The organism is Stenotrophomonas sp. P2112, assembly GCF_041897515.1.
Lineage (GTDB): Bacteria > Pseudomonadota > Gammaproteobacteria > Xanthomonadales > Xanthomonadaceae > Stenotrophomonas > Stenotrophomonas sepilia.
In genome coordinates this window covers 3,420,033-3,477,703 of record NZ_CP169216.1, presented here as the reverse complement: position 1 = coordinate 3,477,703, position 57,671 = coordinate 3,420,033, and the positions used below count along the sequence as shown (strand labels likewise).

49 protein-coding genes and 1 tRNA gene (1 of these 50 only partly in view) are annotated in these 57,671 nt (G+C 65.7%); 34 read left to right on the top strand and 16 right to left on the bottom strand.

The genetic code is table 11. The features are described from left to right. Positions 1–84 precede the first annotated feature (84 nt). Positions 85–2,037 carry an acetyl-CoA hydrolase/transferase C-terminal domain-containing protein gene (locus tag ACEPA4_RS16060; protein ID WP_065179077.1) on the bottom strand — a complete coding sequence of 651 codons (1,953 nt, stop codon included), beginning with the start codon at positions 2,035–2,037 and terminating at the stop codon, positions 85–87. A gap of 34 nt (positions 2,038–2,071) precedes the next feature. Further along, entirely contained in the window at positions 2,072–2,629 is a 558-nt protein-coding gene (locus tag ACEPA4_RS16055) for a flavin reductase family protein (RefSeq protein ID WP_065185309.1), read from the bottom strand. Positions 2,630–2,747: 118 nt separating this feature from the next. Here ACEPA4_RS16055 and ACEPA4_RS16050 point away from each other — a divergent pair, with 118 nt between their 5' ends. From ACEPA4_RS16050 to ACEPA4_RS16040, 3 genes are read left to right on the top strand one after another with little or no spacing between them, the layout of a single operon-like run. Continuing rightward, positions 2,748–3,113, top strand: a complete 366-nt coding sequence (locus ACEPA4_RS16050; RefSeq protein ID WP_065179075.1) for a BlaI/MecI/CopY family transcriptional regulator — start codon at positions 2,748–2,750, stop codon at positions 3,111–3,113. Continuing rightward, the gene (locus ACEPA4_RS16045) at positions 3,106–4,308 is read left to right on the top strand and encodes a TonB family protein (RefSeq protein ID WP_164230355.1); all 1,203 of its coding nucleotides are present in this window, start codon (positions 3,106–3,108) and stop codon (positions 4,306–4,308) included. Before ACEPA4_RS16050 ends, ACEPA4_RS16045 begins: the two co-directional genes overlap by 8 nt. Further along, the gene (locus ACEPA4_RS16040) at positions 4,305–4,868 is read left to right on the top strand and encodes a hypothetical protein (RefSeq protein WP_065185307.1); all 564 of its coding nucleotides are present in this window, start codon (positions 4,305–4,307) and stop codon (positions 4,866–4,868) included. The genes ACEPA4_RS16045 and ACEPA4_RS16040 overlap by 4 nt, the downstream gene beginning before the upstream one ends. A 53-nt stretch (positions 4,869–4,921) precedes the next feature. Here ACEPA4_RS16040 and ACEPA4_RS16035 read toward each other — a convergent pair whose 3' ends face one another. From ACEPA4_RS16035 to ACEPA4_RS16025, 3 genes are all read right to left on the bottom strand, one after another. Continuing rightward, a complete protein-coding gene (locus ACEPA4_RS16035; protein ID WP_005418893.1) occupies positions 4,922–5,722 on the bottom strand; it encodes an MBL fold metallo-hydrolase in 801 nt (266 codons plus the stop codon). 11 nt (positions 5,723–5,733) lie between these two features. Beyond that, positions 5,734–6,552 (bottom strand): S1/P1 nuclease, encoded by an 819-nt coding sequence (locus ACEPA4_RS16030; RefSeq protein ID WP_065185306.1) that lies wholly within the window; start codon positions 6,550–6,552, stop codon positions 5,734–5,736. Positions 6,553–6,977: 425 nt separating this feature from the next. After that, on the bottom strand, positions 6,978–7,607 hold the full coding sequence (locus ACEPA4_RS16025) for an OmpW family protein (RefSeq protein ID WP_005418891.1): 630 nt from the start codon (positions 7,605–7,607) through the stop codon (positions 6,978–6,980). A gap of 192 nt (positions 7,608–7,799) precedes the next feature. Here ACEPA4_RS16025 and gap point away from each other — a divergent pair, with 192 nt between their 5' ends. The 8 genes from gap to ACEPA4_RS15985 all read left to right on the top strand — a co-directional run bounded on the left by gap (position 7,800) and on the right by ACEPA4_RS15985 (position 19,574). Continuing rightward, positions 7,800–8,804, top strand: a complete 1,005-nt coding sequence (gene gap / locus ACEPA4_RS16020) for a type I glyceraldehyde-3-phosphate dehydrogenase (protein ID WP_005418885.1) — start codon at positions 7,800–7,802, stop codon at positions 8,802–8,804. A gap of 125 nt (positions 8,805–8,929) precedes the next feature. Then, positions 8,930–11,602, top strand: coding sequence for a DUF2339 domain-containing protein (locus tag ACEPA4_RS16015; RefSeq protein ID WP_374082889.1), 2,673 nt, complete (start codon positions 8,930–8,932; stop codon positions 11,600–11,602). After that, positions 11,599–12,975, top strand: a complete 1,377-nt coding sequence (locus ACEPA4_RS16010) for a DUF3999 domain-containing protein (protein WP_065185303.1) — start codon at positions 11,599–11,601, stop codon at positions 12,973–12,975. The genes ACEPA4_RS16015 and ACEPA4_RS16010 overlap by 4 nt, the downstream gene beginning before the upstream one ends. Before the next feature lie 655 nt (positions 12,976–13,630). After that, entirely contained in the window at positions 13,631–14,806 is a 1,176-nt protein-coding gene (locus ACEPA4_RS16005; protein ID WP_065185302.1) for a phosphoglycerate kinase, read from the top strand. Further along, positions 14,803–15,456 (top strand): HAD hydrolase-like protein, encoded by a 654-nt coding sequence (locus tag ACEPA4_RS16000; RefSeq protein WP_065185301.1) that lies wholly within the window; start codon positions 14,803–14,805, stop codon positions 15,454–15,456. Before ACEPA4_RS16005 ends, ACEPA4_RS16000 begins: the two co-directional genes overlap by 4 nt. Before the next feature lie 178 nt (positions 15,457–15,634). Then, entirely contained in the window at positions 15,635–17,101 is a 1,467-nt protein-coding gene (gene pyk / locus ACEPA4_RS15995; protein WP_005418863.1) for a pyruvate kinase, read from the top strand. 196 nt (positions 17,102–17,297) lie between these two features. Then, entirely contained in the window at positions 17,298–18,302 is a 1,005-nt protein-coding gene (locus tag ACEPA4_RS15990) for a class I fructose-bisphosphate aldolase (RefSeq protein ID WP_005418861.1), read from the top strand. Between the two features lie 129 nt (positions 18,303–18,431). Next, positions 18,432–19,574, top strand: a complete 1,143-nt coding sequence (locus ACEPA4_RS15985; protein WP_374082888.1) for an ABC transporter substrate-binding protein — start codon at positions 18,432–18,434, stop codon at positions 19,572–19,574. A gap of 92 nt (positions 19,575–19,666) precedes the next feature. On the opposite strand, the gene ACEPA4_RS15980 is transcribed toward ACEPA4_RS15985, so the two are convergent. Then, positions 19,667–20,266, bottom strand: coding sequence for an O-acetyl-ADP-ribose deacetylase (locus ACEPA4_RS15980; protein WP_065185299.1), 600 nt, complete (start codon positions 20,264–20,266; stop codon positions 19,667–19,669). Between the two features lie 210 nt (positions 20,267–20,476). After that, positions 20,477–21,436, bottom strand: coding sequence for a cysteine synthase A (cysK, locus tag ACEPA4_RS15975; RefSeq protein ID WP_061479314.1), 960 nt, complete (start codon positions 21,434–21,436; stop codon positions 20,477–20,479). A gap of 209 nt (positions 21,437–21,645) precedes the next feature. Here cysK and ACEPA4_RS15970 point away from each other — a divergent pair, with 209 nt between their 5' ends. From ACEPA4_RS15970 to ACEPA4_RS15925, 10 genes are all read left to right on the top strand, one after another. Then, positions 21,646–22,629 carry a LysR family transcriptional regulator gene (locus ACEPA4_RS15970; protein WP_005418854.1) on the top strand — a complete coding sequence of 328 codons (984 nt, stop codon included), beginning with the start codon at positions 21,646–21,648 and terminating at the stop codon, positions 22,627–22,629. 622 nt (positions 22,630–23,251) lie between these two features. Beyond that, complete coding sequence (locus tag ACEPA4_RS15965) at positions 23,252–23,671, top strand: DUF2946 family protein (protein WP_005418850.1); 420 nt, start codon at positions 23,252–23,254, stop codon at positions 23,669–23,671. Positions 23,672–23,743: 72 nt separating this feature from the next. Beyond that, positions 23,744–25,807 carry a TonB-dependent copper receptor gene (locus ACEPA4_RS15960; protein WP_235646277.1) on the top strand — a complete coding sequence of 688 codons (2,064 nt, stop codon included), beginning with the start codon at positions 23,744–23,746 and terminating at the stop codon, positions 25,805–25,807. Positions 25,808–26,080: 273 nt separating this feature from the next. Then, a complete protein-coding gene (locus tag ACEPA4_RS15955; protein ID WP_139727569.1) occupies positions 26,081–27,187 on the top strand; it encodes an efflux RND transporter periplasmic adaptor subunit in 1,107 nt (368 codons plus the stop codon). After that, on the top strand, positions 27,184–30,309 hold the full coding sequence (locus ACEPA4_RS15950; RefSeq protein ID WP_005418827.1) for an efflux RND transporter permease subunit: 3,126 nt from the start codon (positions 27,184–27,186) through the stop codon (positions 30,307–30,309). Before ACEPA4_RS15955 ends, ACEPA4_RS15950 begins: the two co-directional genes overlap by 4 nt. Beyond that, on the top strand, positions 30,302–30,886 hold the full coding sequence (locus ACEPA4_RS15945; RefSeq protein WP_065179506.1) for a GNAT family N-acetyltransferase: 585 nt from the start codon (positions 30,302–30,304) through the stop codon (positions 30,884–30,886). The genes ACEPA4_RS15950 and ACEPA4_RS15945 overlap by 8 nt, the downstream gene beginning before the upstream one ends. A 178-nt stretch (positions 30,887–31,064) precedes the next feature. Continuing rightward, a complete protein-coding gene (locus ACEPA4_RS15940) occupies positions 31,065–32,573 on the top strand; it encodes a sodium:alanine symporter family protein (protein ID WP_005418815.1) in 1,509 nt (502 codons plus the stop codon). After that, positions 32,574–33,407 carry a TrmH family RNA methyltransferase gene (locus ACEPA4_RS15935; RefSeq protein WP_005418814.1) on the top strand — a complete coding sequence of 278 codons (834 nt, stop codon included), beginning with the start codon at positions 32,574–32,576 and terminating at the stop codon, positions 33,405–33,407. 182 nt (positions 33,408–33,589) lie between these two features. Then, positions 33,590–34,576 (top strand): hypothetical protein, encoded by a 987-nt coding sequence (locus tag ACEPA4_RS15930; RefSeq protein ID WP_065179505.1) that lies wholly within the window; start codon positions 33,590–33,592, stop codon positions 34,574–34,576. Between the two features lie 10 nt (positions 34,577–34,586). Next, entirely contained in the window at positions 34,587–36,038 is a 1,452-nt protein-coding gene (locus ACEPA4_RS15925; RefSeq protein WP_065179504.1) for a sodium:alanine symporter family protein, read from the top strand. 127 nt (positions 36,039–36,165) lie between these two features. Here ACEPA4_RS15925 and ACEPA4_RS15920 read toward each other — a convergent pair whose 3' ends face one another. The 4 genes from ACEPA4_RS15920 to ACEPA4_RS15905 form a co-directional block, all read right to left on the bottom strand. Next, positions 36,166–37,587, bottom strand: coding sequence for a M28 family peptidase (locus ACEPA4_RS15920; RefSeq protein ID WP_065179503.1), 1,422 nt, complete (start codon positions 37,585–37,587; stop codon positions 36,166–36,168). A gap of 244 nt (positions 37,588–37,831) precedes the next feature. Further along, the gene (gene mscL / locus ACEPA4_RS15915) at positions 37,832–38,236 is read right to left on the bottom strand and encodes a large-conductance mechanosensitive channel protein MscL (RefSeq protein ID WP_005418809.1); all 405 of its coding nucleotides are present in this window, start codon (positions 38,234–38,236) and stop codon (positions 37,832–37,834) included. Positions 38,237–38,290: 54 nt separating this feature from the next. Further along, positions 38,291–39,007: a fumarylacetoacetate hydrolase family protein gene (locus ACEPA4_RS15910; protein WP_019660190.1), complete on the bottom strand. Its 717-nt coding sequence runs from the start codon at positions 39,005–39,007 to the stop codon at positions 38,291–38,293. 75 nt (positions 39,008–39,082) lie between these two features. Beyond that, positions 39,083–39,364, bottom strand: coding sequence for a hypothetical protein (locus tag ACEPA4_RS15905; protein WP_005410817.1), 282 nt, complete (start codon positions 39,362–39,364; stop codon positions 39,083–39,085). A gap of 178 nt (positions 39,365–39,542) precedes the next feature. Here ACEPA4_RS15905 and ACEPA4_RS15900 point away from each other — a divergent pair, with 178 nt between their 5' ends. Continuing rightward, complete coding sequence (locus ACEPA4_RS15900; protein ID WP_374082887.1) at positions 39,543–39,878, top strand: Rieske (2Fe-2S) protein; 336 nt, start codon at positions 39,543–39,545, stop codon at positions 39,876–39,878. 299 nt (positions 39,879–40,177) lie between these two features. Here ACEPA4_RS15900 and ACEPA4_RS15895 read toward each other — a convergent pair whose 3' ends face one another. The 4 genes from ACEPA4_RS15895 to thiS all read right to left on the bottom strand — a co-directional run bounded on the left by ACEPA4_RS15895 (position 40,178) and on the right by thiS (position 43,899). After that, the gene (locus tag ACEPA4_RS15895; RefSeq protein WP_005418803.1) at positions 40,178–42,025 is read right to left on the bottom strand and encodes an SLC13 family permease; all 1,848 of its coding nucleotides are present in this window, start codon (positions 42,023–42,025) and stop codon (positions 40,178–40,180) included. Between the two features lie 27 nt (positions 42,026–42,052). Further along, entirely contained in the window at positions 42,053–42,787 is a 735-nt protein-coding gene (gene trmB, locus ACEPA4_RS15890) for a tRNA (guanosine(46)-N7)-methyltransferase TrmB (protein ID WP_005418800.1), read from the bottom strand. Continuing rightward, the gene (locus tag ACEPA4_RS15885; RefSeq protein WP_005418798.1) at positions 42,787–43,581 is read right to left on the bottom strand and encodes a thiazole synthase; all 795 of its coding nucleotides are present in this window, start codon (positions 43,579–43,581) and stop codon (positions 42,787–42,789) included. The genes trmB and ACEPA4_RS15885 overlap by 1 nt, the downstream gene beginning before the upstream one ends. A 117-nt stretch (positions 43,582–43,698) precedes the next feature. After that, the gene (gene thiS / locus ACEPA4_RS15880; protein ID WP_005418796.1) at positions 43,699–43,899 is read right to left on the bottom strand and encodes a sulfur carrier protein ThiS; all 201 of its coding nucleotides are present in this window, start codon (positions 43,897–43,899) and stop codon (positions 43,699–43,701) included. Between the two features lie 207 nt (positions 43,900–44,106). Here thiS and ACEPA4_RS15875 point away from each other — a divergent pair, with 207 nt between their 5' ends. From ACEPA4_RS15875 to ACEPA4_RS15845, 7 genes are all read left to right on the top strand, one after another. Beyond that, positions 44,107–45,960 carry an autotransporter domain-containing esterase gene (locus tag ACEPA4_RS15875; RefSeq protein ID WP_053501089.1) on the top strand — a complete coding sequence of 618 codons (1,854 nt, stop codon included), beginning with the start codon at positions 44,107–44,109 and terminating at the stop codon, positions 45,958–45,960. A 116-nt stretch (positions 45,961–46,076) separates the two neighbouring features. Continuing rightward, positions 46,077–46,150: transfer RNA gene (locus tag ACEPA4_RS15870), tRNA-Gly, on the top strand. A 103-nt stretch (positions 46,151–46,253) separates the two neighbouring features. Then, a complete protein-coding gene (locus tag ACEPA4_RS15865) occupies positions 46,254–47,867 on the top strand; it encodes a site-specific integrase (RefSeq protein ID WP_374082886.1) in 1,614 nt (537 codons plus the stop codon). 1,036 nt (positions 47,868–48,903) lie between these two features. After that, complete coding sequence (locus ACEPA4_RS15860; RefSeq protein WP_231109041.1) at positions 48,904–49,551, top strand: type II CAAX prenyl endopeptidase Rce1 family protein; 648 nt, start codon at positions 48,904–48,906, stop codon at positions 49,549–49,551. Positions 49,552–49,911: 360 nt separating this feature from the next. Then, the gene (locus ACEPA4_RS15855; RefSeq protein WP_239499552.1) at positions 49,912–52,032 is read left to right on the top strand and encodes a peptidase domain-containing ABC transporter; all 2,121 of its coding nucleotides are present in this window, start codon (positions 49,912–49,914) and stop codon (positions 52,030–52,032) included. Next, positions 52,029–53,273, top strand: a complete 1,245-nt coding sequence (locus ACEPA4_RS15850) for an HlyD family secretion protein (RefSeq protein WP_065185271.1) — start codon at positions 52,029–52,031, stop codon at positions 53,271–53,273. The genes ACEPA4_RS15855 and ACEPA4_RS15850 overlap by 4 nt, the downstream gene beginning before the upstream one ends. Positions 53,274–53,775: 502 nt before the next feature. After that, a complete protein-coding gene (locus ACEPA4_RS15845) occupies positions 53,776–53,997 on the top strand; it encodes a DUF2188 domain-containing protein (protein ID WP_010481480.1) in 222 nt (73 codons plus the stop codon). A 302-nt stretch (positions 53,998–54,299) separates the two neighbouring features. Here the strand turns inward: ACEPA4_RS15845 and ACEPA4_RS15840 are convergent, their stop codons facing one another. Continuing rightward, positions 54,300–54,803: a hypothetical protein gene (locus tag ACEPA4_RS15840; RefSeq protein ID WP_139727565.1), complete on the bottom strand. Its 504-nt coding sequence runs from the start codon at positions 54,801–54,803 to the stop codon at positions 54,300–54,302. Positions 54,804–54,948: 145 nt separating this feature from the next. Here ACEPA4_RS15840 and ACEPA4_RS15835 point away from each other — a divergent pair, with 145 nt between their 5' ends. The 5 genes from ACEPA4_RS15835 to ACEPA4_RS15815 form a co-directional block, all read left to right on the top strand. Beyond that, positions 54,949–55,191 carry a hypothetical protein gene (locus ACEPA4_RS15835; protein WP_005418653.1) on the top strand — a complete coding sequence of 81 codons (243 nt, stop codon included), beginning with the start codon at positions 54,949–54,951 and terminating at the stop codon, positions 55,189–55,191. Positions 55,192–55,288: 97 nt separating this feature from the next. Further along, positions 55,289–56,167 (top strand): 30S ribosomal protein S6--L-glutamate ligase, encoded by an 879-nt coding sequence (gene rimK, locus ACEPA4_RS15830; protein ID WP_005418651.1) that lies wholly within the window; start codon positions 55,289–55,291, stop codon positions 56,165–56,167. 258 nt (positions 56,168–56,425) lie between these two features. Next, positions 56,426–56,905, top strand: coding sequence for a hypothetical protein (locus ACEPA4_RS15825; protein ID WP_005418649.1), 480 nt, complete (start codon positions 56,426–56,428; stop codon positions 56,903–56,905). A 94-nt stretch (positions 56,906–56,999) separates the two neighbouring features. Next, positions 57,000–57,470, top strand: coding sequence for a hypothetical protein (locus tag ACEPA4_RS15820; protein ID WP_005418647.1), 471 nt, complete (start codon positions 57,000–57,002; stop codon positions 57,468–57,470). Positions 57,471–57,585: 115 nt separating this feature from the next. Further along, positions 57,586–57,671, top strand: partial view of a hypothetical protein gene (locus tag ACEPA4_RS15815; RefSeq protein ID WP_065178936.1) — the 5' portion only. It continues 376 nt past the right edge of the window; the window shows 86 of its 462 coding nt (coding positions 1–86); it begins with the start codon at positions 57,586–57,588; its stop codon lies beyond the right edge, outside the window.

The following is a 57,671-nucleotide window of genomic DNA, read 5'->3' as shown; positions in this document are numbered from 1 at the left end:
CTTTCTCGTTGCCGGAAGAAAAAGGGGACGGAGGGAATCAAGTCGTATGTGCACAAACGACTTGATTCCCGCCGTACCCTTTTTTCAGGCGGTGCGTGCCAGTGCCAGGCGCAGCAGCCGCGCGTCCAGGCGTTCGGCGAAATCTTTCGGTGCCTGCAGGCCCATGCGCTGCAGGTACACCGCATCGCCGTCGCCGGCCGGTTGCCGCAGCGCTGCCCAGACGGTGCGCAGCTTGTCGCTGCGGGTCTGCGTGTTGGCCTTCAGCCACGCCAGCGCTTTGACCAGCACCTGCTCGATCTCGTTGAAATCGCTGCCCAGCGGGTAGTCCGGCAGGCTGCCATCGGCACGGAATGGGGCCAGTGCCGCGGCCAGTGCCTGCGGCGTGTTGCGCTGCTGGCGCTGCGGGTCGGGCTGGGACGCCGCCAGCAGCTTGCGCGAGGCGTGTGCCTGCTGCAGCAGATCGCCCTGGAAGGGCGCTTCGGTGATCGCGGTCATCGCATGCACGCAGTCTTCGTCGGTCAGGCCGCGCAGATCGGCGATGCCGTACTCGTTGAGGTAAATGTCGCGCAGGTGGCGCGGGATGGTGGTGTGGCCGTAGTTCCAGCGCACGTTCGATTCCCGGTGGCCCTTGTCATCGCGTGCGGCACGGAACATCAGCACGCTGCGCGCTTCCGGCAGGGCATGTGCCATCGCCACGAAGTTGTACTGGCCGCCCACGCCGGACACCACGCGTCCATCGTCCAGCGCGTCCGATACCGCCGCGCCGAGCGCGGTAGCCATCATGCAGGAATTGAAGAAGCGCGCATGGCGGCGCTGCAGGCGCTCCAGTGCCTCGTTACCGCCATACAGCTGGTTGATCTCGCTGATGCGGCGCATGCCGATCGCACGGCATTCGTCTTCCGGCAGCGTGCGCAGCCACTCGTAGAACTCCGGTGAGCCCAGGTAGAACGCACCGTGCAGGTACTCGCCTTCGGCGGCCAGGGTGGCATGGTCGATGGACAGCGTGCTGCCATTTTCGATGCGTTGCATCAGCGCCAGGTCGTCGTGCACCTTGCGCTTGATCACCCCGGTCTGCACCAGCCTGCGGAAGCCCTCGTTGAGCATCTCGCTGCAGCCGTACAGTCCCACTTCGAACGGGTCCACGCCGCCGATCTCCTGCACCAGCGGGTGGCTGGCCAGCTGCGGATCAAGTGCATGCAGCACGCGGCGGTAGCGCGCGTTGTCGGTGTGGCGCAGCACCAGCGCATGGCTGAGCGCGTCGGCCAGCGTGCCGATGCCGATCTGCAGGGTGCCGCCGTCGCGCACCAGGGTGCTGGCATACAGGCCGATGGCGTAGTCGGCATCGCCGACCGGCTGCCGCGGCAGCCCGAACAGCGCCGGGTACGGTGGCGGTGGGGTGATCACCAGATCGAAGAACGACACATCGACCGTCGCCGAGCCGGCCAGGTAGGGCAGCTGCGGATCGATCTCGGCGATCAGCAACGGGCGCGGCAGGCCGCGCGCGGTCATCGCATCGAGCGTGTCCTGGGTGATGTCGTTGTTGCACGACAGCGAAAGCCGGCGGTCATTCGGCCGCATCGCCACCTTCTGCACGATCACCTGCGGTGCGCGCTGAGCGACCGCATCGGCGGCGTGGGTGTAGTTCAGGCTGGTATAGCTGGATTGCGCCTGCCGCGAACCGAGCAGGGCGCCGGACTGCATGTAGAACTCTTCCACCTGCACGTGCGCTGGCAACGCGTCGCGCGCGATCGCATCGGCATAGGCCAGGCGCGGGAAATCGTCGCCGAAGTGGCGCTGCGCAAACGGCGCCAGGAAGCGTGCCTCCAGGCCGTTGCCACGCGCCTTCGGCGGATTCAACGACAGCGCGGTATACAGCTGCAGCGGCCGTGAGGGATCGTGCTCGACGCGCGCATACAGGGCGTTGAGCAGCCGATGTGGCTTGCCCAGCGCCAGCGGTGCCCCGATCCGCAGCGGCCCGTCCACGCGCGCTAACAACCAGTCGACGGCGGCGTCCAGGTCGGTGAGGTGTTCGGTCATGCGTGGCGGTCCTGCGTGCGGGGGAGTGCGGGCATTACAGCATGTCGGGCTTGAACCGCCGTCGACGCGAGACTTCCACGCCGGACACCATGAACTGCCCGTCGCCGCGGTAATGCACCGTGCGCGGCAGTTTCGGCCGGGACGCAACATGGGCGCGCACGATCTCCCAGATGAACAGGTTGCTCGACGCCACCTGGCTGTCGTCGTACAACCGGCATTCGAAGTTCGAGTGGCATTGCCCGACCAGCGGCGCACCGACCTCGCGCGCGGGCAGCGCATCGAGCCCGAAACGGGCGAACTTGTCGACCTCGCGGCCGCTGCAGTTGCCGATGTCCACCACGGTATCGAGCAGTTCCACGCCGGGTACGTTGATCACGCACTCGCCACTGCCGACGGCCAGTGCATGGCTGTGGTTTTCATTCCACAGGTAGGTGGCGACCAGCGACGGCGAGAAGCTCATCACCATGTGCCAGCCCATCGTCATCAGGTTGCGCTGGCCGCGCCAGGCGGTGCTGACCAGCACGATCGGGCCGGGTTCGAGGAAGCGTCGGGCCTGCTCGACCGGGAATTCCTTCTTGGGAAGCGCTTTCATTCGAAGCCTCGGCCGGGAGTGCTCGATGCTGGCGCAAAGCCGATGAATCCGGAGTCGAGGGGCTTGACAGGAGGTTCGATTACGCGCGTAATCAGATTATCGATTACGGATGTAAACAATGATCCCGATCAGCGAAGCCGAAGCCGTTGTGATGGAGGTGCTGTGGCAGCAGGCACCGCGCAGCGCCGATGATGTGGTGGCTGCGCTGGCTCACCGCGACTGGGCCGAGCCGACCATCAAGACCCTGCTCAACCGCCTGCTGACCAAGGGCGCCATCGCCGCTGAGCGCGATGGCCGGCGTTACCTGTACCGGCCGCTGCTGCAGCGTCAGGCGTGGGTGGAGGCGCAGAGCCGGGACTTCATCGGCCGTGTCTTCGAAGGCCGCGTGGCACCGCTGGTGGCGCACTTCAGCGAACGTGGCCAGTTGAGCGCGCAGGACATTGCCGAACTGAAGAAGCTGATCCAGGAGCTGGATCATGACTGAGCTGCTCGGCGGACTATGGCAGGCCAGCCTGTGGCTGGCGGCAGGCGTGATCATGCTGGCTGTGCTGCGTCCGTTGCTGCTGCGGCTGGGTGGCGTTGGACTGGCCTATCGCAGCTGGTGGTTGCTGCCGATGCTGCTGTTGGCGCTGATGCTGCCGCTGCCGCAGGTTGCGCTGTTGCAGCAGGTACCGACGTTGCCGCTGAAAGTGATGCCCGGTGCCATCGATGCGCTGAGCCGGCCGTCGCTGCCATGGGGTGGGCTGTTGCTGGCGCTGTGGGCGACGGGCGCAGGTGCCTGCCTGTTGCGCGACCTGCGCGCGCAGCGTCGCTTCGAACGGCGCATGGGCCCGCTGACGCCGCGCACCGATGGCAGCTGGCAGGCCAGTGGCGACCCCGGCCTGCCCGCGCTGGTCGGGCTGTGGCGGCCGCGCATCGTGGTCGGTCCTGACTTCGATCAGCAGTTCAGCGCGCAGGAACAGAGCCTGATCCTGCTGCACGAGCGCAGCCACCGCCGCAATGGCGATCACTGGGCCAATGGTGCGTTGCTGCTTATGCGTGCCGTGTTCTGGTTCCACCCGCTGGTGCCCTGGGCCGCACGCTGCTTCCTGCGCGACCAGGAACTGGCCTGCGATGCCCGCACCATCGCCCCGCAGCCTGCGCTGCGCGGGCTTTACGCCAGCACGCTGCTGAAGGCGCAGCTGGTCCACCCGGTTGCGCCAGCGGTCTGCCATTGGCGCAGCCAACCCGTGTTGAAGGAGCGTATCGCCATGTTGAAGCAGTCCAAGCGGAAGGCATTGCCGTGGGTATCGGGGCAGGTGCTGGTCGTCGGGTTGTGCCTGGGAATGGGCGCAGTAGCGTGGGCCAGCCAGGGCGATGCGATGGCTGGCCGCCCGGCAGCGGCGGTCATGGATCGGGAGATCCAGGTCGTCAAGATGCCACCGCCTTCCTATCCGAAATCCGCGGTCGAGGAGCGCCAGGTGGGCGTGGTGAACCTGCGCGTGGAAGTGGATGCCAGCGGCCAACCCACCGATGTCAGGGTGCTCAGTGCCACCAATCCGGGCGTGTTCGACGCGGTGTCGATCACCGCAGCGCGCAGCTGGACCTATCGGCCGGCGATGAAGAACGGCAAGCCGGTGGCAGGCGCAGTGAAGATTCCGATCACCTTTGCGATGGACAACAGCGAGGACGCCCAGTGAAGTCCGCGCCGCTGCTCGTGGTGGCAGCGCTGATGGTGGGGTGTGCGAGCCAGGAACGGCTGGCCACCGTGCACACCCGCAGCGAGAATGTCGGCCACCAGCGACTGCAGCCGCAGGCGGGCGGTGGCAGTGGGCAGTTGCAGGCGTATTCGCTGGGTGCGACCGAGGGCTACCGGATGCCGCAGTTGTACGCGGCACCGGACCCGGAGGTCGGCGATCGTGACCCGCGTGCGGAACTGGCGCCGACCACGATCTGCCTGCAGGTGGTGGTTGATGCCAACGGCGTCGTCGAGCGCAGCCTGCCATTGACCGATCGCCCGGAGTGCGCGGCAGGTGCTGCGGGCGAGAATGCGCCCCTGCTGCAGGCTGCGCAGGAGGCCGTGGCGATGTGGAAGTACTCGTCCGCAGCGGTCTGCCACTTCGCGGCTGGCAAGGTGCCTGCCGACCGCGGTGACTGCCGGGGCGCCGAACGGGTCGAGCCGGTGGCGGTCACCCTGCAGTACGCCTTCACCTTCGAGATTGTGAAGGGCCAGCATGTGGTGCGCACGCAGGGAAAATGAACGCTCGCGGTCCGTGATGGAAACCGATGGCGCCGGGCTCTGCCCGGCGTACGTCAGGCCCCGCCCTGGATGTTGGCCTTCACCGCCGGCTGCATCAGCTTCGGTTCTTCCAGCGTAGCATCGCGGGCCTGGCGCACGCTGACGAACTCCGCCTCGGCCACGCCGTCATGCACGTGGATGTTGTGCGCGCGCTGTTCGCCGATGGTGGTTTCGTTGGCGAAATCACGCCCGCCCGGGCCGTAGTCGTGGCAGACGAAAACCCGGGTGGTATCGGGCAGCGCCAGCAGGCGCTGGATCGAGCGATACAGCTGCGCGGCATCGCCACCCGGGAAATCGCAGCGTGCGGTGCCGCCGTCGGGCATGAACAGCGAATCGCCGGTGAACAGCGCATCGCCGATCAGGTAGGCGATGCTGTCGCTGGTGTGGCCGGGCACGGCGATCACCTGTCCTTGCAGCTCGCCAATGGCAAAGGTTTCGCCGTCGCTGAACAGGTGATCGAAGATCTCATCGGCGGCCGGAAGCTGCAGGCCATAGCGCGGCGCGAACGTGGCCTGCACCGCGCGGATGCCTTCACCAATGGCCAGCGTGGCCTGCGGGAAGCGCTGCTTGAGCCGGCGCCCGGCCGACACGTGGTCCGCATGGGCATGGGTTTCCAGCAGCCAGCGCAGCTGCAGGCCTTGCTGCTCGATGGCCTGCAATGCGGCATGCAGCGGCGCTTCACTGCTGGCGTCGGTATCCGGGTCGTAGTCCAGGACCGGATCGATCAGCGCCGCCTCACCGCTGGCCGGATCGCTGACCAGGTAGCTGAAGGTATTGCTGTCACGGTGGAAGAACGACTGCACCTGGACCGGCATCGGAATTCTCCTCAGCGCGTGCCGAGCACGCGGTTCAGCAACTGCGCCAGGTTCTCGCCGGCCAGTCGCAGCTGCGCTTCGGCCAGCGGCCGGTAGCGCTCGGTGTATTCGTCACCGATTTTACGCGTGGCCGGATAAACGCCAGCTTGCATGGAAATGCGGCAGCTGGCCTCGGCCCAGGTCTGTGGGTCGCGCTGCGGGTTGGACTGGCGCGCCAGCTTCGGCGCGCGCTGGCTCTGCAGCAGCGGCAGGTAGCCGGCGTCGTCCAGCTTGCGGGTGTTGAGCATGCCGCTGTCCCACAGCGAGTGCAGGTTGGTACCGCGGTTGCCGAACTGCAGCTGGAAATCGTTGCCGCCCTTGTCATGAGCGTAACCGGCATGCATCGGCTGGTGGATGTCGCCGACCAGGTGCACGACGAACTTCAGTGCCTGCAGGCGCTCGCCATCGGTCAGGCTGCGGTCGCCCAGGATGGCGCTCTGTGCTTTCAGGGCCTCGACGATGCAGTTGCCGTTCCTGCAGTGCTTCGGTGCTTCGTAATGGCAGTCGTCTTCGGCGATGTTGACGTAGTGCCAGCCGGCCGAACGACGGCCCAGGCCGGGGTCCTTGGCGCGCAGCTGGTCGGCCCACGGCGCGATGCTGGCCAGGGTGGCGTCCGCTTCGGTGGCCAGCAGGCGGTCCACTTCGGCGCGGGCGGCGGGGTTGAGGCGGGCGTCGGCGACTTCGGCAACCAGGCGGTGGCCTTGCGCGCCCCAGGCATGGGCGGGGGCGGAGACGGACAGCAGGGCCGGCACCAGGGTGGCGGCGAGGAACAGGGAGTGCAGGGCTTTCATGCACATATTCTAGCGGGGTAGGTGGATTGAAGAGCGGCGCGTTCCTGTCTGCTGGGGGCTGGCTGCAGGGGCAGGCGCTGCGGGACACGCTGCAAGTACGTCCCTGTAAGCTCGGCCGCGGCATTCATGCCGCGGACGGTCCCGCAGCGCCTGCCCCTGCAGCCCCATCCAACATGGCTGCGGAGGCGGATGCAAACGTCAAAGGCAACATCAAGAACAAATGCAGGATCAAAATCCGCCTTTTGCAATTGCAGGCAACCATTACGCCTCGGATGTACAGGCTCTGCTCCCCGCCTCGCCCCAGCTCCGGAACCGCTTCAGTCCCAGGCACAAAAAAGCCCCGGCAATCACCGGGGCAACATGCTGCGAGGGTTTCTGCGTGCAGCGGGGGAGCGGGGGCGAAGCCCCCGCAATCAACACACCGCTTAGAACTTGAAGACGTACGAAGCGCCGTAGACCAGCGGATCGATATTGACCGTGCCGATCTTCTCGCCGTTCAACTTCACCTTGCTGTCGATGTCGATCCAGCGCATGTCCACGCGCAGGGCGCCCTTCTCGCCGATCGCGAAGTCGATGCCCGCATGCGCGGCCAGGCCCCACGAATCCTGCAGCTTCAGCTTGCTGCCGGCCAATGCACCGGTGGTGTCTTCGCTGAAGAAGGTGGTGTAGTTCACGCCCGCGCCAACGAACGGCGACACCTTGCCCTTGCTGTTGAAGTGGTACTGCAGGGTCACCACCGGCGGCAGCTGCTTGGTGCTGCCGACACGGCCCAGGCCGTTGATGTTGATGTCGTGCTTGAACGGCAGTGCGGCCAGCACTTCGATGCCCAGGTTGTCGGCGATGAAGTACTCGCCGGTAATGGTCGGCTTGACGTCGTTGTCGACGTCGACCTTCAGGGTGCCGCCGGCCAGCCAGCCGTTGTTCGACTTCGGCGCCACCTGGTGCACGCCGGCCGAAACGGTCCAGTCGCCCTTGGACTGGGCCATGGCCGGGGCGGCGGCGAGGGACAGGGCGGCGGCCAGGCTGGCCACGATCAGGGAGGAGGTCTTGCGCATGGGGGTGTTCTCGTTGCTGGGTGGATGGCGACAGTCTCGGCCTCACGCCGCGCTAACGCTTTGATCCGGATCAAATCCTGTCCGCCGACCTGCTGGCGGCCCGGCCTGGCCCACGGTGGCCAGCCCCGGCCTGCTAGACTTGTGGGCCCTATCCATCCCGCCGCACCCGTCGCGGCTGCAGGAGCTTGAGAAATGGCAATCAAGGTTGGTATCAACGGTTTCGGTCGCATCGGGCGTAACGTCCTGCGCTCGGCGGTGCTGAACTTCGGCGACGACATCGAAATCGTGGCCATCAACGATCTGCTGGAGCCGGATTACCTGGCCTACATGCTCAAGTACGACTCCGTGCACGGCCGCTTCAAGGCCGACGTAGCGGTGCAGGGCAACGACCTGCTGGTCAACGGCAAGAAGATCCGCCTGACCCAGGAACGCGACCCGGCCAACCTGAAGTGGGACGAAGTCGGCGCCGACGTGGTGCTGGAAGCCACCGGCCTGTTCCTGACCAAGGAAACCGCGCAGAAGCACATCGATGCCGGCGCCAGGAAGGTCATCATGTCAGCCCCGTCGAAGGACGACACGCCGATGTTCGTGTTCGGCGTGAACGACAAGACCTATGCTGGCCAGGCAATCATCTCCAACGCGTCGTGCACCACCAACTGCCTGGCTCCGCTGGCCAAGGTCATCAATGACAAGTGGGGCATCAAGCGCGGCCTGATGACCACCGTGCATGCGGCCACCGCCACCCAGAAGACCGTCGATGGCCCGTCCAACAAGGACTGGCGCGGCGGCCGTGGCATCCTGGAAAACATCATTCCCTCGTCCACCGGTGCGGCCAAGGCCGTCGGCGTGGTCATCCCGGAACTGAACAAGAAGCTGACCGGCATGAGCTTCCGCGTCCCGACCTCGGACGTGTCGGTGGTCGACCTGACCGTCGAGCTGGAGAAGGAAGCCACCTACGCCGAGATCTGCGCTGAAGTGAAGGCACAGAGCGAAGGCGCGCTGAAGGGCATCCTCGGCTACACCGAAGACAAGGTCGTGGCCACCGATTTCCGCGGCGAGACCTGCACCTCGGTGTTCGACGCCGACGCCGGCATCGCCCTGGACGGCACCTTCGTCAAGCTGGTGACCTGGTACGACAACGAGTGGGGCTACTCCAACAAGTGCCTGGAAATGGCCAAGGTCATCGCCGCCAAGTAAGGCCGGTGTAGATCGCAGACGGACCCCGGCCTGGCCGGGGTTCGTCGTTTATGGGACCCACCCTGTCGTAGCATGGGGCGGTCGACCGCCGCCGCTGGGGCGCGGGATCGCATTGGAAGCACGCAATGGAAGCACTGATAGCCCTGGTCGTACTGGTTCTTCTGGCCATTCCGCTGTTGCTGGTGGTCGCGCTGGTGATGATTGCCGGCCTGCGCCGCCGCGTCGCTGCGCTGGAAAGCGCGATGGCCGCCGCGCCGGCCGCCGTCAGGCCGGCCGCCACCGCACCCGCGCCTGAACGGCCTGTGGCCGCACCTGCTGCCAGCGCCGATCCACCGTTCCTGCGGCCGGCCGCCGCTGCTGCTGCGCCTCAGCCCCCGCAGCCACCGGTGCGCGAAGCAACGCCCACCGAGGTGCCTGTCCCCCGTCCTGCTGCGCCACCGCCGGTGCCGCCGGTGCCGGTGCAGCCGCCGCTGCCTTCCGAACCGGAACTGCCCAATGTCATCGAGCGTGGCATCGGTGCGGTCAAGCGCTGGTTCACCGAAGGCAACGTGCCGGTCAAGATCGGCATGCTGGTGCTGCTGGCCGGTGTCGCAGCGCTGCTGAAGTACGTCAGCGACCAGGGCTGGCTGGTGCTGCCGATCGAACTGCGCCTTGCCGGCATCACCGTGGCTGCGCTGGGCCTGCTGGCCTTCGGTTGGCACCAGCGTGAACGCCGGCGGCTGTTTGCCCTGGCGCTGCAGGGCGGTGCCATCGGCGTACTGCTGCTGACCATCTTCGCGGCGTTCAAGCGCTTCGACCTGATTCCGCCGGCCTTTGCCTTTGCCAGTTCGATCGCACTTGTGGCCGGGCTGTGCGTGCTGGCGGTGGTGCAGAACTCGCGCACGCTGGCCGTACTGGGCATCCTGGCCGGCTTCATGGCACCGCTGTGGCTGTCCACCGGCAGTGGCAACCACGTGGGGCTGTTCAGCTATTACGCCGTGCTCAATGCGGGCATCTTCGCCATCGCCTGGTTCCGCCCGTGGCGCGCGCTGAACCTGCTGGGCTTCGCCTTCACCTTCGGCATCGGCACCTTCTGGGGCGTGCTGCAGTACGCACCGGACAAGTTCAGCAGCACTGAGCCGTTCCTGGCGCTGTTCTTCGTGTTCTACCTGCTGATACCGCTGCTGTACGCGCGTCGCCAGCCGGCCGGCCGCCGTGACCTGATCGATGGCAGCCTGGTGTTCGGCACGCCGCTGGTCGCGTTCTCGCTGCAGGCAGGCATGCTGCACGCGCAACCGATGACGCTGGCACTGTGCGCGCTGGGCCTGGCGGCGATCTACGCGGTGTTGGCCCGGGCGCTGATCGCACGTGCGTCGTACACCGTGCTGGCGCAGTCGCATGCCGTGCTCGCGGTGGGTTTCGCCACGCTGGCGGTGCCGCTGGCATTGTCGGCGCGCGCCACGGGCGCCGTGTTTGCACTGGAAGGCGCTGGCCTGGTGTGGTTGGGGCTGCGCCAGAAGCGGTGGCTGCCGCAGGTCTCCGGCGCGTTGCTGCAGATCGGCGCCGCATTCGCCTTCGTTGCCGGTGGCGACCACTGGCACGAAGACCTGCGCTTCCTGATCAACCCGACCGCCGTTGGCGCGCTGTTGCTGGCCCTGGCCGGCTTCGCGTCGGCGTGGAGCTACCAGCGCAGGCCGCGTCATGAGGTCGCACTGGTGTATTACCTGTGGGGCCTGCTGTGGTGGCTGGGCGGCCTGGTCCATGAGATCACCCGCTTCTTCCCGTACCGCACCGAAGTGGACGCGTTGCTGGTGCTGGCCGCGGTCACTGCCTGGCTGGCGGCCGAAGCGCAGCGTCGCCAGCCGGCGCGTGCGCTGGGCGTGACCGCGCTGGCCATGCTCGCGCTGGGCTTCCCGCTGGCCCTGATGCAGAGCGATGCACACCACCAGCCGTTCGCCGGCCACGGCGCGCTGGCCTGGGCGGTGTTCGCGGTACTGGGCGTGCGTACCCTGCTGTGCCTGCGCCAAGGCGGCGATACCGTGGCCCGCATCGCGCAGTTCCTGTGGTGGCTGCTGTGGCCGTCGCTGCTTTCGTTGCTGGCCTTGTGGGGTAGTGGCGAGGCCGGCCTGGCGCAGGGTTGGACGACCCTGCTGGTGACCTTGCCGTGGCTGCTGATGGCGGCGCTGTCGCTGTGGCGCTGGAACGCATTGCGCTGGCCGCTGGGCGCGGCATTCGACAGCGCGCGCGTCCCGCTGCAGTGCGTGCTGTTCGGCCTGCTGGCGATCGGTTGGCTGCTGGGCCAGCTGCTGCCGGGCGACGCCGCACCGCTGCTGTGGCTGCCGGTGCTGAATCCGGCCGAGATCGGCCAGTGGCTGAGCCTGCTGCTGCTGGCGCGCTGGCTGTACGGCAGTGAGGCACCGCAGGCATTGCTGAACATCCGCATGCCGCTGCTGGCACTGGCGGCCTTCCTCGCGTTGACCAGCCTGGTGCTGCATGGCGTGCACCAATGGGGTGGACTGGCGTGGAATGCCTCGATGATGCGCTTCAGCCTGGCGCAGACCAGCCTGACCGTGTTGTGGAGCGTGCTGGGTGTGATTGCCTGGGTGTGGGGTTCGCGTCGCAGCCAGCGTGTGTTGTGGATGGTCGGTGCCGTGCTGATGGGCGTGGTGCTGGCCAAGCTGGTTATTGTCGATCGCCAGCACCTGGGCAACCTGCTGGGCATCGCATCGTTCATCGCCTACGGCCTGCTGTGCACGGTCGTGGGTTATCTGGCACCGGCACCGCCAAGCGCGGCGCCGACCGTGGAGGAAACGCAATGAGGAAGTGGAGCAGGGCGCTGCTGCCGGCGATGTTCGGCATGCTGGCCGCCGTCGTGGTACAGGCGGCTGATTACCGCACGCAGTATGCCGAGCAATGGCCGCTCACATTGTCCAGTGCGCAGTCCGGTGCCTACCGTATCGTGCTGGAGCCGGCGATCTACCGCCGTGCCGTAACCGCCGATCTCAGCGATCTGCAGGTGTTCAACGCGGCCAGCCAGTTGTTGCCGTCGGCACTGCTGGCGCCGGACCAGCCGCTGGCGCAGTCGCCGGTGCAGCGTGAACTGCCGTGGTTCGTGCTGCCGCCGCTGGCCGATGCACAGCGCAACGACCTGCAGCTGCTGACCGAGCGCGATACCGATGGGCGCGTGCGCCGGGTCGAAGCGCGGGTGGGTGGCGGGGCAGCGGCGAGCGGGCAGGGCGGCTGGCTGATCGACGCCAGCATGCTCGACCAGCAGCCGCTGGCGGCACTGGTGCTGGACTGGACCGACAGCGGCCAGCCGCTGCAGGCGCAGGTGCAGCTGGATGCCAGTGACGACCTGCAGCACTGGCGATCGATTGGCCGCGACGTGCCGCTGGTGGATCTGCAGCGCGCCGGCAAGCGCCTGCTGCAGCGCCGCCTGCAGGTGGACGGCGCTGCACGCTACCTGCGCATCCTGGCGCAGGGCGACTCGCGCCTGCCGACCCTGCGCGGCGTACTGGCGGAACTGCCGCCAGCACCGGCCACGCTGCCCTGGGAATGGCTGTCGCTGGAGCCGACGTCGTCGGGCAAGGGCGAGTACACCTTCGAGATGGATGGCCGGTTCCCGGTGGCACGTGCCGATGTCGCCAGCACCGATAACAGCCTGGTGCAATGGACGCTGTTCAGCCGCGATGACGAGAGTGCGGAATGGCAACGTCGCAGCGCGCCGTGGATCGCCTACCAGGTGCAGCAGGGTACGCAGGGCCAGCGCCAGCAGTCGGCGGCACAGCCGCTGGGCAGCGTGCACCGCGACCGCTACTGGAAGCTGGTGGCGAATCCGGCGGAAACCGCCACCGCGCCGACGCTGCGCCTGGGTTACCAGCCGGAAGTGCTGGTGTTCCTGAGCCAGGGCGCGGCGCCCTACGCACTGGCGGTGGGCAGCGCGACCGCGCGCCGCACGGACGCGCCGATCGGGGTGCTGATCGAGGAACTTCGGCAGCGCAACGATCCTTCGTGGCAGCCAACACTGGCGCGCCTGGAAGGCAGCCCGGAGCCGCTGGCCGGCGATGCGGCGCTGAAGCCGCAGCGCGATTGGAAATCGTGGTTGCTGTGGGCGTTGCTGGGCCTGGGCGTACTGGTGGTGGGTGGCCTGGCGCTCAGCCTGCTTCGGCAGAAGCCTGCGCCTTCGGCGTAGGTTCCGGCGAACGGCGCAGCCCCTCGTGGGTGGGGTTGGTCGTGCAAAGCAAAAGCAAAAGCCGCGCTTGGCCGGGCGGGGTGGGTTCGTGGGGGACGCCGCAAGTACGTCCTTGTAGGCTTGGCAGCCGCATCCATGCGGCTGGCACCCCCGCGAACCCACCCCGCCCGGCCTCTGACAATTTCCGTGTGCGTCCACCCACGGAAAGAAAAAAAGGAGAGCAAAAGCTGCTTGGCAGGGCGCTCTTTGTAGAGCCGAGCCCATGCTCGGCTGCTGTTCGCGATAGACCCAGCCGAGCACGGGCTCGGCTCTACATTTTTCTCCGACACCAGAAACCGCTTTTGCCTTTGCCATCTGCATCACCTCAGGTGCCTGTCGAGGCCGGGGCGGTGTGGGCTGGCAGGGGTGTCAGCCGCATGGATGCGGCTGCCAAGCCTCCAGGGATGGATTCACGGCGTCCCCTGCCAGCCCACACCACCCCGGCCCACTCACAGCACCACGAAGCGCCAGCGCTTTGGCAGTTGCTGTTGCTGTTGCTGTTGCATTTGCCCTGCGCCTCTGCCTGCCGCAGGCATCGGCCCTCCCACCAGCCGCACCCGATACAATGGCCGTCTGCCGCAGACCGGCATCCCGTCCCCGAGCCAAAGAGTTGCCCATGTCCATTGTCCGCATGACCGACCTCGACCTCTCCGGCAAGCGCGTGCTGATCCGCCAGGATCTGAACGTGCCGATCGAGAATGGCCGCATCACCTCCGAACAGCGCATCACCGCTTCGTTGCCGACGCTCAAGCGCGCGCTGGAGCAGGGCGCGGCGGTGATGGTCACCTCGCACCTGGGGCGCCCGAAGGAAGGCGTGTGGAGCGAGGCCGATTCGCTGGCACCGGTCGCCCAGCGCCTGTCCGAGCTGCTGGGCCGCGAAGTTCCACTGGTGCGCGACTGGGTCGACGGCGTCGACGTGCAGCCGGGCCAGCTGGTGCTGCTGGAAAACTGCCGCATGAACGTCGGCGAGGGCAAGGACGACGAGGCCCTGTCGAAGAAGTACGCCGCCCTGTGCGACGTGTTCGTGATGGATGCCTTCGGTACCGCGCACCGTGCGCAGGCCTCCACCCATGGTGTCATCCGCTTCGCACCGGTCGCGGCCGGTGGCCCGCTGCTGATGGCCGAGCTGGACGCGCTGGCGCAGGCGCTGGATGCACCGGCCAAGCCGCTGCTGGCCATCGTCGCCGGCAGCAAGGTCAGCACCAAGCTGGAGTTGCTGGCCAATCTGGTTGGCAAGGTCGACCAGCTGATCGTCGGTGGCGGTATCGCGAACACCTTCATCGCCGCAGCTGGCTACAACGTCGGCAAGTCCCTGTACGAGCCGGACCTGCTGGATACCGCGAAGAAGATCGTGGCCGATGCCAAGGCACGCGGCGCCGACATTCCGCTGCCGGTTGACGTGGTCACCGCCAAGCAGTTCCTGCCCGACGCTGCCGCGGAAGTGAAGGCGGTCGATGCCGTTGCCGAAGACGACCTGATCCTGGACATCGGCCCGCAGACCGCCGCGCAGTACGCGCAGCTGATCGAGAAGGCCGGCACCGTGGTCTGGAACGGCCCGGTCGGCGTGTTCGAGTTCGAGTCCTTCAGCAAGGGCACCGAAGCGCTGGCCCGCGCGATCGCCAGCTCGAAGGCGTTCTCCATCGCCGGCGGTGGCGACACCCTGGCCGCAGTCGACAAGTTCGATATCGCCGGCGACGTCAGCTACATCTCCACTGGTGGTGGTGCGTTCCTGGAATTCCTGGAAGGCAAGACCCTGCCGGCTGTCGCCGCACTCGACGCGCGCGGCGCATGAGCGCCGAGCGCGGCAAGGATGTGCTGTTCTTCGATCTTGACGGCACGCTGATCGATTCGCAGGTGGGCATCACCGCCTGCATCGCCTATGCGCTGCAGAAGATGGACCATCCGGTGCCGCCGCAGGAAACCCTGCTGGGCTGGATCGGTCCTTCGCTGCGCACCACCTTCGCGCCGTTGTTCGTCGAACCGGCGCGGGTGGAACAGGCTGTGGGCTACTACCGGGAGCGCTTCGACGTCGAAGGCTGGCGCGAGCACACGGTGTACCCGCAGGTGGAAGGCACGCTGCGCACGCTGCATGGCCGTGGACACCGGCTGGCGGTGGTCACCGCCAAGAACGAGCCGCACGCGCGCCGCATCCTCGCCCACCTGCCGTTCGGTGGGCTGTTCGAGGAGATCGTCGGTTCAACCCTGGATGGCTCGCGCAGCCACAAGCCGGAACTGGTCGGCGAGGCACTGCGCCGGCTGCAGGTGCAGCCTGCACAGTGCTGGATGATCGGCGACCGGTGCATGGACATCGAAGGCGCGCGCCACCACGGCCTGCGTAGTGTCGGCGTGCTGTGGGGCTTTGGCGGAGAGGCGGAATTGACCGAAGCCGGTGCCAGCCAACTGGCACGTGAGCCGGCGCAGCTGGAAGCGCTGCTGGCCTAGCTTCCTGTGGAGCCGAGCCCATGCTCGGCTCCACAGAACCGCCCCCCTGCGCCAGCGTATGTCCGGATGATGTCCATTCCATGACCCGCGAAGTCAGGCGGCACAAGGCTGTAACCGTATACATGCGGCGTGAAGGATGTGCTAATTTCCGTTCTTTATCGGGAGAGGCCCATCCACCATGTTCGAGCGTCAGCGTCGCACCAAGATCCTTGCCACCCTCGGTCCGGCCACTGACCCGCCGGGCGTGCTGGAGGATCTGTTCCGCGCCGGCGTCAACGTGGTGCGCCTGAACTTCAGCCATGGCGATCCGTCCGGCCAGGCCAAGCGTGCCGCCGAAGTGCGTGCCGCTGCGGCCCGCGTGGGCGTGGAAGTGGGCATCCTGGCCGACCTGCCGGGCCCGAAGATCCGCATCGAGCGCTTCGCCGAAGGCAAGGTGCAGCTGAAGGCGGGCGACCGCTTCGACCTGATCGCCAGCGAGAACGCCGGCCCGGGCACTGCCAGCGAGGTGGGCGTGAGCTACCTCGGCCTGCCGCAGGACGTCGGCCCGGGTGATGTGCTGCTGCTCGACGACGGCCTGATGCAGTTGCAGGTGGTGGAAGTACAGGGCGACCGTATCGTCAACACCGTGCTCAACGATGGTGTGTTGTCCGACCGCAAGGGCCTGAACAAGCAGGGCGGCGGCCTCTCGCTGGGTGCGCTGACCGAGCGCGACAAGGAGCTGATCGGCATCGTTGCCAAGATTGGCGTGGACTTCATCGCCGTGTCGTTCTGCCGCAATGCGCAGGACATGAACGATGCGCGCGACATCGCCCGTTCGCACGGCTGTGATGCCGCGCTGGTGTCGAAGATCGAGCGCACCGAGGCAATCGAGAACCTGGAAGAAATCGTCGAGGCCAGCGACGTGGTGATGGTCGCCCGTGGCGACCTGGGCGTGGAAATCGGCGATGCCGAGCTGCCGGGCCTGCAGAAGAAGATCATCAAGGCCTCGCTGGCGCAGAACAAGGTGGTGATCACCGCCACGCAGATGCTGCAGTCGATGGTGGAAAGCCCGATCCCGACCCGCGCCGAAGTACTGGACGTGGCCAACTCGGTCATCGACGGCACCGACGCAGTGATGCTGTCGGCGGAAACTGCCGCTGGCGCCTACCCGGTCAAGGCCGTGGAGGCGATGGCACGCATCTGCCTGGGTGCCGAGCGCCAGTTCCAGACCGAGACCGACTTCAACGCGTCGCCGCGCAACCTGGAACGTGCCGACCAGGCGATTGCCATGGCCACCATGTTCCTGTCGCAGCATGTGGGCGTGCGCGCGATCGTGGCGATGACCGAATCCGGTGGCACCGCACGTTACCTGTCGCGTTTCCGGGCCAAGGCGCCGGTGTTCGCGGTGACCCGCCATGACGGTGCGCGCCGGCAGATGGCGCTGATGCGCGATGTGTTCCCGATCAACTTCGACAGCCGCGGCCTGACCCCGCGCGAAGCCGCGCGCGGCAGCATCCGCCTGCTGGTGGAATCGGAACTGCTGCAGGCTGGTGATCGCGTCGTGTTCACCAGTGGCGAGCACATGGAAACCCACGGTGCCACCAATACCCTGCGCCTGCTGGAAGTGGGTGAGGACGGCCGCGCCATCGGCCTGGGCGACCTGTAAGTAGTGCTGCCCTGGGGCCGGCGCCGCGTTGCGGATCCGACCCCGGGGTCAGATCCCGCAGGGGCCCTGACCCCCGACGGCAGGACACGGCGTGTCCGGTGCGGACATTGGAAGCGTTTCCATCCTGTCCTCCACGGCGAGGCAACGGGCCGCGGGGCTATACTTGTTTTTTTCCCGCACCCGCCACAGGAAATACATGAGCATCGAACAGCTGGCTGAAACCGCCCAGGCCATGGTCGCCCCGGGCAAGGGCATCATCGCGATCGACGAATCCACCGCTACCATCGCCAAGCGTTTCGCCGGCGTCGGTATCGAGAACACCGAGGAGAACCGTCGCGCCTACCGCGAGCTGCTGCTGACCACGCCGAAGCTCAACGAGCACATTTCCGGCGCCATCCTGTTTGACGAAACCATCCGCCAGTCGACCAAGGACGGCGTGCCGTTCGCCAAGTACATGGCCGACCACGGCATGATTCCGGGCATCAAGGTGGACAAGGGTGCGCACCCGCTGGCCGGCTGCCCGGGCGAGCTGGTGACCGAAGGCCTCGATGGCCTGCGTGAGCGCCTGCAGGAGTACTACAAGCTGGGCGCGCGCTTCGCCAAGTGGCGTGCAGTCATCAACATCGGCGAGAGCATCCCGTCGGGTACCTGCATCGAATCCAACGCCCATGCGCTGGCCCGCTATGCAGCGCTGTGCCAGGAATGCGGCCTGGTGCCGATGGTCGAGCCGGAAGTGATCATGGACGGCGATCATGACATCGAGACCTGCTACGAAGTCACCGAAGCCACCCTGCGTTCGCTGTTCGACGCCCTGTATCAGCAGAACGTGCTGCTGGAAGGCACCATCCTGAAGGCGTCGATGGTCATCTCCGGCAAGGGCTGCGATGAGCAGGCCGACGTCGAGGAAGTGGCCGAGTCGACCGTGATGTGCCTGAAGAGCACCGTGCCGGCGATCCTGCCGGGCGTCGTGTTCCTGTCCGGTGGCCAGAGCGACGAGCAGTCCACCGAGCACCTGAACGCGATGAACCAGCTGGGCAACCTGCCGTGGCCGCTGAGCTTCTCCTACGGCCGCGCCATGCAGCAGGCCGCGTTGAAGCTGTGGGCCAAGGACATGAAGGGCAACTACGCTGCTGCCCAGAAGACCGTGTACGAGCGCGCCAGGGACAACGGCCTGGCGGCGCTGGGCAAGTGGAACGGTTGATCCGTCCCATCGCTGGATGAACAAGGCAGCGCCGGCATCACGCCGGCGTTTGCTTTTGCGGGTATCTTTTCCGCCCCCATGCGCCTGGCCGGTGCGTGGGAACCACATGGAAGGCCAAGGAGAAACAACATGCGTTTGGCAGCAATCACACTGGCCGTAGCCACGGTCCTGGTCGCCGGCGGTTGCAACCGCATCGGCGGCGGCGCGGATGCGGGCAAGGCCGCGTCGCTCGATTTCGACAAGCCGGTATCCGGCGAGATCACCTCGCGCAGCGGCATCAACTACAACGACGGCAGCCACCACCAGCTCTACCAGATCAAGCTGGAAGACAAGCAACTGGTCGGACTGAAGCTGACCGGTTCGTTGAGTGGCTCGATTGCCGTGTTCAACAACGGCAGCCTGGTGGCCAGCAGCAACACCGGCTACGAGCGCGAAGGCGACGTCTCGCTGGCCTTCCGTGCCAACGGTGGCGGCATCTACCAGGTGGTGGTCAACGCCAACGGCTCGACCGACTATGGTCCGTACCGCCTGCGTGCCGAGAAGCTGGTGCCGTACGACGGCAAGCCGCTGGCGGGCAGCGGCGAGATCGTCGACATGCTGGCCGGTGGTTCCCAGGACTACACCCTGCAGGTGGACAAGGCCGGCCTGTACGAGATCCGCCTGGTGTCGGAGGTCTTCGATCCAGTGCTGAAGCTGTCGGGCCAGGGCGTGGATGCCGAGAATGACGACGGCGGTGACAGCACCAACTCGCGCCTGACCCTGTCGCTGAAGCCGGGCAAGTACACCCTGACCGCGCGTGGCCTGGGCGACGGCGTCAGCGGCATGTTCACCCTGTCGGCCACCCGCATCGAGCTGCCCGGCAATCTGGTCGAGCGCGATGGTACGGCGCTGCCGAAGTCGGGGAGCGTGTACACGATGCTCGACAACGATGGCCGCCGCCGCTTCCTGCTGTCCCTGGACCGCCCGGCCGATGTGCGCCTGGATGCGATCTCCAGCCAGGTCGATACCCTGCTGCGCGTGGTTGGCGGCGATGTCGAGCTGACCGACGACGACGGCGGCAACGGTACCAATTCACGCCTGGAAGAAACCCTGCCGGCCGGTCACTACACCGTCGATGTGTCCAGCCTGAACAATGGCGCAGGCATAGTGGAAGTGCGCGTGCAGGTGGATGGCGCGAGCGCCGACGGGGCCGCAGCCTCGGCGGCACGTGCCGCAGCCGACGCAGCCGCCGTGGCCGATGATGCCGCCGCGGTGGAAGCCTCCAGTCGCTGAGTGTGATCCACGCCGTGCGTGGAAGAGCACTACGCTGCAACGGAAAAGGCCGGGCAATGCCCGGCCTTTTCTTTTACCTGAAGCACCACGGTTCAGTGCGCGGCGGCAAGGCCCGCATCGCCCAGCGGCGGCAGCAGCGACCCACGCGGTTCGCTGTCAGCACTTTGCCCGGCGGCGCTCAACGCCTGCTGGTAGGCCTTGGCCGTTGCGGTATTGAACGCCACCAGCACGATGCGCATCGGTTGCGCATGGCTGCGCTGCCAGGCCAGTGTTTCGGTGACCGCGATCTGCGCGGCCTGGTACAACGGGTAGCCATACACGCCGCAGCTGATCGCCGGGAAGGCGATGGAGTGCACGCCCAGTGATTCGGCCAGCTGCAGTGACTTCCAGTAGCAGTTGGCCAGCAACGCCGGTTCATCGCGCTGGCCGTCGTGCCAGACCGGGCCTACCGTGTGCAGTACATGGCGCGCCGGCAACGCATGGGCACCGGTGGCGCGCACTTCACCCGTCGGGCAACGCACGCCCGGGCGCAGCTCCGGCAACTGCTCGCATTCGGCCCGCAAGGCGGGCCCGGCCGCACGATGGATCGCGCCGTCGACACCGCCGCCACCGAGCAGCGTTTCATTGGCCGCGTTGACGATCGCATCCACCGCCAGGGTCGTGATGTCGCCCTGCCAAACCTCGATCTTCATGCGTCCGTCTCCTGCCTGTGAGGTGATCCGCGCAGCATCTGCGCCGGCTGTTCCCACGGTAGGGGACAGGGCATCGATGCTGCGTCATGACCGTCTCACGCGCTGCGATCCAACGGCCTTCGCGCACGATGGCGGGCGACGCCTTCACGCAGGCTGAAGCGGGAAGGAGCCGGATCCTTTTCCGAACGGAAAAGGCTCTGACCCCGGCTGTTACGGCAGGCCGGCCAGCCAGTCGTCGTCGGATCCTTCGTTCACATCGGCGAACAGCGGTGTGGAGAAGTAACGTTCACCAGTATCCGGCAGCATCGCAAGGATCACCGAGCCCGGTTCAGCGCGGGCAGCGATGTCCAGCGCGCTGGCCACGGTGGCGCCGGCGGAGATGCCGACGAAGATGCCTTCCTCGGCGGCCAGGCGACGCGCGGTGGCGATCGCGCGATCATCTTCGACCGAGACCAGTTCATCCACCACGTCGCGGTTGAGCACGTCCGGCACGAAGTCCGGGGTCCAGCCCTGGATCTTGTGCGGCTTCCAGTCATCCCCCTTGAGCAGGGCGGCGCCGGCCGGTTCGGTGGCGATGATGCGGGTCTGCGGGCGTGCCACCTTCAGCACTTCGCCTACGCCAGTGAGCGTGCCGCCGGTGCCCCAGCCGCTGACGAAGTAGTCCAGCCGCTTGCCGGCGAAGTCGCGCAGGATCTCGGCAGCGGTGGTGTTGCGGTGATACGCCGGGTTGGCCGGGTTGGCGAACTGGCTGGCCAGGAACCAGCCGTGCTGCTCGGCCAGCTCGGCCGCCCTGCGCACCATGCCGCTGCCGCGCTCGGCGGCCGGGGTCAGGATCACCTTGGCGCCGTAGGCACGCATCAGCTTGCGGCGCTCGACCGAGAAGGTTTCGACCATGGTGGCCACGAACTTGTAGCCGCGCGCGGCGGCGACCATCGCCAGTGCCACGCCGGTGTTGCCCGAGGTGGCCTCCACGATCGTGTCGCCCGGCTTGAGCAGGCCGCGTGCTTCGGCATCGAGGATGATCGCCAGCGCCAGGCGGTCCTTCACCGAGCCGCCCGGGTTGAACGACTCGACCTTGGCGTAGACGCTGACCTGTGGCGGCGCCAGGCGCTGCAGCCTGACGATGGGGGTGTTGCCGACGGTATCGAGGATGGAGTCGTACAGGGCCATGGGAGCGCTCCGGAAACGGGGCCGCGACGGGTCACGGCGGGCGAAGGGGGGAGGGCTGGCCGTTCAGGCCAGCGGCTGCCGGCTGACCGTAGCGCCGGCATATGACGCCCGGAAATGACCAGATACCTTTCTTAAACAACCTTTGGTTATAAGCTGGTGACGGCAATTGACCCTAGAGTGGACTTCCGCCCCATGCCGCCTGCCTGCCCATGACGCTGACCCAGCTGCGCTACCTGGTAGCCATCGCCGACGCCGAGCTGAACATCACGCTGGCCGCCTCGCGCGTGCACGCCACCCAGCCCGGCCTGTCCAAGCAGCTCAAGCAGCTGGAGGACGAGCTCGGCTTCCTGCTGTTCGTGCGCAAGGGGCGCAGCCTGGAGTCGGTTACCCCGGCCGGAACCGAAGTCATCGCGCGTGCCCGCGCAGTGCTGGCCGAAGCCAACAACATCCGTACGTACGCGGCAAACCAGCGGCGCGAAAGCCAGGGCCAGCTGATCCTGACCACCACGCACACCCAGGCGCGCTTCGTGTTGCCGCCGGCGGTGGCGGCGATCAAGCAGGCCTATCCGCAGGTCAGCGTGCACCTGCAGCAGGCCGGTGAAACCGACGCGCTGGACCGCTTGAACCAGGGTGACGCCGATATCGCCATCATCAGCACCGCAGGCGGTGAGCCAACCGATGGCATCGCAGTGCCGCTGTTCCGCTGGCGACGCCTGGTGGTGGTACCCAAGGGCCACCCGTTGGACCGCGCCGGCCGCGCACCGGACCTGGCCGCGCTGGCCCGCCAGCCGTTGATCAGCTACGAATCCTCGACCCGACCGAACTCTTCCCTGCAACGCGCCTTCGCCGCCAATGGGCTGGTGCCCGACCTGGCGCTGACCGCGCTCGATGCCGACCTGATCAAGACCTACGTGCGCACGGGCCTGGGCGTAGGCCTGCTGGCCGAGATGGCGGTCAGTTCCAATGACGAAGACCTGAGGTCGTGGCCGGCGCCGGATCCGATCAGCGAGTGCATCGCCTGGGCGGTGTTGCCGCGCGACCGCGTGCTGCGTGATTACGCGCTGGAGCTGGTGCACGTGCTGGCCCCACAGATTGATCCGCGCGACCTGCGGCGGGTGCTGGATGGAAACCAGGCCGCAGCGTGGCCGGTGCCACCGACCTGGGAGTCGCTGACCCAGACCATCACGGTGTGAGGTGGGTCGAGCAGGGCGTGCAGCCCTGCACCTGCCGAATCAAAGGCAAAAGCCGAAGCAACTGCAACTGCTGGCTTCCGTGGGGCGGCGGGGCGGTGTGGGCAGGCAGGACACGCCGTAAACCCATCCCTGGGGGCTCGATGGCGCCATCCATGGCGCCAACGGTCCTGCCTGCCCACACCGCCCCGCCTCTGACAGATTCCGATGGCTGTTGGTAGGTGTCGACCTTGGTCGACACGGTAGATCCACGCCATGCGTGGATGAAATCTGTCAGATATGGAAATGCATCTGGGGTCAGGTCCGTTTTCCTGCGGAAAACGGATCTGACCCCAAGAGCCGTTTCAACAGACCGCAGAAGACTGTCGAAGGCGGGGTGGGTCCGGTTGCGGGGGCGTGAGCCGAGCCTGCATGGACGTATTTACGGCGTCCCCCGCAACCGGACCCACCCCGCCTACCCACAGGAAACCGCTTTTGCTTTTGCTGTTGCTTGGGCTCTTGCCGTGGACGTGGTCTCTGCAGGTGCAGGGCGCAGCCCTGCCGAACACCCCCGCGACGGGGTGTCGCAAACGCCTGCGACGGTTCGTCGCACGGGCAACCCTGGACCCGCCTCTACACTAGCGGGGTGACCCGCCTGTCCCGCCCGCAGCGCCTCCTGCTGCAGCTCGCCGTCCTGGCGACGCTGCTGATGGTGCTTGCGCCACTGGTCAGCCGCGCGCTGCAGGCGCCGCCGATGGACCACGCGGCGATGGCAGGCATGGACCACGCGCACATGCACCACGACGCTGCCGCAGTGGGTCAGAGCCCTCTGCACGGGCAACGGAGTCCGACCCCACCGGCCGATCCCCACGCCATGCATGGCGAAGCCTGCGAATACTGCGTGCTGGCCATGCGCCTGCTGCCGTGGCTGGCTGTACTGGTGCTGCTGTTGCCACTGCTGTGGCGGCCGCGGCTGGTATTCCCGTGGTCACAGCAGGTACTGCCGGCACTGCGCTGGCCGGCACACGCCGCGCGTGGGCCACCGCGCGCCTCCATCGTCCGCTGATTTTCCTGTCGAATCTGCCGCACGACGCCTGACCGGGCGCCGTGCGCGCGTGCGTACCTTGGAGCTGTTCCGATGAAAATGACTTCCCGCCCCGCGGGCGCCTGCGTGCGCCTGCCGGTTGCCCTTGGCCTGGCCGCAGCTGCAACGCTCGCCCATGCCGCGCCCGCCGAAGAGGCGCGCACTCTCGATACGCTGGTGGTCACCGCCGCCGCGCCTTCGTCGCCACTGCACTGGGTGACCGATCCACGCCTGCCGCGGCAGCCGGTCCCTGCCAGTGACGGCGCCGATTACCTGAAGACCGTTCCTGGCTTCTCCGCCATCCGCAACGGCGGCACCAACGGTGACCCGGTGCTGCGCGGCATGTTGGGTTCGCGCCTGAACATCCTCAGCAATGACGGCAACCTGATCGGCGCCTGCCCCTCGCGCATGGACAACCCGCTGTCCTACATCGCACCGGAGAGCTTCGACCGCCTGACCATCATCAAGGGCCCGCAGAGCGTGCGCTGGGGGGCAGGTGCCTCGGCCGGCACCGTGCGCTTCGAACGCGATACACCGCGCTTCGAGGAACCGGGCCTGCGTGCCGATGCCAGTACGCTGGTCGGTTCGCGCAACCGCAACGACCAGGTGCTGGACCTGACCCTGGGCAACCCGACCGGCTATGTGCGCGCCAGCGGCAACCGTTCCGAAGCCGATGACTACAAGGACGGCAACGGCGATGTGGTGCCATCGCAGTGGCGCAAGTGGAACGGTGACGTGGCGATCGGCTGGACGCCGGATGCCGACACGCTGCTGGAAATTTCTGCCGGTGCCGGCGATGCGATCGCACGCTACGCGGGGCGCGGCATGGACGGTGCCGCGTTCGAACGCACCAGCTACGCCGCGCGCTTCGAGAAGCGCAATCTGCCGGGTGCCTGGGACACAGTGCAGGCCAACGTGTACTACAACGAGGCCGACCACGTGATGGACAACTACACGCTGCGAACGCCGAATCCGCACAGCATGATGCCGATGCCGATGGCATCGAACGTGGACCGACGCACCCAGGGCGGCCGGGTCAGTTCCGAGTGGCGCCGGCAGGACGTGCAACTGGTGGCGGGTGTGGATGGCGAGGACAGCCGCCATCGTGGGCGAATGGGCATGGGCCGGGGCACCTATCGCCAGGCGGCGTGGCAGACCGATGCCAGCTTCCGCCGCTATGGCGTTTTCACCGAGTTGACCCTCGGCGCCGGCACCGATCAGCGCTGGATCAGCGGCCTGCGCATCGATCGTGCCAGCGTGCGTGATGAGCGGCAGTCGATCCGTGGAATGATGGGCAGCCGGCCCAACCCAACGGCCGAGCAAAAGCGCAAGGCGTGGCTCGGCAGTGGCTTCCTGCGCTACGAGCAGGACCTGGCCGACGGCCTGACCTGGTACGCCGGCCTCGGCCACAGCGAACGCATGCCCGACTACTGGGAGCTGTTCTCGCCCGACCACGGACCGGCCGGTGCAATGAACGCGTTTGCCGGCATCCAGCCCGAGCGCACCACCCAGCTCGACGTGGGCCTGCAGTACAAGGGACCGCGCGTGCAGGCCTGGGTCTCGGCCTATGCCGGGCAGATCCAGGACTACATCCTGTTCACCTACCACGGCAGCGGCATGATGGGCATGAGCCAGGCCAGCAACGTCGAGGCGCGCATTGCCGGTGCCGAGGCCGGGTTGGAAGTGAGCCTGACCGAGCAGTGGAAGCTGGGCGGCACGCTGGCCTATGCCTGGGGAGAGAACCGCGACCAGCAGCGTCCGCTGCCGCAGATGCCGCCGTTGGAAGCACGCCTGAGCGCGAACTGGGAGGGCCAGCGCTGGAGTGCCGGCGCATTGCTGCGCGCGGTGACCCATCAGCATCGTGTCGCAGATGGACAGGGCAACGTGGTCGCGCAGGACCTCGGGCCGAGCGCCGGGTTTGCCACCTTCGCGCTCAATGCCGCGTACCGTTTCAGTTCGCAGCTGCAGCTCAGCGCCGGCGTCGACAACCTGTTCGACCGCGCCTACAGCGAGCACCTGAACCTGGCCGGCAGCGCCGACTTCGGCTTCCCGGCCGACCCGGTGCGGATCAACGAGCCGGGGCGCAGCGTGTGGATGAAGTTGAACTACCGGTATTGATCCGCCGGGCATAAAAAAACGGGGCCGGATCCCCGCCAGGATCCGTCCCCGCCCGACGCCCTCGGTCGGGCAGGTTCGACTCTACGATGACGGCCGCGATGGTGCACCACTGGATACACCCCGACACACGCCGACACTGCCCATGGCAGCCTTGCACGGAACGGGTTCAAGGCGCTATCGCAGCCTAAGTTCCACGCCGGTAAACGCTTGGCACATACCGCTTTTATGGGCACTTGCCTACACTCGGCGGCCGTGGATCAATCAGGACCGTTCATGTTGGCTCGTATCGCTTCGACCCTGGCCCTCGGCCTCAGCCTGGCCGTGCTGGCCGGGTGCGCAGGCAAACAGGAGGCCGCCGCACGTCGGCAGGGCGAAGCGGTGCCGGTCACCGCGCAGGTCGTGCAGCCCACGCAGTGGAACGACACCCTGCAGGCACTGGGCACGGCCAAGGCGCGCGAGTCGATCAGCGTCACTGCCAAAGTGAGCGAGATCGTCGAGAAAGTGCACTTCGAGAGCGGCCAGCACATTGCTGCCGGTGCGCCGATCGTGACGCTGCGCGGGCAGGCCCAGGAAGCCGCACTGGTGCAGGCGCAGGCCACTTTCCATGAAGCCGATCAGCTGTACAAGCGCCAGCGCGAACTGGCCGCCCAGCGGCTGGTGTCCAGCGCCACGCTGGATACGCAGAAGTCGATCCGCGACGCCGCCGAGGCGCGCGTGATGCAGATGCAGGCAGACATTGGCGACCGCCGTGTGCGTGCGCCCTTTGCCGGTGTGCTTGGCATCCGCCAGGTCAGTCCGGGATCGCTGCTGACCCCGACCACGGTCATCGCCACGCTCGACGACATCGAGCACATGCATGTCGATTTCCAGGTGCCGGAAGTGGAGCTGGCTGCGCTGGGCGTTGGTGACAAGGTCAGTGCCACCAGCGTGGCCTGGCCGGGTCGCACCTTCGAGGGCGTGGTCAGCACCATCGATGCGCGCATCGATCCGGCCACCCGTGCGGTGACCGTGCGCGCCGATTTCGCCAATGGCGACCACGCATTGCGCCCGGGCATGCTGCTGGACGTGCGCCTGTTCCGCCCCGAGCGCCCGGCGCTGGTGGTCCCGGAAATCGCCGTGGTACAGGTCGGCCGCGATACCTTCGTGTACCGCATCAAGGCCGACGACAGCGTCGAGCGGGTGGACGTGGTAACCGGCGCGCGCCGTGCCGGCGTGGTCGAGATCCGGCAGGGCCTGGAAGCAGGCCAGCGCATCGTGGTCGATGGCACCGGCAAGCTGCGCCCGGGCCTGAAGGTCGCTGCGAAGGACGCCGCACCGGCCTCTGGCGCCAAACCGGCTGACGCGCCGGCGCCGATCGCGACCGAGGGCCACGGCGGATGAAGCTGTCCGACATCTCCATCCAGCGGCCGGTGTTCGCCGTGGTGATGAGCCTGTTGCTGCTGGTGCTGGGCGTGATGTCCTTCACCCGCCTGACCCTGCGCGAACTGCCCGCCATCGACCCTCCGATCGTTTCGGTGTCGGTGGACTACACCGGCGCGTCGGCGGCGGTCATCGAAAGCCGCATCACCCAGGTGCTGGAAGATGCGCTGGCTGGCATCGAAGGCATCGATACGATCAACGCGCGTAGCACCAACGGCCGCTCGCAGGTCAGCATCGAGTTCACCTCCAACCGTGATATCGAAGCGGCGGCCAACGACGTGCGCGATGCGGTCAGCCGCGTCGCCGACCGCATGCCGGAAGAGGCGCGGCCACCAGAGATTGCCAAGGTCGAGAGCGATGCCGACCCGATCATCTGGTTCAACATGGTGTCCTCGACCATGGACACGCTGGAGTTGAGCGACTACGCCGACCGCTACGTGGTCGATCGTTTCTCCAGCCTCGATGGCGTGGCCCAGGTCCGCATCGGCGGCCGCCAGCGCTATGCGATGCGGATCTGGCTGGACCGTGACCAGCTGGCCGCGCGCGGGCTGACCACCGGCGACGTGGAAACCGCACTGCGCAACGAGAACGTGGAGCTGCCGGCCGGCCGCATCGAGTCGACCGACCGCGATTTCACCCTGCGCGTGGAACGCAACTACATCAAGCCCGAGGATTTCGCGACCATCCCGCTGGGCAAGGGCCGCGACGGCTACGTGGTGCGCATGGGCGACGTGGCGAAGATCGAGCTGGCCTCGGCCGAACGCCGCGCGTACTACCGCAGCAACGGCGAGCCCGGCATCGGCCTGGGCATCGTCAAGACCTCCACCGCCAACTCGCTGGACGTGGCACGCACTGCGCGCGCTGAGGCCGAGCGGGTGGCGCTGACCCTGCCCAAGGGCACGCAGATCTTCGTCGCCTTCGACAACACCACCTTCATCGAAGCTGCAGTGGACCGCGTCTACGCCACCCTGGTGGAAGCGATGATCCTGGTGCTGGCGGTGATCTGGCTGTTCCTCGGCAGCTTCCGCGCCGCGTTGATTCCGGCGGTGACGGTGCCGGTCTGCCTGGTGGCGGCGTTCATCGCGCTGTATGCGTTCGACTTCTCGATCAACCTGCTGACCCTGCTGGCGCTGGTGCTGTGCATCGGCCTGGTGGTGGACGATGCGATCGTGGTGGTGGAAAACGTGCAGCGCCGCATCGACCTGGGCGAACCACCGCTGGTGGCCTCCAAGCGCGGCACCGCGCAGGTCGCCTTCGCGGTGATCGCCACCACTGCCGTGCTGGTGGCGGTGTTCCTGCCGGTCGGCTTCCTGGAGGGCAACACCGGGCGACTGTTCCGCGAACTGGCCGTGGCGCTGGCCGCTGCCGTGGCGTTGTCCGCGTTCGTTGCGCTCACACTGACGCCGATGATGGCTTCCAAGCTGCTCAAGCCGCATACCGGGCAGGCCCCGCGAGGCCTGCACGGCTTCATCAACCGCAACCTGGAACGCCTTGCGGGTGCCTATGGGCGGGTTCTCGATCACCATGTCGACCGCACCTGGATCTACCTGCTGGTGATGGTGGCTGCGCTGGCCGCCAGCTGGGGCCTGCTCAAGCTGCTGCCGTCGGAACTGGCGCCAGCCGAAGACCGTGGTTCGTTCCAGATCATGATCGACGGCCCGGAAGGCGCCGGCTACGACTACACCGTGCAGCAGGTGCAGCAGGTGGAAGCGCTGCTGGCACCGCATGTCGGCCCGGACAAGCCGATCGTGCGTGCCAACCCCCGCGTGCCGGGCGGCTGGGGCGCCAGCGAGGAAATGCATACCGGCCGCGTCAGCATCTTCCTGCAGCCGTGGCGCCAGCGCAGCGAGGGTACGCCCGAAGTCGCCAACGAACTGCAGAAGGAACTGGATACCATCCGCGGCGTGCGCGTACGCACGCAGGTGGGTGGTGGCCTGGTGCGCAGCGGCGGCCAACCGTTCCAGATCGTGCTGGGCGGCCCGGAATATGCCGAGATCGCGCAGTGGCGCGACCGCATCCTGCTGCGCATGGCCGACAATCCCGGCCTGGTCGGCCCCGATTCCGATTACAAGGAAACCCGGCCGCAGATGCGGGTGAACATTGACCGCCAGCGTGCGGCCGATCTCGGCGTGCCGGTCACCGCGATCGGTTCGGCGCTGGAAACCATGATGGGCTCGCGTCGCGTCACCACCTTCGTCGACAACGGCGAGGAGTACGACGTGCTGGTGCAGGCCGGTCGCGATGGTCGTGCCAGCCCGGCCGACCTGGCCGCGATCCGCGTGCGCGCCAACTCCGGCGAGCTGGTGCCGCTGTCCAACCTGGTCACGCTGAGTGAAGTGGCCGAGGCCGGCACCCTGAACCGCTTCAACCGACTGCGCTCGATCACCATCAGTGCCGGCCTGGCGCCCGGTTATCCGCTGGGCGAAGCCATTGCCTGGGCACAGAACGTAGCCCAGGAAGAGCTGCCGCAGTACGCGCAGGTGAACTGGAAGGGCGAATCGCGCGAGTACCAGAGCGCCGGCGGCGCGGTGCTGCTGACCTTCGCGATGGCGCTGCTGGTGGTGTACCTGGTGCTGGCGGCGCAGTTCGAGAGCTTCATCCATCCGCTCACCATCATGCTGACCGTGCCGCTGGGCGTACTCGGCGCGCTGGTCGGGTTGTGGGTGAGTGGCGGTACCGTGAACCTGTTCAGCCAGATCGGCATCGTGATGCTGGTCGGCCTTGCCGCGAAGAACGGCATCCTCATCGTCGAATTCGCCAACCAGCTGCGCGACGATGGGCGCAGCGTGCGCGAGGCGATCATCGAGTCGGCGATGGTGCGCCTGCGCCCGATCCTGATGACCTCGATCGCCACCGTGGTCGGCGCGATCCCGCTGGTGGTCGCCGGTGGTCCTGGTTCGGCCAGCCGTGGCACGATCGGCATCGTGATCATCTTCGGTGTGACCCTCTCGACCTTCCTGTCGCTGTTCGTGGTGCCGGCGTTCTACGCGCGGCTGGCGCCGTACACCCGTTCGCCGGAAGCGGTGAAGCGCGAGCTGGAGAAGCAGGAAGCGGAATCGCCGTCGGTGGGTGGTCATGCCTGACCGGCCTGTCGACGGGGTCGGATCCCTTTCCCAAGGGGAAAGGGCTCTGACCCCACCACTGCAGGGCGAAGGCTTCACTCTGCGCCCGTGGCAGCCCGGCGACCTGGAATCCCTGCTGCGCCACGCCAACGACGCCGAGGTGTCGCGCGGCCTGCGCGACCGCTTCCCGTATCCGTACACGCGCGAGGATGGCGAGGCCTTCCTCGCGGGCCGCGTACTAGCCCCCAGCACCCTGAACCTGGCCATCGAGATCGACGGCCAGGCCTGTGGCAGCGTCGGTGCCCAACAGGGGCTGGCCGAGCGTGGGCATACCGCCGAACTGGGTTACTGGCTGGGCCGGGCCTATTGGGGGCACGGCCTGATGACCCGCGTGGTCGGCCTGTTCGCCCCGTGGGTGATGGATGAGCTGCGCCTGTTCAGGCTGCAGGCCACCGTGGTCGACTTCAACCTCGGCTCGGCCCGGGTGCTGGAGAAGAACGGCTTCCAGGAAGAGGGCGTGGAGCGCTGTGCGGTCTACAAGCGCGGCGTGTTGCACGACCTGCGCCGTTTCGCCCGGGTGCGCACGCAGCTGCCCTGAACGGCCCGGGGTCAGATCCCTTTTCCAGTGGAAAAGGGATCTGACCCCTTCTCCGCTCTCCGGTCATGGCCCGGCGCGACCAATGGCGCTACCGCAGCGGCCTTCGATCAGGGAGAATCGACCGGTCCCCTCCAGCCGACGGGACGTCCTTACAACCCGCCGACTGGAGAGAGCGCGCGTGGAAGCAACCGTACACTTCATCAACAGCATCATCTGGAGCAAGGCACTGATCTTCGTGTGCCTGGGCGCCGGCCTGTTCTTCAGCCTGCGCACGCGCTTCATGCAGATCCGGGGGTTCCTCGAGATGTGCCGCCTCACCGTCAAGGGTGAGAAATCCGACGCCGGTGTGTCCTCGTTCCAGGCGCTGGCCATGTCGATGGCCGGCCGCATGGGCATCGGCAACATCGCCGGTGTGGCCACCGCCATCGCATTCGGCGGTCCCGGTGCGATCTTCTGGATGTGGGTGATGGGCTTCCTCGGCGCGTCCACCTCGTACGTGGAATGCACCCTGGCGCAGATCTACAAGACCAAGGACGCCGAAGGCCGCTACCGCGGTGGCCCGGCGTACTACATCGAAAAGGCCATGGGCCTGAAGTGGTATGCGCTGGCCTTCGCCATCGCCACGATCATCGCCGCAGGCTTCCTGATGCCGGGCGTGCAGGCCAACGCCATCGCCGACAGCATCATCAACGCCTGCCGTGGCACCGCGCTGTGCGGTCCGCTCGATGGCCAGGCCTTCGGCATGGAATCGGTGCAGGCGCTGAAGCTGGGGATCGGCATCGTGGTGGCGCTGCTGCTGGGCGTGGTGATCTTCGGTGGCGTCAAGCGCATCGCCAACTTCGCCGAGGTGGTGGTGCCGTTCATGGCTGCCGGTTTCATCCTGATGGCCATCATCATCATGATCATCAACTACGACCGCGTGCCGGAAATGTTCGGCATCATCTTCAAGAGCGCCTTCGGCACGCATGCCGCGTTCGGCGCGATGATGGGCCTGGCCGTGGAGTGGGGCATCAAGCGCGGCATCTACGCCAACGAAGCCGGCCAGGGCTCGGGCCCGCACGCGGCGGCCGCCTCGGAAGTCTCGCATCCGGCCAAGCAGGGCTATGTGCAGGCCTTCGCGATCTACTTCGACACCATGATGGTGTGCACCGCCACCGCGTTCCTGATCCTGGCCAGCGGTACCTACAACGTGTACTCGCCGGTGGAGGGCGCCGCGCCGATCTTCCAGGGCCTGGCCGGCATTCCGGAAGGCGCCGGTTACGCCCAGGCCGGCGTGGAAGCGGTGCTGCCGGGCTGGGGTTCGGCGTTCGTATCGGTGGCCATCTTCTTCTTCGCCTTCACCACCATCATGGCGTACTACTACATGGCCGAGACCAACCTCAGCTATGTGAACCACAACAGGAAGCGGCCGCTGACCGTGCTGCTGCTGCGCCTGGGCATCATCGGCATGGTGGTGTTCGGCGCGTTCCACAATGCCACCCTGGCCTGGGCGCTGGGCGACATCGGCGTCGGCCTGATGGCCTGGCTGAACATCATCGCCATCCTCATCATCCAGAAGCCGGCGATGCTGGCCCTGCGTGACTACGAACGACAGAAGAAGCTGGGCCTGGATCCGGTGTTCGACCCTGATGCCCTGGGCATCAAGAACGCCGATTTCTGGCGCCAGCGCAAGCAGGAGAGTGTGTAAGTGAACAACCCTTGGAACAACCGCCGCCCGTCCGCCCGTCCGCCGCGCGCAACGCCGTTGCCGCGCCCGGAGGTGCCGGCCACGGGCGGTGGTGGGCGCGGTGGCAGCGATGAGCTGCGTCTGTACGGCCTGAATGCCGTGCTGGCTGCGTTCGAAGCGCGGCCGCAGGCGCTGCGCAAGCTGTACCTGCTGGAAGCACGCATCCCGCGCCTGCAGCCGCTGTTGAAGTGGTGCGTTGCCAACCGCGTGGGCTACCGCGTGGTCGAGGATGGCGATCTGAACAAGCTCGCCGGCACCACCCATCACGAAGGGGTGGTGGCTGATGTGCTGCGTGCACCTGCACTGCCGCTGGCGCAGTGGCTGGAGCAGGTCGGCGAGGCCCCGGCGCTGGCACTGTGGCTCGATGGCGTGGGCAACCCGCACAACCTCGGCGCGATCCTGCGCTCGGCCGCGCACTTCGGTGCCAAGGCGCTGCTGTTGCCGGCCGGCAGCACGCTGGCCCTGTCCGGCGCCGCCGCGCGCGTTGCCGAAGGCGGTGCCGAAGCGGTGCCGCTGGTGCAGCTGCCGGAGACCGATCAGGCAATGGCGCAATTGCGCGCAGCCGGTTTCGGCCTGGCCGCGACCCTGGTCGAGGGCGGTGATGACGTGTTCCGCAGCTCGCTGCCGGCCCGCCTGGTGTATGTGATGGGTGCCGAAGGCGAGGGCATGGACCGCAGCCTGGCGGGGGCGTGCGACCTGCAGGTCTCGATTCCCGGCAGCGGCGCGGTGGAGAGCCTGAACGTAGCCTCGGCCACGGCGGTACTGCTGGCGCAATGGGCCAGCCGTCGCGGCTGATCCGACCCCAGCGGCTCGCCATGTTCGGGGTCGGATCCCTTGCCGCAGGCGAGGGCTCTGACCCCTTCCGGGGCCGGCAATTGCGTCAAGCACGCATGATGTTTTGAAAGTTTCCTTATTGGTCAGCCGCTTCTGGCGACGCAGGGTGGAATTCCATCCCATGCTGTCCAGGAGTGGCTGTCATGCATCATCCTCGCCGTACCCTCGTCGCATTGCTGGTGCTGGCCAACGTCCTTGCCAGTGCCCACGCAGCGGCTGACGAACGCAGTCTTGACGGTGTCAACTTCACCGGCCCGCTGATCACCCCCAATCCGGCCGGCCTGCCGCAGGGCAACTGGTACATCGAACCCTATCTGGTGCGGATCGACAGTCGCGATCATTACGACGATGGCGGCCATCGCCGCCGCAGTGGGCAACGTAGCGGTGCATGGGCCACGGTGGTGCCGATCATCTATGGCTTCAGCGACCGGGTGATGGGCCAGGTCAATCTCAGTGCATCGCGCTCGGAGTCCGGCGGTGCGCGCAGCAGCGGCTTCCGTGCCGGTGACACCACCGCGCGGCTGCAGTACCTGCTGCAGGCGCCGAATGCCGATGGCACCCGTCCGGCCATCTCGGTCGCGCTGGTGCAGCGTTTCAGCACCGGCAGCCACGATCGCATCGCCGGCAATCCGCTCGATGCGCAGGGCGACGGCGTTCAGCGCACCACTGCAGCGCTGGGCGTGCAGCAGGTCGTGTGGTTGGGCAATGACCGCCCCGTGCGCTGGCGTGCCCAGCTCAGTGCCGGGCCGGCACCGTCGCGCACCGCCATATCCGGCACCAGCGTCTACGGCACCGATGACAGCTTCCAGGGACATATCTCCCGCGGGTCGGTGCTGGGCCTGTCGGTCGGCGCCGAGTACAGCTTCAATTCGCGTTGGGTGGGCGTGATGGAGGTGGCCGCCAGCCGCGAGACAGGCCAGCGCCTCAGCGGCTTCGCACGCAACAGCAGCGGTGCGATCGAACGGATCGAAGAGCATCGCCCGGCCAGCCGCAGCGTCACCCTGGCGCCGGCCGTGGAGTACCACTTCAGCCCGACGCTGGGCCTGATCGCCGGCGTGGAGTTCAGCGTGGCGGGCCGCAACACCAGCCATATCGTCAGCCCCCAGATTGCCTTGGGCATGTTCTTCTGAGGGGCCGCCGATGAACATCGAATCCATCGTCAACACGATCCTTGGCGTCGTCTGGAGTCCCTACCTGGTGGTGCTGTGCCTGCTCACCGGCCTGTACTTCAGCGTGCGCACGCGCTTCATCCAGTTGCGTGCGTTGCCGGACATGCTGCGCCTGATGTTCCGCCATGAGCGCTCCGATGCCGGCGTGTCGCCGTTCCAGGCGTTGTCCATTTCGCTGTCAAGCCGCGTGGGCGTCGGCAACATCGCCGGCGTCGCCATGGCCATCGCCTTCGGCGGCCCCGGCGCGATCTTCTGGATGTGGATCGTCGCCTTCCTTGGCGCATCCAGTGCCTTCATCGAATCCACGCTCGCGCAGATCTACAAGGATCGCGACGGCAAGGGGCAGTACCGGGGCGGCCCGGCGTATTACATCGAAAAAGGCCTCGGCCAACGCTGGTATGCAGTGCTGTTCGCACTGGTGACGGTGCTGGCGGGCGCGATGCTGGCTGGCACCCAGTCCAATGCGATCACCAGCGCGGTGAACGAAGCCTGGGACGTCCCGGTGATGACCACCACCGCGGTTCTGCTGGTGGTGCTGGGTGCCATCCTCATCGGCGGTGTGCGGCGCATTGCGCGCGTGGCCGAATGGGTGGTGCCGCTGATGGCCGTGGCCTACCTGCTGGTTGCGGCGCTGGTGATGGTGCTCAACGCGGAAAAGGTGCCGGAGGTGATCATGCTGGTGCTGCGCAGTGCATTCGGCGTGGACGCAGCGTTCGGCGCGATGATCGGTACCGCTATCCAGTGGGGCGTGCGTCGCGGCGTGCTGTCCAACGAGGCCGGCATGGGCAGTGGTGCGCATCCGGCCGCCGCCGCGGAAGTCTCGCATCCGGTCAAGCAGGGCCTGGTGCAGTCGTTCTCGGTCTACATCGACACGATGGTGGTGTGCAGTGCGACCGCCTTCCTGATCCTGTCCACCGGCCTGTACAACGTCTACGACCCCGCGGTGAACGGCATTCCGGATGAGGCGCGCCTGTTACTGGGCAATCTGCCGGGTGTCGAGGCCGGGCCACGCTTCGTGCAGCATGCGGTGGAATCCGCGCTCCCGGGCTTCGGCCGTTCGTTCGTAGCGCTGGCGATCCTGCCGTTCGCGTTCACCACCATCCTCGCGCTGTACTACATGGCCGAGACCAACGTCAGTTATCTGTGCCGCGATCGGCCGACGCCGTGGGTGATGGGCAGCTTCCAGCTGCTGTTCCTGGCAGCGACCGGGTACTCGGCGGTGAACAGTGCAACGGTGGCCTGGTCGCTGGGTGACATCGGCGTCGGCCTGATGAGCTGGTTGAACATCATCGCCATCCTGCTGCTGCAGAAACCGGCCTTGGCGGCGCTGCGTGACTACGAGCAGCATCGCCAGGCCGGCAAGGATCCGCTGTTCAACCCGAAACTGCTGGGCGTGCGCAACACCAGCGTGTGGGAAGGCTGACAGGATCGGGGTCAGAGCCCTCGCCAAGGGCGAGGGCTCTGATCCACGCCATTGCCCGGTGGGTGCGAACCGCGGTTCGCACCACTTTTCCCGCTGCGCTCGCCGGGCATGGCCCGACGCTACAGCATCATTCGTTCGGCGGCGTGGTCGCCTTGGCCTCGCTGCCGAAGCTGCCATCCGCTTCCGCCGCCAGGTAGGCGAACACGGTGTACGCGGCTACGTTCTGCGCCAGTGCCTTCGGGTCGATCTTGTCCAGCGTGTCGTCGGCGGTGTGGTGCAGGTGGAAGTAGTCCGAGCCATCCTGCGCCAGCCACGCCCACGCACCGCCCTTGGCGGCCAGTGGGCCGACGTCCGGGCCCGGGCCACCCTTGTCGGCCTGGTACTCGATGCCCAGCGGCTTCATCACTTCGGCAATCTGCTTCGTCGCTTCACGCGAGCCGTCCGGATTCGGCGAACCGGTATTGAAGGCGTAGATGCGGCCTGCGCCGAAATCGCTCTCGGCGGCCAGCTGGTGCAGGGCCACGTCCTTCGCGTGCGCTTCGGCATAGGCCTTGCCGCCATACAGCCCCTGTTCCTCATTGGCGAAGGCGATCACGCGGATGGTGCGCTTCGGTGCCTGCTTGAGCTGGCCGATCAGGTGGCCGGCGGCCATGGTGATGCCCACGCCCGCGCCGTCATCCACCGCGCCAGTGCCCAGGTCCCACGAATCCAGGTGACCGCCGATCACCACCACTTCCTTCGGCAGGCTGCGGCCGGTGATCTCGCCGATCACGTTGTAGGAGGTGGCGGTGCCATCCCAACCGCAATCCAATGCCATCTTCACCGTGGTGCTGCCACGCGCCAGCAGGCGGGCCAGCTGGTCGGCATCGGGCACCGACAGCGCGGCCGACGGCACTGGGGTCAGGCCCTCATCGAAACGGGTGATGCCGGTGTGCGGCACGCGGTGCGAGTCGGTACCGGCCGAGCGCATGAGGAAACCGACCGCGCCCTTGCGGATCGCTTCGGACGGCCCCTTGCTGCGGATCGCACCGCCGCGGCCGTAATCGCGGCCATCGCGGAACGGCAGCATCTGGTAATCGACGAAGGCGATCTTGCCCTTCAGCGAACCCGCCGGTGCGGCCTGCAGCGCGGCCAGGTCGGCGAAGCGCACCACCTCGGCTTCCACGGTGCCGCCTGGGCTGCCGCCCAGCGCAGTGATCTGCAGCGGCTGCGGGTTCCTGCCGGTCACGGCGGCGTGTTCACTGCGCCGCTCCCACTTCGGGAATGTCACCGGCTCCTTCCACACCTTGTCGAAACCGAGGGCCTTGAACTTGGCTTCGGCCCAGGCCACGGCGCGGGCGTCGGCTTCGCTGCCGGCGATGCGCGGACCGATCTCGGTGGTGAGCGACTCGACCACCTTCCAGCCGGTGTCATCGGCCAGCGCCTGGTCGCGCAGCTGTGCGGCGGTGGCCAGCGACGCCGGGGGCAGGGTAGTGGTGTGCGGCGCCGCGAAGGCCGGGGCGGCCAGCAGGGCGAGGGAGGATGCGATGGCAAGGACGCGGCGACGCATGGACAACTCCGGGAAGGGACCTAAGCCTTGGAGCTTAACAGTCGTTCAGCCCGGCGCATGGGCGGGAGGTCATGGCTGGCGCGAACGCTGTTTTCCGCCATGACCGGCAAAGCGAAAGCCCCGCCAGGACGGGGCTTTCGCCTGCTTCTGTAGAGCCGAGCCAATGCTCGGCTGCCTTTTGCAGATCAGCCGAGCGTGGGCTCGGCTCTACAGGTGGGAGGGGCGCCCATAGGCGCCCGATACCTCATTTCTTCAGGCTGTCGCGGATCTCGCGCAGCAGCACCACTTCCTCGGCCGGCGCCGCCGGGGCAGCTTCCTTCTTCCGCGACAGCCGGTTGATCGCCTTGACCACGATGAAGATCGCGAAAGCCACGATCACGAACTGGATGACGGTGTTGATGAAGTCGCCGTAGCCAACCACCACCGCCGGGATCTCCTTGCCATCCGGTCCGAGCCGGGCTGGCGACAACGTCCAGGCCAGGCTGGAGAAATCCACGCGCCCGATCAGGTAGCCCAGCGGCGGCATGATGATCTTCTCGACCAGCGCCGTCACGATCTTGCCGAAGGCCGCGCCGATCACCACGCCGACGGCGAGGTCGATGACGTTGCCGCGCATGGCGAATTCCTTGAACTCGGTGAGCATTCCCATTGTTGTTTTTCTCCGGTGGGGAAGTGGACAGCGCGCAGGGTAGCGCAGGTGATGTCAGCCGGCGATCACGCCGTGGCGCTCGGCCACGTTTTCAAGGCGGGCACTGAAGCGGTCGCCGGGCTTCAACGCAGCCACCCCGGACGGGGTGCCCATGAACACCAGGTCGCCGGCACGCAGCTGCCACAGCTTGGACAGCTCATGCAGGATCTCCGGTACGTTCCAGATCATCTGGTCGAGCAGTGCCTGCTGGCGCACTTCGCCGTTGACCTCCAGCGACAGGTTCAGCGCGGCGAGGTCGCCGACTTCCTCGGCGTGGACGATTTCGCTGATCGGCGCGGAGGCGTCGAAGCCCTTGGCCGCGTCCCACGGGTGGCCCTTGTCCTTGGCCGCGGCCTGCAGGTCGCGGCGGGTCAGGTCCAGGCCGACGGCGTAGCCATAGACCAGCGCATCGGCGTCGGCCACGGCCAGCTCGCCTGCGGGCGCATCGCGGCCGATCGCCACCACCAGTTCCACTTCGTGGTGCAGGTTGGCGGTTGCTGGCGGATAGGGGATGGCATCGTCGTGGCCGACCACGATGGCGTCGGCCGGCTTGCTGAAGAACATCGGGCGGCCGCGGTCATCGGCCGCCGGCACCGCCGCGCCCATTTCGCGGGCGTGGTCGGCGAAATTGCGGCCGACGCAGTAGATGCGGTGCACGGGGAAGCTGCCGCCACCGGCTACCGGTACACGCGGCAGGGCTACGGCAGGGATCACATCGGAGACATCGGACATGCGGGCATCCAGGAAGGGCGTGCCCGCAGTCTAGAACGCATGGCGCCCGCCGTCAGCGGGCGCGGAAGGCCTGGATCAGCGCGAGGCCGGCAACACCGGCTTGCGCACCACGCGGTACTCGCCTTCAACCACGGTCGGGTCAACCGGACGCGCAACGCCCGGCTTGCGCGAGGCCAGCAGCTTCCACGCCAGGCCGACCAGGATCATCGCCGCGCCAACGAACACACCGATGAACACCATCGCCGCCAGGATCGCCAGGCCGAGCAGGCCAACGGCAACGCGCACCAGCGGATGACGCGGCTTACGCGGCGCGAACAGGGTGCGGAACTGGTTGAAGGCGGATGCGCGATTGAACATGGCGGCTCGATAGGCTGGGATCAGCGAAAACAGAGTATCGGGACGCGCCACTGTCATTGAGTGAAAAACTCGTTAAATATAGCCTGTGCTTATTACGGATCAATGACTTGTGTTCATGTCGCAGCCAGTCACCTGAGCAGGCATGCGACAATTCCGGTTTACCGTCCGAGCCTTCGCCATGACTATCGCTGCTGCCCTGATCGCCCTTGATGCCATTGCCGATGGCGCGTTTGCCGAGGTCGAAGCGGTGGTCGATGGCGATGCCGAATCGCTGGTGCTGTACCGCGACGGCGCGCAGGTGCGCGCGTTCCTGAACATCTGCCCGCACGCTGGCCGCCGCCTGGACTGGGCCCCAGGCCAGTTCCTGAAGAGCCGTGAGGGCCACCTGGTATGCGCCGCGCATGGCGCCTCGTTCACGCTGGACAGCGGCGACTGCATCGCCGGCCCGTGCAAGGGTGACCGCCTGCGTACGGTGCCGGTGGACGTACGCGATGGGCAGGTCTATCTGGCTTGAGGCCAGAAGCAGTCGAGCACGGCTCGACTCTATAAAAGCCGTGTCGACCAAGGTCGACAGCTAACAGAGCGAGATCCGTGCCGACCAACGGTCGGCACCCACCACCAGCCGCGTGAAACTGTCGAAGGCGGGGTGGGTCCGGTTGCGGGGGCGTGAGCCGCATGGATGCGGCGACCGAGCTTACAGGGACGTACTTGCAGCGTCCCCCGCAACCGGACCCACCCCGCCATCCCACGGAATGCACGCTGTTGCTGTTGCTTCGGCTTCGGCGGGTGCAGCCCTGTCAACAAACCCAACCCTCAGAACATCAGGTTGATCATCAGCACCACCACGCAGGTATAGATCAGCGACAGCGGGCCGCCGACCCGCCACATCTCGCGCGGGGTGTAGTTGGCCGGGCCAGTGATCATCGAGATCACCGGGTTGGAGGCCGTCATCAGGTTGTTGGACGCCGACAGCGCCACGATCAGCGCGAACGCGGTCGGGTTGCCCCCCGCTGCCAGTGCCAGGTTCACCGCGATCGGCACCATCACGATGGTCGCACCCACATGGCTGATCACCAGCGAGAACGCCGTGGTCAGCAGCGCCAGCGCCACCTCCAGCACCCACACCGGAATGCCGGTCGGCAGCTTGTCGATGGTATGGCCGGCCACCCACGCGGCCGCACCGCTGGAGTCCATCGCCCAGCCGAGCGGAATCAGCCCGGCCATCATGAACACCGTCTTCCAGTTGATCGAGGCATACGCCTCGTCCATACGCAGCACGCCGGTCAGCAGCATGCCGGCCACGCCGGTCATCAGCGTCAGCGCCACCGGCAGCTTGCTGGTCAGCGCGATCAGGATGGTCAGCGCGAAGATCGCCATCGCAATCTTGAACTTGTGCGGGCGCTGCTCGCCGGTCGGATAGTCGGTCACCACCACGAAGTCGCGGCTGCGCGCGGCCTGCGCCAGGTCGGTCCAGATGCTGTGGAACACCAGCATGTCGCCGGCGCGCAGCTGCACGTCGCGCACGTCCTCGCGGATCACCTGCTTGTCGCGGTTGATCGCCAGCAGGCTGATGCCGCGCTCCTTGCGCAGGCGCAGATCGGCCGCACTCTTGCCGATCACGTTCGAGGTCGGTGGCACCACTGCCTCGGAAATGCCGGCGCGGCTGGGGTTGAACAGGTCACCCAGGTGCTTCAGGCGCGAGGACATGCGCAGGAACTGGTTCTGCGCGAAGTCGCTGATCTGCTGGCGCGGTCCCATCGCACCGAGCACGCTGCCGACCCAGATGCGCATCTCCGCCGGCGGTGCCAGGCGGGTGTCGTTGCCGGTCTTCAGGGCCAGCAGCAGTGGCGCATCGTGCAGGGTCTCGGCCTCGCCCAGGGTCATGCCCACCAGCGGGCTCTCGGCGGTCACCACCAGCTCGAACACATCGCCTTCGATGCCATAGGTCTTGGCGAAGTAGCTCTCGGTGCGCGCCGGGGTGACCCCGTCATTGACCAGGCTTTCCTCTTCGATCAGCTTGCGGTCGCCGTAGTAGCGGAAGTACAGCAACGAAGCGATCAGCAACGCCACACCGATCGGCAGCGGCGCGAACATGCGCAGCGGCTCGATGGTGGCCAGGCCGGAGGGAAGGTTGTTGTTGGCCGAGGCCAGCAGATCGTTCAGCAGGATCAGCGGCGAATTGCCGACCATGGTCAGTGCACCGCCCATCACGATCGCCGCCGAGATCGGCAGCAGCAGGCGCTGCATCGTCAGCCCGGTGCGCGCTGCCAGTCGTGAGGCAACCGGCAGATACAACGCCATCACCGACGGGTTCTGCATGAAGGAGGAGTTCAGGCCGGCGATGGCGGTGGTCATCATCAGCAGCCGTTGCTCGACACCGTGGCCGCGCCGCAGCAGCCAGGCCGCCAGCCGGTTCAGCGCCCCGGTGCGGTCCAGGCCCGCACCGAGGATGGTGGTGGCGATGATGCTCATCACCGCGTTACCGGAGAAACCGCCGAAGATCTCCTCCGGCGCGATCAGCCCGGTGACACCAAGCACCACCAGCACCACCAGCGCGACCACGTCGGCGCGGATGCGCTCGAACAGGAACATCGCCATCGTGAAGCCGACCAGCCCGAGCACGAGCTTCATGTCGTTGGTCAGCGTCAGCGCGGTATCCATGTGGGGCGCGGCGTCCTCAGGCGATCGTCAGGTGCGGTCGTACAGCAGGTCCCAGACGCCGTGGCCCAGCTTCTGGCCGCGGGTCTCGAAGTGCGTCTGCGGGCGCCAGTCCGGGCGCGGCACGCTGCCCCGCGGGCCGGCGCGGTTGACCAGCCCGGCGGTTGCGTCGAGCACGTCCCACATCTGCTCGGCGTAGTCTTCCCAGTCGGTCGCGCAGTGCAGGCGGCCCCCCGGGCGCAGCTTGCGCACCAGCAGTTCGGCGAATGCCGGCTGCAGCAGGCGGCGCTTGTTGTGGCGCTTCTTGTGCCACGGGTCCGGGAAGTAGATGCGCACTTCATCGAGTGCGCCGTCAGCGATCTCGTTCTGCAGCACTTCCACCGCGTCGTGGTGGTACAGGCGCACGTGGTCGGCATCGTCCTCGGCCAGCGCGTTCAGCAGCCGGCCCACGCCCGGGGCGTGCACCTCGATGCCGATGTAGTCGCGCGATGGGTCGTGCTGGGCCGCGAAGCGCAGCGCGGCACCGTTGCCGAAGCCGATCTCCAGCACCTTGTGTGCCGGGCGGCCGAAGGTGGCGTCCAGGTCGCGCGGCTGGCCGTTGTAATCGATGCCGAAGCGCGGCCAGCGTTCGTCGAACGCGCGCTGCTGGGCGGGGGTGAAGCGACCCTGGCGCAATACGAAGCTGCGCACCTCGCGGCGGCCCTCGCTCACGGTGAAGGGCTTGGGCGGGGCCTTGGAACCGGCGCTGTCAAAAGGATTGGTCATCAGCCGATCAGCCCGTCCACCGGCGAGGAGGCGCTGGCGTAGCGCTTGCGCGGGATGCGCCCGGCCAGGAAGGCCTCGCGGCCGGCCTCGACCGCCTTGCGCATCGCGCTGGCCATCAGCACCGGGCTGCGCGCACCGGCAATGGCGGTGTTCATCAGCACGCCGTCGCAGCCCAGCTCCATCGCGATCGCCGCGTCCGACGCGGTACCCACGCCGGCATCAACGATGATCGGCACCTTGGCGTCTTCGATGATCTGCAGCAGGTTGTACTTGTTCTGGATGCCCAGGCCCGAACCGATCGGCGCGGCCAGCGGCATCACCGCAGCGCAGCCGATCTCTTCCAGGCGCTTGGCCAGGATCGGGTCGTCGGAGGTATAGACCATCACCTCGAAACCGTCCTTGACCAGCTGCTCGGCGGCCTTCAGGGTCTGCATCACGTCCGGGTAGAGGGTCTTCTGGTCACCCAGCACTTCCAGCTTGGTCAGGTTGTGGCCGTCCAGCAGCTCACGGGCCAGGCGGCACGTACGCACCGCGTCCTCGGCGGTGTAGCAGCCGGCGGTGTTGGGCAGGATGGTGAAGCGCTCCGGCGGCAGCACGTCCAGCAGGTTCGGCTCGCCCGGGTTCTGCCCGATGTTGGTGCGGCGGATGGCCACGGTGACGATCTGGGCACCAGCGGCCTCGGTCGCCAGGCGGGTTTCTTCCAGGTCCTTGAACTTGCCGGTGCCGGTCAGCAGCCGCGAGCCATAGGTCTTGCCGGCGATTACCAGCGAATCGGGGGAGACATGAACGTTCATGGCGCAATTATCGCTTATCCGCCTGAAGATGGGGTCACGTAGAGGGCGGGGTCGAGCGTGGGGTCAGATCCCTTTGCCACCGGCAAAGGGATCTGACCCCTGAACACCCGCGCAGCCTCAGCCCCCACCCAGCGCGTGCACGATCTCCACCACGTCGCCCTCGGCCAGGACGTGCTCGCCATGGCGGCTGCGGCTGACGATCTCGCCGTTGACCTCGACCGCGACCCGGCGTTGCAGCAACTGCTCGGCCTGCAGCAGATCGTGGAGGGTCGCCGAGGCGGGCAGGGTACGGGGTTCGCCGTTGAGCTGGATGTTCATCGCCGCATTGTCGCCTACGGCCTGCGCGGATCGGAACCCTTGCAAATTGCCTCGGCCGCCAGCCCCGGCACAGCGTTGTCCGACGCTGCCGGGCGACAATCCATGCGGCGGCGCAGCGTGAGCAAAACGCGGCGCAGTGAAACCATTCACCGTGCGCCGGCGTACGTCCGCCGGGTCCTCAACGATATCCCCACAGGAGTTTCTTACATGCTGCTCAGCAAACGCCCGATCCGCTCCCTGATGGCGGCCGCGATCGCGCTGGCCGCGGTTCCGGCCATGGCAGGCGAATCCCCGTATTCCAAGGCCGTGTTCTTCGGCGACAGCCTGACCGATGCCGGCTATTTCCGCCCGCTGCTGCCGGCCGATGTGCGTCCGGTCACCGGCCAGTTCACCACCAACCCGGGTTGGGTGTGGTCGCAGCAGGTCGCCAACTACTATGGCCTCAATGGCGCCGCCAACGGCAACGGCCAGAGCGGTGACAACTATGCAGTCGGCGGTGCCCGCGTGTCGGTGGACGAGGCCGGTGGCCTGGGCGTGATTCCGTCGCTGAAGTCGCAAGCAACCCGCTACCTTGCCGCGAACGGTGGCAAGGCTGACGGCAACGCCCTGTACACCGTATGGGGAGGGGCCAATGATCTGTTCGCGGCCACCCGTGCGGCGGCAGGTGGCGCGTCGCAGGCCCAGGTGCAGGGCATCATCGGCGCAGCGGTCACCGACCAGATCGCGCTGGTGGGTGCGCTGAAGCAGGCCGGCGCCCAGTACGTGCTGGTACCGAACCTGCCGGATGTGGGCATCACCCCACAGTTCCGCGGCCCCAATGCCGCCGCCGCCACCGCACTGTCGGCCGGCTACAACAAGGCCCTGTACGGTGGCCTGAAGCAGGCGGGCATCGAGTTCATTCCGCTCGATACCTTCAGCATCCTGCGTGAAGTGACCGCCAACCCGGGCATGTACGGCTTCACCAACGTCACCAGCACCGCCTGCAAGATCGATCCGGCCAACTCGACGCAGAGCATCCTGACCTGCAACCCGACCAGCTACGTCAGCCCGGATGCGGCCAACACCTACCTGTTCGCCGATGGCGTGCACCCGACCACCGCCGGCCATCAGCTGCTGGGCCAGTACGCAGTCTCGGTGCTGGAAGCGCCGCGCCTGCAGCAGGTGCTGAGCCACTCGGCGCAGACCATCGGCCGCTCGCGCGCCGACCAGGTCAGCATGCACCTGGGCGGCCGTCCGGCTGACGGCCTGTCCTGGTGGGGGGGCGTGCGCGGTGACCTGCAGCGCTACGACCACGCCGACCTGTACGACGGGCTGGCCCCGGCCGGCCTGTTCGGTATCGACTGGGCACGCGACGGCATGGTGTTCGGCGGCTTCGCCGGTTTCGGTCGCCTCAACGCCGACTTCGGCAACAACCGTGGCGACTTCACCCAGAAGGACACCTCGGCCGGTCTGTTCGCTGGCTGGTACGGCGACCGCATCTGGGTGAACGGTCAGGTCAGCTACACCTGGCTGTCCTATGACGTGAACCGCAAGGTCCAGCTGGGCCCGGCCACTCGTGAGCATGGTGGTTCGCCGGACGGCAGCAACCTGACCGCCGCCCTGAACGCCGGTTACGAGTTCGGCACCGAAGGCGGCTTCCGTCACGGCCCGATCGCTTCGGTGATCTGGCAGAAGGTGAAGATCGACGGTTACACCGAAAGCGCCGCGGCCGGCACGCTGGCAACCGCGCTGGGCTACGACCGCCAGAATGTCGATTCGACCGTCGGCCGCATCGGCTGGCAGGCCCGCTTCGATGGCGGCACCCTCAAGCCGTACGCGCAGGTGACCTACGACCACGAGTTCGAGGACACCAAGCAGGCCAGCGCCTGGCTGCAGACCCTGCCGGAACTGGGCAGCTACCGCGTGCCGGGCCTGAAGTTCGACAAGAACTACGCCACCGTCGTGCTGGGTGCCCGCACCGAACTGTTCGGCCTGCAGAGCAACTTCGGCCTGAGCGCGTCGACCGGCCAGAAGCGCGCGCAGGACGCCACCCTGTTCGCCAACTTCAGCGGCACGTTCTAAGCAGCAACCGCCGGGGTCGGATCCCTTTCCGCGAGGAAAGGGCTCTGACCCCTCGCGGATGCGGTGGCCGCCATTGCGCAACACCGGGCCAACCGCATAGACTTTCACCGCGCACTGCGGGCGTAGCTCAATGGTAGAGCTGTAGCTTCCCAAGCTACTGACGTGGGTTCGATTCCCATCGCCCGCTCCATTTGTCACGTGATCTGCGCTTAAGTTGTTGATAGCGCACGTGTGAACTGGCAGAAGAACGAATGCTCAAACGACCTGTTTAGGTATCGTTCGAGGTATCGTTTTTGCCCAAGCCGCTGCTTCTTGCTCGTCCCAGTGGGCTATACGCCCGCTTTCTTGTGCCCATCGATCTGCGTGGCGCCGTCGGTTCGCGTTTCCTCGTTCGTCCTCTCCATGAGCCTGCCGGCGATAGGGCACGGCTGGTGGCCGCCTGCATGGGCGTGGCACTCTCTCAGGCATTCGAAGCGATACGCCAGGGGGACGCGGTGGATCTGAAGAAAGCACTGGAAGCGGCGCGTGCTGCTGGGCGCAGGGACCTGATCATCAAAGGCATGACCCTGCGCAACGGAACACATGTTGCTGAGGCTCAGCTGGAAACACTCCAGGACGTGGAGATGCTGGAGCGGCTGATGGGCCAAGTGGCGGAGAAGGATCCGCTGGCTGCTGCGGTGGCCGGCTACCCTCCTCAGGTGCCCACGTCGGCTGCGGCCCCGTCAGGACCACTGCTCTCCGCCTGCATCGACAAGCATCTGGCCAGCTTGGGAAAGCTGGCGCCGAAGACCATCATCGAAAGTCGGCACAGCCTGCGAATTCTGTTGGGCCTTGTTGGAGACATTCCTGTCGCCACACTGGACGCTGACCACGTGCAGGCCTTCATGGACGCAGTGGAGCATTGGCCCAGAAACGCAACCAAGCACAAGCTGTATCGCGACCTCAGTGTCCAGGAGGTTCTCGCGCTCTCCAAACGCAACGGCGAAAAGGCACCGGCCAGTGCGACGCTCAGCAAGCATTGGGACAGATTGAGGGTGTTCATTTCGCACCTGCGCAAACAGCGGCTTCTACAGCTTGACCCGATGGAGGGCATCGCCTCACCGTCGGACCGTCGGGGAGTGGAGGAGCCGGAAACGGGTCGTCCGTTCACGCATGACGAACTGAAGGCGGTGTTCGGAGCAGGTTTCTTGCGCTGGGCCTCGAAGTATCCGCACCGCTTCTGGGGGCCGATATTGGGTTTGTACAGTGGCGCGCGCGTGAACGAAGTGGCGCAGCTACGCGCAGCAGATGTGATGCATGTGGATGGTGTTGCCGGTTTCCTGGTCACAACTCGGGGAGACGGAAACAAGGTCAAGAACACGAGCTCACTGCGGTTCGTTCCATTGGCGAAACCGGTGTTGGATGCAGGTTTCCTCCATTTCGTAGATGAGGTGCGAGGGTGCGGCGTAGATCGCCTTTTCCCGGACCTTCCCAACAGCACAGGACTGGGCTTTGGGCGTCAGCTGTCACGTCAGTTTCCGACCTACATCAAGCGGCAAGGTGTCACCGAAGAGGGCATGGGATTTCATGCCTTTAGGCATTACTTCATTACCCACACGGATCGAGCGCTGCTGGCCACCGGCATGGAGGTCAGTGCCAGGGACGTGGCCATTGGCCGCATCACCGGACATGGCAAACCGCCCAAATCGATCTTGCGAAAAGTCTACGTGGACAACAGCGGGTTGGCCGTGCCAGCGGCAGTTCAGCCAGAGACCTTGCCTCTGCGGGTGGAGACGTTGGCGATGTTCAATCCGCCGGTGACCCTGCCGTCGCATGTGCCGGGTCAATTTGGGGAGAACTTGCAACGGGCCGCTACGGAAGCCAAGCGAATTGCGCGAGAGGCAAAAAGAAACAAAACATCCGCATGACTGCCGCGGCTGGGATGGCGTTGGCCCGGCAAGACGTGGAAGCCGATGAGGCGCGGTTTCCACTCACTTCGAAAGCAGAAGTTCAGCCTCTCGGACGCGCAGGCATACCGTCCGAGTTGCGGGTCCAGGTGGTTGAGCGAGCTGACGACGAGCACCAAGCCACGTATAGCCGCAAATTCACCGTCCAAGAAGATCTGCATGGCCCGGGCGTGAACACCCCTGGGCTGGCAGTGCTGGACTTCAACTTGAACCTACCGGTTCTCAAGGCACTCCTGTCCGAAGGTGCTCCGCGAAAGCGCGCGAAAGCAAAGCCCGAGCACGCTCCAGCCTGAGGCGGCAGGAGCAGGGCAAGAGTTTGGCTTCCGTCGGAGCTGGCCAGACGAGGCATTGGTCGGCCCGCTGCGAAGTCACAGGTGCATCAAGCAACACAGTGGCCCGAGGCAGCCTCGGCTGCGGACAGCCCGTGAACATATATTGTTATGTCATAACATTTCAAGTGGCCTCAGTTGGATTGTGCGGAAGGGCCGTCACAGTCTTGAATGAAAGCGCCTGCTGGGTGCACCAATGTGAACCACGAAGGCCACAGCGCGTCGCTGACGAAGCTCCGGCGCATCGAGATTATTGGTTAACTCGATGCCGCCACGCTTGGTCTCGAGGCGAATTCGCAACTCTCATTACTCCGACAGCATCGCAATGGAGGCTATATGCGTGATCTTAGTCAATTGGAACTTGCAGAAGTGTCAGGCGGTACGAAGGGCATCAACATTCAGATTGGTTCGAGCGAAGGAAGCCACGTCAGCGGAACTCTCCACAGCTTCATGGAGACCGCGTATATGTATGGAAGGGTTGCGCCCTTCAGTGGAATCGGCGCTGCTGGTCTAATCTACCATCACCTCATGGCTCAATGATCCAGAATGCCTGATCGGGCGCCAGCGTGAATACGAGGCCGAACCTCTGAGGCACAATTCAGAATGATGTAGGCGCGTTAGCTAAGGCCCAGGCCCAATTCCGGGCCTGGGCCCTCGGGAGAAAGTTCTTGCTCAGGAGAATCGCGCACTGGAGGCCTCGCCCCATAGCGGAGAACAAGATATTCGTAGCTGCAATTGCAACTGTGGGCGCCGGTGCGGCACTTGGAGTTCTGAAATACTTCGACGTTTTTGGATCAAGAGCGATCGTCGAACTTCTCGCCTTCGCGGTTTGTGTCTGGCTACTTCCCAATGAGCCGAGGAGAGAGTGGACTTTCCGGCTTGGCGCTGCCTTGGTGGCCATTGGGATCGCTGGAGGCGCGATTTGGGTTTACGTCGTTGGAATCCCTGCAATACCACATACAAAATTCATCCCCTTTAGCGAAATTCCAATCAATTTCTATGTTCTTGGCTTGATTTCGACCTGCATTATCGGACCTCTTTTCGAGGAGAAGGTAGTGAGACACCTGCTCTTTGATGGCGTATCTCACTACTTCGGGCGCGTATTGGGAACCATCATGGTTAGCGCGGCATTTGCTGCGGTTCACGTCGACGCCGTTATCTCGTCATTCCTATTTTCGATACTGCTATGCATTTTGGCCTATCCATTCAACCTGAGCATAACCCAGCTGGCTACAGTCCACGGCACAATAAATCTCACAATAACGCAGTGGGTCATATTCTACCCGACGCTCAGGGACTACGGAATTCAGTCGTGAGCACCAGCGGACCTTCCCATGCAGCGCCGTGCGTTCAAGCCAGCGACTCGCGCAGGCAAGCACGAATGTCAACGCGGAGGAGCCTTTGATTCAAATGACCAAGCACAGTGACGCCAGCATCCTTGCTTTCGCTCTTGTAGCAGCCTTTGCTTTTTTTGTAGCTGGCTACCACGGCGGGAAATACCTCGCAAAGCAAGAAGATTCTGATAAGCGATCGGAACAGTCTCAGTAGTTTGAATTCACGATTAAAGGGGTGGGGAGTTCTACCCCGTCCCTTCTCGCATCACGCGCAGTTCTGCAGAACCTCCAACAACTACCCTGTTCAATTCGCCATTTCTAGCGATAGAGAGATGCTATCTTATTGACGCCGTGATTCAATCCGAGGCAGCGGAATGCGGTCTTGCATGCTTAGCCATGGTCGCGTCGCATCATGGCAACAACATTGGACTGCGGGAACTCCGCCGCCGCCATGCCCTCTCACTTAAGGGCTCGACGCTTGCTCAAGTCATTGAAATTGGAGGCGCGCTCGGCTTTCGTTGCCGCCCACTACGCCTGGACTTGGAGCACCTGAGTCAACTTCAACTACCCTGCATTGCGCACTGGGACCTCGACCACTTCGTTGTAATCAGCAAGGTCCGTCGAAATGGCGTGACCGTTCTGGATCCCGCCTTTGGCAAACGCAAGCTTTCTCTGGATGAGGTCTCGCGCCACTTCACCGGAATTGCGCTGGAGTTGCACCCAACTGCCGAGTTCCGTGCAGTCCCGCGCCCGCCGGCCGTCTCGCTCGCTCAGCTGACGGGGAAGATCGAGGGATTCTGGCGTGCTCTAAGCTTGCTGCTGCTTCTGTCCATTGCTCTTCAGGTGTTTGTTCTGATAGCACCATTCTTCATGCAATGGACCGTGGATCAGGCCCTCATTGCTCATGACAGGGACTTGCTGACTGTGCTGGGCACTGGGTTTGCCCTCGCGCTCCTGCTGCAGGTCTGCATCGGGCAGATCCGAGGCCGAGCGGTCATCTACCTATCAAACCGGCTCAACCTGCAATGGACCGGCAATGTCTTCCGGCACCTGTTGCGTTTGCCTCTGGACTTCTTTGAGAAGCGTCATCTGGGTGATGTCACCTCACGGATGGGGAGCGTCCAAGCCATACAGCGAACGCTAACAACCAGTTTCGTTGAAGCGTTCGTTGATGGCCTCATGGCGGTGGTGACGCTGGGAATGATGCTGCTCTACAACTGGAAGCTTGCGCTGGTTACGTTGATTGCAGTTGCTCTGTATGCAATCGCGCGTGCTTGTGCCTTCGCCCCGCTCAGGCGAGGCACAGAGAGGCAGTTGATCGCCGGGGCACGGCAGGAGAGCCACCTGCTCGAGTCCATCCGGGGGGTTCAATCGTTGAAAGTTGCTGGCCGAGAGTCCATTCGCCAGGCCGGCTACTTCAATCTCATGAACGAAACGGTCAACCATGACGTTTGGCTCGCAAAGTTTGGGTTGAGCTTCGGCGGAGCCAATCAATTATTGTTCGGCTTGGAGCGCATTGCGGTGGTTTGGCTGGGTGCACTACTGGCAATGGAAAACGTCTTCTCCGTCGGCATGCTGATTGCCTACCTCGCCTACAAGGACCAGTTTTCACAACGAGTGGGAGCCTTGATCGACAAGTGGGTGGAGTTCCGCATGCTCCGTCTTCACGGCGAACGGCTCTCCGACATTGTTCTTACCGAACCAGAGAACCTCGCTTCCAGCACCAGCGCTCTGTCGCCGGACGGCATCCGAATTGAGGTTGAAGGGCTTGGATTCCGCTACGCCCCCGGAGAGCCCTGGGTGCTGAGGAACTGTAGTTTTGTAGTGGATCCTGGTGAGTCAGTCGCCATCATCGGCCCATCTGGCTGCGGAAAGACCACGCTGATCAAGATTCTCCTCGGCCTTCTCCAGCCGACGGAAGGTGAGATCCGCATCGGAGGCGTGCCCTTGTCAAAGGTCAGCGTAAGCGAGTATCGCAGCATGATCGGCGCGGTGATGCAAGATGACCAGCTCTTCGCGGGAAGTGTCAGCGAGAACATCGCCTTCGAAGACGATCACCATGATGAATCCAGGGTGCGTGAAGCCGCAGAGTTGGCCGCTGTGCATGACGACATCGCAGCGATGCCCATGGGCTACAACAGCCTGATCGGCGACATGGGGGGGACCCTCTCTGGTGGTCAGAAGCAGCGGGTGATCCTTGCACGCGCCCTGTATCGCAAGCCCCAGTTGCTCTTCTTGGACGAGGCAACCAGCCATCTGGATGTTGAGCGGGAAAGGCTGGTGAATGAAGCCGTCCGACAACTTGAGCTGACCCGGGTGATCATCGCCCATCGGCCAGAGACCATCGCCAGTGCAGACCGGGTGCTGATCATGCACGCGGGCGCGGTAGCGCGCGAGTTGGTGCAGAACGCATCAAGCTCCGCGAAAGCCGCACGGGACGGCCTTGAGGGGGGCCTCGCATGAGCGGCCTCTTCCGCAAGGAAGCCATCGATGCCCAGCGACGAAGCTGGCTCGGTGGAGTGTCCCTGGCGCAACCGCTCCGTTTCTGGATTCTTGCGGTGTTCGCAGCGATGGCTGCCTCGGCCATCGTCGGCTTCCTCTACCTGGGCGAGTATTCACGCAGATCCAGGGTTATGGGCGAGCTTGTGCCTGATCTCGGGCTTTCCACCGTGGTCGCTCCGTCGGCTGGCGTGGTTGCGAGACTGGATGTCGAAGAAGGCGACCACGTCCGGCGCCAGGACGGGCTGCTGACGATCAATGTGCCGCGGGTCACCTCCTCAGGGCAGGATGCCGTGTCCACGTTGCTTGACGCACAGCGCTCCCGTATGGCCAGTGTGGAGGCGATGAGCGAGTTCCAGGACAGGCAGCTCGCGGCACAGCAGGAGGGAGCCAAGGCCCAACGCTCGGCGATGCTGCGCGAGCTTTCGCAGATTGAGGCAGAGATCCACACCCGCGGCGAGCAGGTGCGAATTGGTCGCGAGACCCTCGCCCGATTTCGGAGCGTCGAGGATGAGCGCTACGTAAGCCTGGTTCAGATCAACCAACAAGAGCAATCGATACTCGAGGCGGTCAACGCGCAACAAGCCCTTCAACGCCAAGCGACCTCGATTCGGCGGAACCTGGCTGAACTGGAGCAGCGGCTCGCAGAAATTCCCCATCAGAGGCTCTCCGCCAAGGCGGCCTCGGAACGTGATCTGGCTGCATTGAGCCAGGAGACCGTCCGGATGGAGGCCGACGGGGAGCTGCTGCTTCGCGCACCAGTAACTGGACTGGTAGCAAATCGACTCGTCGAGGCCGGCCAGGCGGTGCAGCCGGGCCAACCCATTCTCAGTCTACTTCCCAAGGGATCCGAGCTTCGAGCACAACTGCTGGTGCCCAGCTCGGCCATTGGGTTCGTCAAATCAGGCGACCGGGTTCTCCTGCGCTATCAAGCCTATCCTTACCAGAAGTTCGGTGCCCACGAAGGAACGGTCATCCGCATCTCTCGCAGCGCGTTGACAGGATCCCAGAAGGACGGCGATGCAAGGCAGTCCTTGTATCGGGTCCTGGTCTCGTTGGACCAACAAGGAGTGCTGGCATACGGGAAGATGGAGACGCTCCGCCCAGGCATGCAGCTTGAAGCCGATATCATGGGCGAGCGCCGCAAGCTCTACGAATGGCTGCTGGAGCCTCTCTACTCCGTGACTGGAAAACTGGGAGGCTAGTAGCGGGTGCTAGCGATGCTGTCCCGGAAGTCAAAATCGTTTGTTTACCGGAAGAGCAGCGGATAGACGACAACCGCGGTGCCAGCAGCGCTGGTCAGCACGCCCAGCACTTCGGCCTGCCACTCGAAGGGCAGGACAATCATGACTTGGACGCCATTACACGAGGCCGTGGTCATGGGCGATGTTGCCGCGCTCACGCCACTAGGTTCCTGGAGGCGTGGGAACGGCGTGACCCTGCCGCCACGTGTGCGACGCCCCTTGCCGCAGGCGCTGAGCCAAACGCCCCGAATTGCCGACACGAGACGCCGTTCGGTCTGGCTTACCCGCGAGCTTTGAAGGCCTTCCTCTCGGCGTGAACTGAGACGCGTTTGCAACATCCGCAGCTGCGGAGTGAATTGGCGTGTTTTTTTGTGAATTAACTATATCTGGTGTTGATTTTGTAATTTTTACACAAGATCATGGGTTTGGGCGGTCGTCGCCCAAAACCATTGTCGAGGTCGAAATGGGCAAGAATCAGCACGTGGTGAAGCGGCCGGATGGCTGGGCGGTGCGTGGCGAAGGCAACTCGCGCGATACCTCTCACCACCGGACCCAGGAAGAGGCAAGGCAGCATGCGCGTGAGATCGCCATCAACCAGCGCAGCGAAGTGGTGATCCACGACCGTCAGGGCCTTATCCGGGACAAGGACAGTTACGGGAACGACCCAAATCCTCCTAAGGGTTGATCAACAAGGCCGCCGTTTGGCGGCCTTGTCTTTTGCTGGAGCTTGGGTTACCGACGGGGCAATGCGCACTCGAGCCATCCCCACCAGTGGGAGCAAGTGGACGCATTGCCCTGCTGGTTGCTGGCCCTTCTGCAAGCCTGTTAGGCTTCTAGGTATCGTTTGAGGTATCGTTTTTCAGTCGAATGTTCCGGACATTTTTCTTATGGAACAGTCGGTTAAGCGGATTTGGGTTCGATTCCCATCGCCCGCTCCATCCTTCAAGACCGCGCCGCTTTCCGCCGCGCAGGTCCCTCCAGACCGCCTCAGTACGCCGCGAACACGCTGGCCAACACGTCGGCATCCAGCACGCGCCCCTGATCGCGATTATGCGTGTGCAGGTACCAGACCTCGCCCGGTTCCAATTGCCGTGTCAGGTGCCACTGATTTTCCCGGGCCAGAATATCCACCCGGCCCTGGCAGCCGAGGCAGAAGCGGGCCAGAGGCTTGATCGCGGCGGCCTTGCCATTGACGTTCAGGGTCAGTGCGGGGGCCGCGTAGGTTTTCAGTTCCCCGGATGACGGATTCTCGGTGATGGTGACCGTGTCCCGACGCAGCGTGGCCACCTGCGCCTGCACCAACGGTTGCAGCCACAGTTCGATGGTGTCGAACAGCACATGCAGCGATTGGATCCAGTCCTGGTACTGCTTTTCGACGGCGGCGGCCCTGGCCTGCTCCGCGTGTGCAGATTGCTGCAGCTTCTGTGCAAGTTGCTCCATTTTCGACATCGGGATTTCCGCTTTGGGAGGAGCTTCCATGGTGATCGGCACGCTCGCCTGCTTCCAGCCGAAAGCGACATTTTCGTAGAACTCCTAGAGGCGCTGCGGAGGGGCGCGTAACGCTTCAAACTTTTCCCATGGGCAGGCCGGCACTGAGCAGCTAGCGTGAGCGGATACTGATCAGGAGCTGCCTTCCATGAACTGCCGGAACGACGTCGTCGAGCGCATCCATCGGATCTTTCTTTCCGCCGGCGTCGGCTCGAACAAGCAGCTTGAAGCCGTGCGCGCGCTGGGGCGTGCCGGTGGTCCCAAGGCCGCGGAACTGCTCGAGCAGATCTACCAGCAGGCGTTCAGCAATTCTGCCCTGCAGATGGCCTGCGTGGCGGCGCTGGGCGAAGCGGCCCGTGGCTTCCAGGTCAGTGCTGAACGGGACAGCTGAAGCTTCATCCACAACGCTCGAGATCGTCGACGACGGGCATCATCCGCCCGCCACACGCCCGCGCTATGCTGCGCGCCTGCCGACCGATCCCGCCGCGATGAAGCTCGCCATCCTGTCCCGCAACAGCTCCCTGTATTCCACCCGTCGGCTGGTCGAGGCGGCGCGCGCGCGCGGCCATACCGTGCGCATCCTCGACCCGTTGCGCTGTTACATGCGCATCGCCGCCGATGGCTTTTCCATGCACTACAAGGGCCGGCCGATGACCGGCGTGGACATGGTCATTCCGCGCATCGGTGCCTCGATCACCCGCTACGGCACCGCCGTGCTGCGCCAGTTCGAACTGATGGGCGCACGCACGCCCAATCCGTCCGATGCCATCCTGCGTTCGCGCGACAAGCTGCGCGCGCACCAGCTGCTGGCGGCCAAGGGCATCGACATGCCGGTTACCGTGTTCGGCGACAACCCCGATGACACCGTCGATCTGCTGTCCATGCTCGGCCCGCCGCCGCATGTGGTGAAGCTCAATGAAGGCACCCAGGGTCGCGGCGTGATCCTGACCGAAAAGGCCAGTGCCTCGCGCGGCATTGTCGAAGCGCTGCGCGGCCTGTACGCCAACTTCCTGATGCAGGAATTCATCGGCGAGGCCAAGGGCGCCGACCTGCGCTGCTTCGTGGTGGGCGACCAGGTGGTGGCGTCGATGCAGCGGCAGGCACCGGAGGGTGACTTCCGCTCCAACCTGCACGCTGGCGGCACCGCCGTGGCGGCCAAGGCCAGTCGCGCCGAGCAGCAGGTGGCGGTGCGTTCGGCCAAGGCGCTGGGCCTGTCGGTGTGCGGCGTGGACCTGATCCGCTCCGCGCGCGGCCCGCTGGTGCTGGAGGTCAACTCCACGCCGGGGCTGGAGGGCATCGAAGCGGCCTGCGGTGTGGACGTGGCCACACGCATCATCGAACACGTAGAGAAGATCAAAAAGCCTTGATTATTCATGGGGTTGTGATTCTCATGGGTAAATGATCCGGGGCTTTAACGAGGCTTTAATCGGTGCCGGCGTAGGCTTCAGCGAACCGCAGCTCTGCCTCTCAGCAGGATCGGTATCGGGATACGACTTCAGGCCCAGGCGGGTGCACCGCCTGGGCCTTTTTTATGCCTGTCGGCTCTGTGCCCAAGGTCTCTTGTGGAGGCCGCGTGACGGTCGTAGAGTTGGCCCTTCGTTCCGGGATGGATCGGGAGGTTGGCGATGTACCGCATCATGACGATCGCGTTGCTGCTGGGCCTGTCTGGCGCTGTTGCCGCCAAGCCGGAGAAGGTCGCTGTACAGATGGACCGGCAGGGGTCGGTCGCCGAGCAGATGCGCCAGGTGGAAACCGCGCTGGCTGCCCCCGACTATGCCGAACTGTCTGCCGAGGATCGCGGCCAGGTGCAGCAGGCGCTGTCGCGTATCCGCCAGCACATGGGCGAACGCCAGACCGTGCAGGAGCTGCCGCCGCAGTTGCAGGCCGAGGTCTTCAACGAGCAGGAACGCATCAACACCCTGATGGCGCGTGGCCATGACGACAGCCGGCAGATCTGCAGGTACGAACGCACCACCGGCAGCAACATGCCCAGGAGCCGCTGCCTGACCGTGGCCGAACGGCGCCGGATCGAAGAGAAAGGCAAGGCGCTGATCAACGACCAGCGCAGCTACAACACGCTCAGCCCACCGCCCGCCGGGCGTTGACCGCACCGCCTTTCGGTCCACCGGGGTGCCGTAACGGCGTGTCGGTGGCACCGCAGGGTCGGTGTTCCACTCATGGAAGAACCTGGAGGTAACAATGCAGCGCATGACCCCCTTCGCCCTGATGCTGGGCCTGGCACTGGCCACCACCGCGCACGCCAAGCCCGAGAAAGGGCAGGTGAAGTTCGACGCCAACGCACCGGTGGCCGAACAGATCCGCAACGTTGAGACGGCGATCAACACCGAGGACTACAGCGAGATCGGGCTGGAAGACAAAAGCCGTGTGCAGCAGGCGCTGGGCCGTATCAAGATCAAGATGGGCGACCACGAACGGGTAGAGCAGTTGAGCCCGCAGGACCGCACCGAGATCTTCAACGACCAGGAAGTGATCAACACGATCATGACCCGCGCCCATGCCGACAGCCGCATGGTCTGCCGCCGCGAGCGCACCACCGGCAGCAACATGCCGCAGAGCGTCTGCCTGACCGTGGCCCAGCGCCGCAAGGCGCAGGAAGACAGCCGCAAGGCCCTCAACGACAACCAGCGTTTCAACAACTACAAGCCGTAACCGTGGTTGGACCGGTCGCAGGCCGCCATCGGTCACCCTGCCGTGCGTCCCTTGTGGACGCATCGGCGCAACCGTAAAGTCGAGACCCTATTCATGGACGAACATGGAGCTCGTCATGTACCGCACCACTATGCTCGCCCTGATGCTGTCGCTCGGCCTGGTGGCCACCGTGCAGGCCAAGGCGCAGAAGGACACCGTGCA

Bases quoted from the DNA above. Each gene is read 5' to 3' on its own strand.
- ACEPA4_RS16060 (WP_065179077.1), bottom strand. From the start codon at position 2,037: ATGACCGAACACCTCACCGACCTGGACGCCGCCGTCGACTGGTTGTTA.
- ACEPA4_RS16055 (WP_065185309.1), bottom strand. From the start codon at position 2,629: ATGAAAGCGCTTCCCAAGAAGGAATTCCCGGTCGAGCAGGCCCGACGC.
- ACEPA4_RS16050 (WP_065179075.1), top strand. From the start codon at position 2,748: ATGATCCCGATCAGCGAAGCCGAAGCCGTTGTGATGGAGGTGCTGTGG.
- ACEPA4_RS16045 (WP_164230355.1), top strand. From the start codon at position 3,106: ATGACTGAGCTGCTCGGCGGACTATGGCAGGCCAGCCTGTGGCTGGCG.
- ACEPA4_RS16035 (WP_005418893.1), bottom strand. From the start codon at position 5,722: ATGCCGGTCCAGGTGCAGTCGTTCTTCCACCGTGACAGCAATACCTTC.
- ACEPA4_RS16030 (WP_065185306.1), bottom strand. From the start codon at position 6,552: ATGAAAGCCCTGCACTCCCTGTTCCTCGCCGCCACCCTGGTGCCGGCC.
- ACEPA4_RS16025 (WP_005418891.1), bottom strand. From the start codon at position 7,607: ATGCGCAAGACCTCCTCCCTGATCGTGGCCAGCCTGGCCGCCGCCCTG.
- gap (WP_005418885.1), top strand. From the start codon at position 7,800: ATGGCAATCAAGGTTGGTATCAACGGTTTCGGTCGCATCGGGCGTAAC.
- ACEPA4_RS16015 (WP_374082889.1), top strand. From the start codon at position 8,930: ATGGAAGCACTGATAGCCCTGGTCGTACTGGTTCTTCTGGCCATTCCG.
- ACEPA4_RS16010 (WP_065185303.1), top strand. From the start codon at position 11,599: ATGAGGAAGTGGAGCAGGGCGCTGCTGCCGGCGATGTTCGGCATGCTG.
- ACEPA4_RS16005 (WP_065185302.1), top strand. From the start codon at position 13,631: ATGTCCATTGTCCGCATGACCGACCTCGACCTCTCCGGCAAGCGCGTG.
- ACEPA4_RS16000 (WP_065185301.1), top strand. From the start codon at position 14,803: ATGAGCGCCGAGCGCGGCAAGGATGTGCTGTTCTTCGATCTTGACGGC.
- pyk (WP_005418863.1), top strand. From the start codon at position 15,635: ATGTTCGAGCGTCAGCGTCGCACCAAGATCCTTGCCACCCTCGGTCCG.
- ACEPA4_RS15990 (WP_005418861.1), top strand. From the start codon at position 17,298: ATGAGCATCGAACAGCTGGCTGAAACCGCCCAGGCCATGGTCGCCCCG.
- ACEPA4_RS15985 (WP_374082888.1), top strand. From the start codon at position 18,432: ATGCGTTTGGCAGCAATCACACTGGCCGTAGCCACGGTCCTGGTCGCC.
- ACEPA4_RS15980 (WP_065185299.1), bottom strand. From the start codon at position 20,266: ATGAAGATCGAGGTTTGGCAGGGCGACATCACGACCCTGGCGGTGGAT.
- cysK (WP_061479314.1), bottom strand. From the start codon at position 21,436: ATGGCCCTGTACGACTCCATCCTCGATACCGTCGGCAACACCCCCATC.
- ACEPA4_RS15970 (WP_005418854.1), top strand. From the start codon at position 21,646: ATGACGCTGACCCAGCTGCGCTACCTGGTAGCCATCGCCGACGCCGAG.
- ACEPA4_RS15960 (WP_235646277.1), top strand. From the start codon at position 23,744: ATGAAAATGACTTCCCGCCCCGCGGGCGCCTGCGTGCGCCTGCCGGTT.
- ACEPA4_RS15955 (WP_139727569.1), top strand. From the start codon at position 26,081: ATGTTGGCTCGTATCGCTTCGACCCTGGCCCTCGGCCTCAGCCTGGCC.
- ACEPA4_RS15950 (WP_005418827.1), top strand. From the start codon at position 27,184: ATGAAGCTGTCCGACATCTCCATCCAGCGGCCGGTGTTCGCCGTGGTG.
- ACEPA4_RS15945 (WP_065179506.1), top strand. From the start codon at position 30,302: ATGCCTGACCGGCCTGTCGACGGGGTCGGATCCCTTTCCCAAGGGGAA.
- ACEPA4_RS15930 (WP_065179505.1), top strand. From the start codon at position 33,590: ATGCATCATCCTCGCCGTACCCTCGTCGCATTGCTGGTGCTGGCCAAC.
- ACEPA4_RS15925 (WP_065179504.1), top strand. From the start codon at position 34,587: ATGAACATCGAATCCATCGTCAACACGATCCTTGGCGTCGTCTGGAGT.
- ACEPA4_RS15920 (WP_065179503.1), bottom strand. From the start codon at position 37,587: ATGCGTCGCCGCGTCCTTGCCATCGCATCCTCCCTCGCCCTGCTGGCC.
- mscL (WP_005418809.1), bottom strand. From the start codon at position 38,236: ATGGGAATGCTCACCGAGTTCAAGGAATTCGCCATGCGCGGCAACGTC.
- ACEPA4_RS15910 (WP_019660190.1), bottom strand. From the start codon at position 39,007: ATGTCCGATGTCTCCGATGTGATCCCTGCCGTAGCCCTGCCGCGTGTA.
- ACEPA4_RS15905 (WP_005410817.1), bottom strand. From the start codon at position 39,364: ATGTTCAATCGCGCATCCGCCTTCAACCAGTTCCGCACCCTGTTCGCG.
- ACEPA4_RS15900 (WP_374082887.1), top strand. From the start codon at position 39,543: ATGACTATCGCTGCTGCCCTGATCGCCCTTGATGCCATTGCCGATGGC.
- ACEPA4_RS15895 (WP_005418803.1), bottom strand. From the start codon at position 42,025: ATGGATACCGCGCTGACGCTGACCAACGACATGAAGCTCGTGCTCGGG.
- trmB (WP_005418800.1), bottom strand. From the start codon at position 42,787: ATGACCAATCCTTTTGACAGCGCCGGTTCCAAGGCCCCGCCCAAGCCC.
- ACEPA4_RS15885 (WP_005418798.1), bottom strand. From the start codon at position 43,581: ATGAACGTTCATGTCTCCCCCGATTCGCTGGTAATCGCCGGCAAGACC.
- thiS (WP_005418796.1), bottom strand. From the start codon at position 43,899: ATGAACATCCAGCTCAACGGCGAACCCCGTACCCTGCCCGCCTCGGCG.
- ACEPA4_RS15875 (WP_053501089.1), top strand. From the start codon at position 44,107: ATGCTGCTCAGCAAACGCCCGATCCGCTCCCTGATGGCGGCCGCGATC.
- ACEPA4_RS15850 (WP_065185271.1), top strand. From the start codon at position 52,029: ATGAGCGGCCTCTTCCGCAAGGAAGCCATCGATGCCCAGCGACGAAGC.
- ACEPA4_RS15845 (WP_010481480.1), top strand. From the start codon at position 53,776: ATGGGCAAGAATCAGCACGTGGTGAAGCGGCCGGATGGCTGGGCGGTG.
- ACEPA4_RS15835 (WP_005418653.1), top strand. From the start codon at position 54,949: ATGAACTGCCGGAACGACGTCGTCGAGCGCATCCATCGGATCTTTCTT.
- rimK (WP_005418651.1), top strand. From the start codon at position 55,289: ATGAAGCTCGCCATCCTGTCCCGCAACAGCTCCCTGTATTCCACCCGT.
- ACEPA4_RS15825 (WP_005418649.1), top strand. From the start codon at position 56,426: ATGTACCGCATCATGACGATCGCGTTGCTGCTGGGCCTGTCTGGCGCT.
- ACEPA4_RS15820 (WP_005418647.1), top strand. From the start codon at position 57,000: ATGCAGCGCATGACCCCCTTCGCCCTGATGCTGGGCCTGGCACTGGCC.